This window comes from Peribacillus sp. TE19612 (assembly GCF_056279465.1).
In genome coordinates this window covers 115,343-173,013 of the sequence record NZ_JBWCCL010000009.1, presented here as the reverse complement: position 1 = coordinate 173,013, position 57,671 = coordinate 115,343, and the positions used below count along the sequence as shown (strand labels likewise).

Annotated in this window: 57 protein-coding genes, 2 pseudogenes and 1 riboswitch (2 of these 60 running past the window's edge); of the genes and pseudogenes, 41 read left to right on the top strand and 18 right to left on the bottom strand. The window is 39.6% G+C overall.

The features are described from left to right. The 5 genes from pglX (ACZ9AO_RS17175) to ACZ9AO_RS17155 form a co-directional block, all read left to right on the top strand. Positions 1-477 carry the end of a BREX-1 system adenine-specific DNA-methyltransferase PglX gene (gene pglX, locus ACZ9AO_RS17175; protein WP_476109557.1) on the top strand. Its footprint begins 3,033 nt before the window's first position, so 477 of the gene's 3,510 nt are visible here — the last part of the coding sequence; the start codon falls outside the window, past its left edge; it ends in the stop codon at positions 475-477. A 54-nt stretch (positions 478-531) separates the two neighbouring features. Next, positions 532-4,056: a BREX-1 system adenine-specific DNA-methyltransferase PglX gene (gene pglX, locus ACZ9AO_RS17170; protein WP_476109556.1), complete on the top strand. Its 3,525-nt coding sequence runs from the start codon at positions 532-534 to the stop codon at positions 4,054-4,056. Positions 4,057-4,171: 115 nt separating this feature from the next. Beyond that, entirely contained in the window at positions 4,172-6,718 is a 2,547-nt protein-coding gene (gene pglZ / locus ACZ9AO_RS17165; RefSeq protein WP_476109555.1) for a BREX-1 system phosphatase PglZ type A, read from the top strand. 99 nt (positions 6,719-6,817) lie between these two features. Next, entirely contained in the window at positions 6,818-10,003 is a 3,186-nt protein-coding gene (locus ACZ9AO_RS17160) for a DEAD/DEAH box helicase (RefSeq protein WP_476109554.1), read from the top strand. 49 nt (positions 10,004-10,052) lie between these two features. Next, on the top strand, positions 10,053-10,184 hold the full coding sequence (locus ACZ9AO_RS17155; protein ID WP_476109553.1) for a hypothetical protein: 132 nt from the start codon (positions 10,053-10,055) through the stop codon (positions 10,182-10,184). Positions 10,185-10,379: 195 nt separating this feature from the next. On the opposite strand, the gene mcrC is transcribed toward ACZ9AO_RS17155, so the two are convergent. Both mcrC and ACZ9AO_RS17145 read right to left on the bottom strand, forming a co-directional pair. Beyond that, positions 10,380-11,423 carry a 5-methylcytosine-specific restriction endonuclease system specificity protein McrC gene (mcrC, locus tag ACZ9AO_RS17150; protein WP_476109552.1) on the bottom strand — a complete coding sequence of 348 codons (1,044 nt, stop codon included), beginning with the start codon at positions 11,421-11,423 and terminating at the stop codon, positions 10,380-10,382. Further along, the gene (locus ACZ9AO_RS17145) at positions 11,401-13,854 is read right to left on the bottom strand and encodes an AAA family ATPase (protein WP_476109551.1); all 2,454 of its coding nucleotides are present in this window, start codon (positions 13,852-13,854) and stop codon (positions 11,401-11,403) included. Before ACZ9AO_RS17145 ends, mcrC begins: the two co-directional genes overlap by 23 nt. A gap of 210 nt (positions 13,855-14,064) precedes the next feature. Between ACZ9AO_RS17145 and ACZ9AO_RS17140 the strand changes: the two genes are divergently transcribed. Both ACZ9AO_RS17140 and ACZ9AO_RS17135 read left to right on the top strand, forming a co-directional pair. Further along, positions 14,065-14,808, top strand: a complete 744-nt coding sequence (locus ACZ9AO_RS17140) for a sodium:solute symporter family transporter (RefSeq protein WP_476109550.1) — start codon at positions 14,065-14,067, stop codon at positions 14,806-14,808. 231 nt (positions 14,809-15,039) lie between these two features. Beyond that, entirely contained in the window at positions 15,040-15,243 is a 204-nt protein-coding gene (locus ACZ9AO_RS17135; protein ID WP_476109549.1) for a hypothetical protein, read from the top strand. Between the two features lie 49 nt (positions 15,244-15,292). On the opposite strand, the gene ACZ9AO_RS17130 is transcribed toward ACZ9AO_RS17135, so the two are convergent. The 3 genes from ACZ9AO_RS17130 to ACZ9AO_RS17120 form a co-directional block, all read right to left on the bottom strand. After that, a complete protein-coding gene (locus ACZ9AO_RS17130) occupies positions 15,293-15,841 on the bottom strand; it encodes an SMI1/KNR4 family protein (protein ID WP_476109548.1) in 549 nt (182 codons plus the stop codon). A gap of 186 nt (positions 15,842-16,027) precedes the next feature. Further along, entirely contained in the window at positions 16,028-16,156 is a 129-nt protein-coding gene (locus ACZ9AO_RS17125) for a hypothetical protein (RefSeq protein WP_262870760.1), read from the bottom strand. 226 nt (positions 16,157-16,382) lie between these two features. Continuing rightward, positions 16,383-16,877 (bottom strand): L,D-transpeptidase family protein, encoded by a 495-nt coding sequence (locus ACZ9AO_RS17120; RefSeq protein ID WP_476109617.1) that lies wholly within the window; start codon positions 16,875-16,877, stop codon positions 16,383-16,385. A gap of 197 nt (positions 16,878-17,074) precedes the next feature. Between ACZ9AO_RS17120 and ACZ9AO_RS17115 the strand changes: the two genes are divergently transcribed. The 3 genes from ACZ9AO_RS17115 to ACZ9AO_RS17105 all read left to right on the top strand — a co-directional run bounded on the left by ACZ9AO_RS17115 (position 17,075) and on the right by ACZ9AO_RS17105 (position 18,837). Beyond that, positions 17,075-17,413: a hypothetical protein gene (locus ACZ9AO_RS17115; protein ID WP_057276953.1), complete on the top strand. Its 339-nt coding sequence runs from the start codon at positions 17,075-17,077 to the stop codon at positions 17,411-17,413. A 164-nt stretch (positions 17,414-17,577) separates the two neighbouring features. Further along, entirely contained in the window at positions 17,578-18,303 is a 726-nt protein-coding gene (locus ACZ9AO_RS17110; RefSeq protein ID WP_476109547.1) for a ZIP family metal transporter, read from the top strand. Between the two features lie 162 nt (positions 18,304-18,465). Beyond that, on the top strand, positions 18,466-18,837 hold the full coding sequence (locus ACZ9AO_RS17105) for a hypothetical protein (protein ID WP_476109546.1): 372 nt from the start codon (positions 18,466-18,468) through the stop codon (positions 18,835-18,837). A 106-nt stretch (positions 18,838-18,943) separates the two neighbouring features. Here ACZ9AO_RS17105 and ACZ9AO_RS17100 read toward each other — a convergent pair whose 3' ends face one another. Continuing rightward, on the bottom strand, positions 18,944-19,762 hold the full coding sequence (locus ACZ9AO_RS17100) for a 5'-methylthioadenosine/S-adenosylhomocysteine nucleosidase (protein ID WP_476109545.1): 819 nt from the start codon (positions 19,760-19,762) through the stop codon (positions 18,944-18,946). Here ACZ9AO_RS17100 and ACZ9AO_RS17095 point away from each other — a divergent pair. Beyond that, positions 19,695-19,838, top strand: a complete 144-nt coding sequence (locus ACZ9AO_RS17095; protein ID WP_476109621.1) for a hypothetical protein — start codon at positions 19,695-19,697, stop codon at positions 19,836-19,838. The genes ACZ9AO_RS17100 and ACZ9AO_RS17095 overlap by 68 nt on opposite strands. Beyond that, a riboswitch (purine riboswitch) is annotated at positions 19,824-19,923 on the bottom strand. It overlaps the preceding gene by 15 nt. A gap of 488 nt (positions 19,924-20,411) precedes the next feature. Here the strand turns inward: ACZ9AO_RS17095 and ACZ9AO_RS17090 are convergent. Continuing rightward, positions 20,412-21,337, bottom strand: a pseudogene (locus ACZ9AO_RS17090) (NAD(P)-dependent alcohol dehydrogenase). 208 nt (positions 21,338-21,545) lie between these two features. Here ACZ9AO_RS17090 and ACZ9AO_RS17085 point away from each other — a divergent pair. After that, on the top strand, positions 21,546-22,115 hold the full coding sequence (locus ACZ9AO_RS17085; protein WP_476109544.1) for a dihydrofolate reductase family protein: 570 nt from the start codon (positions 21,546-21,548) through the stop codon (positions 22,113-22,115). A 100-nt stretch (positions 22,116-22,215) separates the two neighbouring features. On the opposite strand, the gene ACZ9AO_RS17080 is transcribed toward ACZ9AO_RS17085, so the two are convergent. Beyond that, on the bottom strand, positions 22,216-23,100 hold the full coding sequence (locus ACZ9AO_RS17080; protein WP_251543182.1) for a LysR family transcriptional regulator: 885 nt from the start codon (positions 23,098-23,100) through the stop codon (positions 22,216-22,218). A gap of 422 nt (positions 23,101-23,522) precedes the next feature. Between ACZ9AO_RS17080 and ACZ9AO_RS17075 the strand changes: the two genes are divergently transcribed. The 6 genes from ACZ9AO_RS17075 to ACZ9AO_RS17050 all read left to right on the top strand — a co-directional run bounded on the left by ACZ9AO_RS17075 (position 23,523) and on the right by ACZ9AO_RS17050 (position 28,947). Then, entirely contained in the window at positions 23,523-24,806 is a 1,284-nt protein-coding gene (locus ACZ9AO_RS17075) for a GntP family permease (RefSeq protein ID WP_476109543.1), read from the top strand. A gap of 45 nt (positions 24,807-24,851) precedes the next feature. After that, positions 24,852-25,628 carry a 3-hydroxybutyrate dehydrogenase gene (locus ACZ9AO_RS17070; protein WP_101223220.1) on the top strand — a complete coding sequence of 259 codons (777 nt, stop codon included), beginning with the start codon at positions 24,852-24,854 and terminating at the stop codon, positions 25,626-25,628. 134 nt (positions 25,629-25,762) lie between these two features. After that, positions 25,763-27,190 carry a GntP family permease gene (locus tag ACZ9AO_RS17065; RefSeq protein ID WP_476109542.1) on the top strand — a complete coding sequence of 476 codons (1,428 nt, stop codon included), beginning with the start codon at positions 25,763-25,765 and terminating at the stop codon, positions 27,188-27,190. Positions 27,191-27,866: 676 nt separating this feature from the next. Continuing rightward, positions 27,867-28,358: a DUF6773 family protein gene (locus ACZ9AO_RS17060; protein ID WP_476109541.1), complete on the top strand. Its 492-nt coding sequence runs from the start codon at positions 27,867-27,869 to the stop codon at positions 28,356-28,358. Positions 28,359-28,386: 28 nt separating this feature from the next. Beyond that, on the top strand, positions 28,387-28,584 hold the full coding sequence (locus ACZ9AO_RS17055; protein WP_476109540.1) for a helix-turn-helix transcriptional regulator: 198 nt from the start codon (positions 28,387-28,389) through the stop codon (positions 28,582-28,584). Positions 28,585-28,692: 108 nt separating this feature from the next. Next, a complete protein-coding gene (locus ACZ9AO_RS17050) occupies positions 28,693-28,947 on the top strand; it encodes a sigma-G-dependent sporulation-specific acid-soluble spore protein CsgA (protein WP_476109539.1) in 255 nt (84 codons plus the stop codon). Between the two features lie 43 nt (positions 28,948-28,990). Here ACZ9AO_RS17050 and ACZ9AO_RS17045 read toward each other — a convergent pair whose 3' ends face one another. Continuing rightward, complete coding sequence (locus ACZ9AO_RS17045) at positions 28,991-29,650, bottom strand: hypothetical protein (protein ID WP_476109538.1); 660 nt, start codon at positions 29,648-29,650, stop codon at positions 28,991-28,993. Between the two features lie 145 nt (positions 29,651-29,795). Beyond that, entirely contained in the window at positions 29,796-30,659 is an 864-nt protein-coding gene (locus tag ACZ9AO_RS17040) for a LysR family transcriptional regulator (RefSeq protein ID WP_251543192.1), read from the bottom strand. Positions 30,660-30,800: 141 nt separating this feature from the next. Here ACZ9AO_RS17040 and ACZ9AO_RS17035 point away from each other — a divergent pair, with 141 nt between their 5' ends. The 7 genes and pseudogenes from ACZ9AO_RS17035 to ACZ9AO_RS17005 all read left to right on the top strand — a co-directional run bounded on the left by ACZ9AO_RS17035 (position 30,801) and on the right by ACZ9AO_RS17005 (position 34,364). Next, positions 30,801-31,079: a DUF2798 domain-containing protein gene (locus tag ACZ9AO_RS17035; protein ID WP_476109537.1), complete on the top strand. Its 279-nt coding sequence runs from the start codon at positions 30,801-30,803 to the stop codon at positions 31,077-31,079. Between the two features lie 148 nt (positions 31,080-31,227). Next, positions 31,228-31,446, top strand: coding sequence for a DUF1659 domain-containing protein (locus ACZ9AO_RS17030; protein WP_063594617.1), 219 nt, complete (start codon positions 31,228-31,230; stop codon positions 31,444-31,446). 42 nt (positions 31,447-31,488) lie between these two features. Beyond that, on the top strand, positions 31,489-31,707 hold the full coding sequence (locus tag ACZ9AO_RS17025; protein ID WP_476109536.1) for a DUF2922 domain-containing protein: 219 nt from the start codon (positions 31,489-31,491) through the stop codon (positions 31,705-31,707). Positions 31,708-31,750: 43 nt separating this feature from the next. Beyond that, positions 31,751-31,906, top strand: coding sequence for a YvrJ family protein (locus tag ACZ9AO_RS17020; RefSeq protein ID WP_034309764.1), 156 nt, complete (start codon positions 31,751-31,753; stop codon positions 31,904-31,906). A 155-nt stretch (positions 31,907-32,061) separates the two neighbouring features. Further along, positions 32,062-32,265: pseudogene (locus tag ACZ9AO_RS17015) on the top strand (KGG domain-containing protein); the annotation flags it as partial. 169 nt (positions 32,266-32,434) lie between these two features. Then, positions 32,435-32,881, top strand: a complete 447-nt coding sequence (gsiB, locus tag ACZ9AO_RS17010; protein ID WP_476109535.1) for a glucose starvation-inducible protein GsiB — start codon at positions 32,435-32,437, stop codon at positions 32,879-32,881. A 136-nt stretch (positions 32,882-33,017) separates the two neighbouring features. After that, positions 33,018-34,364: a DUF3238 domain-containing protein gene (locus tag ACZ9AO_RS17005; RefSeq protein ID WP_476109534.1), complete on the top strand. Its 1,347-nt coding sequence runs from the start codon at positions 33,018-33,020 to the stop codon at positions 34,362-34,364. 76 nt (positions 34,365-34,440) lie between these two features. On the opposite strand, the gene ACZ9AO_RS17000 is transcribed toward ACZ9AO_RS17005, so the two are convergent. Continuing rightward, positions 34,441-34,833 (bottom strand): thiol-disulfide oxidoreductase DCC family protein, encoded by a 393-nt coding sequence (locus tag ACZ9AO_RS17000; protein WP_476109533.1) that lies wholly within the window; start codon positions 34,831-34,833, stop codon positions 34,441-34,443. Positions 34,834-35,208: 375 nt separating this feature from the next. On the opposite strand from ACZ9AO_RS17000, the gene ACZ9AO_RS16995 reads away from it, so the two are divergent. The 3 genes from ACZ9AO_RS16995 (at position 35,209) to ACZ9AO_RS16985 (ending at position 39,262) form a co-directional block, all read left to right on the top strand. Then, on the top strand, positions 35,209-36,180 hold the full coding sequence (locus ACZ9AO_RS16995; protein WP_476109532.1) for an acyltransferase family protein: 972 nt from the start codon (positions 35,209-35,211) through the stop codon (positions 36,178-36,180). A 1,235-nt stretch (positions 36,181-37,415) separates the two neighbouring features. After that, positions 37,416-38,525 (top strand): D-alanyl-D-alanine carboxypeptidase family protein, encoded by a 1,110-nt coding sequence (locus ACZ9AO_RS16990; protein WP_251543204.1) that lies wholly within the window; start codon positions 37,416-37,418, stop codon positions 38,523-38,525. Between the two features lie 224 nt (positions 38,526-38,749). Then, positions 38,750-39,262 carry a DUF3189 family protein gene (locus tag ACZ9AO_RS16985; protein WP_476109531.1) on the top strand — a complete coding sequence of 171 codons (513 nt, stop codon included), beginning with the start codon at positions 38,750-38,752 and terminating at the stop codon, positions 39,260-39,262. 206 nt (positions 39,263-39,468) lie between these two features. Here the strand turns inward: ACZ9AO_RS16985 and ACZ9AO_RS16980 are convergent, their stop codons facing one another. Next, complete coding sequence (locus ACZ9AO_RS16980; protein WP_202312471.1) at positions 39,469-39,648, bottom strand: small acid-soluble spore protein H; 180 nt, start codon at positions 39,646-39,648, stop codon at positions 39,469-39,471. 221 nt (positions 39,649-39,869) lie between these two features. On the opposite strand from ACZ9AO_RS16980, the gene ACZ9AO_RS16975 reads away from it, so the two are divergent. From ACZ9AO_RS16975 to ACZ9AO_RS16960, 4 genes are all read left to right on the top strand, one after another. Beyond that, entirely contained in the window at positions 39,870-40,322 is a 453-nt protein-coding gene (locus tag ACZ9AO_RS16975) for a GNAT family N-acetyltransferase (protein ID WP_251543209.1), read from the top strand. A gap of 103 nt (positions 40,323-40,425) precedes the next feature. Further along, positions 40,426-41,298 (top strand): AraC family transcriptional regulator, encoded by an 873-nt coding sequence (locus ACZ9AO_RS16970; protein ID WP_476109530.1) that lies wholly within the window; start codon positions 40,426-40,428, stop codon positions 41,296-41,298. 154 nt (positions 41,299-41,452) lie between these two features. After that, entirely contained in the window at positions 41,453-41,905 is a 453-nt protein-coding gene (locus tag ACZ9AO_RS16965; protein WP_476109529.1) for an SRPBCC family protein, read from the top strand. Positions 41,906-42,020: 115 nt separating this feature from the next. Then, the gene (locus ACZ9AO_RS16960) at positions 42,021-42,356 is read left to right on the top strand and encodes a ribonuclease E inhibitor RraB (RefSeq protein WP_476109528.1); all 336 of its coding nucleotides are present in this window, start codon (positions 42,021-42,023) and stop codon (positions 42,354-42,356) included. A gap of 409 nt (positions 42,357-42,765) precedes the next feature. On the opposite strand, the gene ACZ9AO_RS16955 is transcribed toward ACZ9AO_RS16960, so the two are convergent. Next, positions 42,766-43,578 carry a hypothetical protein gene (locus ACZ9AO_RS16955; protein WP_476109527.1) on the bottom strand — a complete coding sequence of 271 codons (813 nt, stop codon included), beginning with the start codon at positions 43,576-43,578 and terminating at the stop codon, positions 42,766-42,768. Positions 43,579-43,666: 88 nt separating this feature from the next. Then, on the bottom strand, positions 43,667-44,446 hold the full coding sequence (locus ACZ9AO_RS16950) for a hypothetical protein (RefSeq protein WP_476109526.1): 780 nt from the start codon (positions 44,444-44,446) through the stop codon (positions 43,667-43,669). Between the two features lie 801 nt (positions 44,447-45,247). On the opposite strand from ACZ9AO_RS16950, the gene ACZ9AO_RS16945 reads away from it, so the two are divergent. After that, entirely contained in the window at positions 45,248-45,436 is a 189-nt protein-coding gene (locus tag ACZ9AO_RS16945) for a DUF4083 domain-containing protein (protein WP_476109525.1), read from the top strand. A gap of 15 nt (positions 45,437-45,451) precedes the next feature. On the opposite strand, the gene ACZ9AO_RS16940 is transcribed toward ACZ9AO_RS16945, so the two are convergent. Then, positions 45,452-45,994 (bottom strand): hypothetical protein, encoded by a 543-nt coding sequence (locus ACZ9AO_RS16940; RefSeq protein WP_476109524.1) that lies wholly within the window; start codon positions 45,992-45,994, stop codon positions 45,452-45,454. Between the two features lie 282 nt (positions 45,995-46,276). Here ACZ9AO_RS16940 and ACZ9AO_RS16935 point away from each other — a divergent pair, with 282 nt between their 5' ends. Beyond that, positions 46,277-46,456 carry a YjcZ family sporulation protein gene (locus tag ACZ9AO_RS16935; RefSeq protein ID WP_476109523.1) on the top strand — a complete coding sequence of 60 codons (180 nt, stop codon included), beginning with the start codon at positions 46,277-46,279 and terminating at the stop codon, positions 46,454-46,456. 71 nt (positions 46,457-46,527) lie between these two features. On the opposite strand, the gene mleCBF is transcribed toward ACZ9AO_RS16935, so the two are convergent. Both mleCBF and ACZ9AO_RS16925 read right to left on the bottom strand, forming a co-directional pair. Continuing rightward, on the bottom strand, positions 46,528-47,367 hold the full coding sequence (gene mleCBF, locus ACZ9AO_RS16930; protein WP_476109522.1) for a CBF family alpha/beta fold macrolide esterase: 840 nt from the start codon (positions 47,365-47,367) through the stop codon (positions 46,528-46,530). Positions 47,368-47,659: 292 nt separating this feature from the next. Further along, positions 47,660-48,436, bottom strand: coding sequence for a 3-hydroxybutyrate dehydrogenase (locus ACZ9AO_RS16925; RefSeq protein ID WP_063594600.1), 777 nt, complete (start codon positions 48,434-48,436; stop codon positions 47,660-47,662). Positions 48,437-48,683: 247 nt separating this feature from the next. On the opposite strand from ACZ9AO_RS16925, the gene ACZ9AO_RS16920 reads away from it, so the two are divergent. The 7 genes from ACZ9AO_RS16920 to ACZ9AO_RS16890 all read left to right on the top strand — a co-directional run bounded on the left by ACZ9AO_RS16920 (position 48,684) and on the right by ACZ9AO_RS16890 (position 57,331). Beyond that, positions 48,684-49,631 (top strand): 3-hydroxyacyl-CoA dehydrogenase family protein, encoded by a 948-nt coding sequence (locus tag ACZ9AO_RS16920; RefSeq protein ID WP_476109521.1) that lies wholly within the window; start codon positions 48,684-48,686, stop codon positions 49,629-49,631. Next, a complete protein-coding gene (locus ACZ9AO_RS16915) occupies positions 49,628-50,803 on the top strand; it encodes an acetyl-CoA C-acetyltransferase (RefSeq protein WP_476109520.1) in 1,176 nt (391 codons plus the stop codon). The genes ACZ9AO_RS16920 and ACZ9AO_RS16915 overlap by 4 nt, the downstream gene beginning before the upstream one ends. 64 nt (positions 50,804-50,867) lie before the next feature. Then, positions 50,868-52,538: a sigma-54 interaction domain-containing protein gene (locus ACZ9AO_RS16910; protein ID WP_318290546.1), complete on the top strand. Its 1,671-nt coding sequence runs from the start codon at positions 50,868-50,870 to the stop codon at positions 52,536-52,538. Positions 52,539-53,146: 608 nt separating this feature from the next. Continuing rightward, positions 53,147-54,532 carry a GntP family permease gene (locus ACZ9AO_RS16905; RefSeq protein WP_034309720.1) on the top strand — a complete coding sequence of 462 codons (1,386 nt, stop codon included), beginning with the start codon at positions 53,147-53,149 and terminating at the stop codon, positions 54,530-54,532. 32 nt (positions 54,533-54,564) lie between these two features. Beyond that, positions 54,565-55,260, top strand: a complete 696-nt coding sequence (locus ACZ9AO_RS16900) for a CoA transferase subunit A (protein WP_034309718.1) — start codon at positions 54,565-54,567, stop codon at positions 55,258-55,260. Positions 55,261-55,276: 16 nt separating this feature from the next. Next, complete coding sequence (locus ACZ9AO_RS16895; protein WP_048685380.1) at positions 55,277-55,924, top strand: 3-oxoacid CoA-transferase subunit B; 648 nt, start codon at positions 55,277-55,279, stop codon at positions 55,922-55,924. Between the two features lie 483 nt (positions 55,925-56,407). Further along, positions 56,408-57,331 (top strand): M15 family metallopeptidase, encoded by a 924-nt coding sequence (locus ACZ9AO_RS16890; protein WP_476109519.1) that lies wholly within the window; start codon positions 56,408-56,410, stop codon positions 57,329-57,331. 81 nt (positions 57,332-57,412) lie between these two features. Here ACZ9AO_RS16890 and ACZ9AO_RS16885 read toward each other — a convergent pair whose 3' ends face one another. Then, positions 57,413-57,671, bottom strand: partial view of an HAD-IIB family hydrolase gene (locus tag ACZ9AO_RS16885; protein ID WP_476109518.1) — the end only. 590 nt of this gene lie beyond the right edge of the window; only the last 259 of its 849 coding nucleotides appear in the window; the start codon falls outside the window, past its right edge — the gene reads right to left on this strand; its stop codon occupies positions 57,413-57,415.

The window sequence follows — 57,671 nt, the reverse complement described above, 5'->3', positions numbered from 1 at the left end:
CTTCGTTGGTTAGCGGAATCCCTGACAATGAAAAATAATGAAACACCAACAGAACGGTTGCGCCGTTATTTCTTTGACGAATTTTATGCTGATCATTGCAAGACATACCAAAAACGCCCAATCTATTGGATGGCAGAGTCAGGGAACAAAAAGGGATTCCGTGCATTGTTCTATTTACATCGTTACATACCGGAAACATTGGCGACCATGCGCTTCTCTTATGTGCAAAACTTGCAAGAAAAGTTACGCCAAGAGCAAAAACGTTTGGAGCAAGACCTCGTAAATCCAGACTTAACAGCTGCGATGAAGAAACGTTACGAAAAGCAGCTCAATACAATCAAAGCTCAACAAGACGAACTCATTGACTTCGACAAAAAGCTGGCTGAACTTGCTAATCAACGTATTGCACTAGATTTGGATGATGGTGTTGTTGTAAACTATGAAAAGTTTAAAGGTATTTTAGCTAAGGTTAAGTAATGGCGAGGTCAAGGACATGTGCCTTGGCCTCCTTACATAAGAAAGGGGATTGTAATGAATAAACGTGCACTAAAAGAATTTGCCGTGTATGCGCGAAAAGAACTTCGAAACCAAATTAGTTTAAGAATGCAATCGTTTGGTTTCACTGGTAAGGAGAAACCAAGCATTCAAGCAGGGGGTGATTATGTTGAAGTAAATGGAAGGAAGTTTCCTTTGTCTAATAAGAACAGTCTTCACAAGCTGCTAAAAGAGGTAGAAAGCAAAGGATATGATATGGTAATCGAAGAAGCAGCATACACTTGGTTTAATCGCTTAATCGCCATTCGCTTTATGGAAGTACATAATTATCTTCCTTCGAAAATTCGTGTTCTTTCAAGTGAAACAAAGGGGAAGATTGATCCGGATATTTTAACAGAATATCAGTATGCGGACTTGCCAGTTAGCAAAGAGGAAACATCTTCTCTATTACAGCAAGGGAAACGGGAAGAAGCATATCGTAAACTGTTAATTGCACAGTGTAATGAACTTCATGACATTATGCCATTTTTATTTGAAAAGTTAGCGGACTATACAGAATTGTTATTGCCTGAATCGCTATTGCATGCCGATTCACTTATCAATAAATTAGCAAAAGACCTAGAAGATGAAAACTTTGCACAAGTAGAAATGATAGGATGGTTGTACCAATACTACATTTCAGAGAAAAAAGATGAAGTGTTCGCAGGGCTAAAGAAAAACAAAAAAATTACAAAAGAAAATATTCCGGCAGCAACTCAGTTGTTTACACCGCATTGGATTGTCCGTTATATGGTGGAGAACTCACTTGGGCATATGTGGTTAGAATCACATCCCGAATCTGAATTAAAAGCGGAAATGAAATATTATGTTGAGTCGGCCGAACAAGAAGCTGAAGTACAAGCAAAATTAGAAGAACTGCGTAATCCGAACCTTTCACCAGAAGATATTACAATAATGGACCCCGCCTGTGGTTCTGGTCATATTCTTGTTTATGCGTTTGATTTGCTTTACAAAATATATGAAGAACGTGGATATCCAGTTCGCGAAATTCCAGTCCTTATTTTAGAAAAAAACTTATACGGAATTGATATTGATGATCGTGCAGCACAGTTGGCTTCCTTTGCGTTACTAATGAAAGCACGTGAGAAAACAAAACGTATTTTCCGTCAAGCTCCGAAGTTAAATATTATTTCGATCCAAGAATCTAATGGGATCTTAATTGAACAGGCAGCAGAGCTAATTGGTGAGACTAACAGTAAAAAAGAAGAAGTAAAGGATTTACTGACTACTTTTATTGACGCGAAAAACTTTGGCTCTATTCTTCTACCGGGGAAAGGAGATTTTGATAATTACATTGAAAAAGTAAGAGAGCTAAAGGATACAGGAGAGCGTAATTTAGAGAACTTTGAGGTATATGAGCAACTAGATAAAATTGAAAAAATTATTATACAGGCTAAAATACTCAAGGAACAATATGATATAGCAATCACCAATCCACCTTATATTGGATTTAGAAAGATGAATGCTGATTTGAATAATTATGTAAAGAGATATTTCAAAGAGGCTAAAGCTGATCTTTTTGCAGTGTTTATGGATAGATGCAATATGTTTATAAAAGAAAATGGATATCATGCTGAAATTAATCAGCATTCTTGGATGTTTCTAAGTAGTTTTGAAAAACTTCGGCTAAAAATTCTAAATAATTCTAACATATACTCTCTAGTTCACCTGGGAGCAAGAGCATTTGAAGACATAAATGGTGAAGTAGTTCAAAGTACAAGCTTTATCAGTAGAAAGCATATCCATGCTATTCAAAATTACAGAGGAAAATATTATAGATTGGTTGATTACAATAACAATGTTTTAAAGGAAACTGCATTTTTAAATAGGGATTCAGAATTTATTTCGACTCAAGGAGGATTCTTAGCTATTCCGAGCTGCTCTATGGCTTATTGGACTACGGAGAATTTAAAAAAACTATTTGTAAAAAGCCCAAAATTACAACTTTATGCAGAGCCGCGACAAGGCATGGCAACTGGCGATAATACTAGATTCTTAAGACTTTGGTATGAGGTTCCCTATAATAAAATGGGTTTAGGTTGTAAGAACGCTGTAGATTCAATAGAAAGTGAAAAAAAATGGTTCCCTTACAATAAAGGAGGGACCTATAGAAAATGGTATGGTAACCAAGAATACTTAGTTAATTGGGAACAGAATGGATATGATATAAAAAAGGATAAACAAGAAAAGTTAGAGTTAGGTTTAATTGAGAAAAAAAATAGTCAATGTTGGAATCAAGAATATTATTTTAGAGAAGGCATAACGTGGTCTGATTTAACAACTGGTGGATTTAGTGGTAGATATTCACCTCATGGATTTATTTTTGACACTTCCGGTCCGACCATGTTTTTAAAAAACAGTAGTGATCTTTATTACTTAATTTCTTATGTTAACAGTAAAGTTTTTCAGGCTTTTTTAGATCTAACAATGTCGGGTTTACACTATAATAATGGTATTTTTTCTAGCTTGCCTTGTCTAAGTTCTGAGAATGATGATATACAACGTATTGGAAGACGAAATATTGAAATTAGTAAGGGAGATTGGGATTCATTTGAAACATCTTCGAATTTTACAAAGCACCCGTTTTTAATACAACGTGAACGAGCTAATACATTGGAACAATGCTACACAAACTGGGAGAATTATGCTGAAAATCAATTCCGTCAGCTCCAACAAAAAGAAGAAGAATTGAATAAAATTTTTATTGATTTATATGGCTTACAAGACGAACTAACGCCAGAAGTACCAGATGAAGAGGTAACCGTTCGCCGCGCAGATAGAGTACGGGATGCAAAATCATTCTTATCTTACTGTGTCGGTCTAATGATGGGCCGGTATTCACTAGATGTTAAAGGACTGACATATGCAGGCGGTGATTGGGATGCAAGCAAGTATCAAACATTCCAGCCGGATCAAGATGGTATTTTACCGCTTACAGATACAGCTTACTTTGAAGATGATTTAATGGCTCGTCTGCAAGAGTTATTAATTCTTATATTCAGTGAAGAGCATTTAGCAGTAAACCTTCGCTGGTTAGCGGAATCATTAACAATGAAAAAAAATGAGACACCATCAGAGCGCCTGCGCCGTTATTTCTTCGATGAGTTTTATGCGGATCATTGTAAAATATATCAGAAACGTCCAATTTACTGGATGGCGGAGTCAGGAAACAAAAAAGGCTTCCGTGCATTGTTCTATTTACATCGTTACACACCGGAAACATTGGCGACCATGCGCTTCTCTTATGGGCAAAACCTACAAGAAAAGTTGCGTCAAGAACAAAAACGTTTGGAGCAAGATCTGATCAGTCCTGATTTAACAGTTGCGATGAAAAAACGTTATGAAAAGCAGCTAAATACAATCAAAGCCCAGCAAGACGAGCTGATTGATTTTGACAAAAAATTAGCTGAACTTGCTAATCAACGTATTGTGCTTGATTTGGATGACGGTGTTGTGGTGAACTATGAGAAGTTTAAGTCGATTTTGGCAAAAATAAAGTAATGTATGAAAATGGATAGGGAATGTTACCCTATCCATTTTTCAGTGTTGAAAGGTTTACTTTCCCCTTTATCTTTTTTATTCTATAAGCAGCAAGTATTTTGAGAGTTGGTGCAGGATGAATATTACACAAGAGTTATTACAATTGTTTAAAGAACAGTTGAATGGAAATAAAGGTGCTGATCGAGCGCTTGTGTTTTGGTACGATGCACAAGGTGGAGATCGGGATTTAACAGAAATTGAGCAAGCTTTACATAATGAAGGCATTAATATTTGGACATTAAGTGATCATAATGCTTTCCAAACAAAAGTATTGTTAGAACTAGAAGATACGAGTAATTCCTATTTGGTTTATGCTCCAATTGCTAAACCGAAAGATGCCGAAAATTTCTTGTTGGATGTATTATTGTACAGTGGTAAATATGGAGAGTTCCAAGCGGATGAAATAGCGATCATGATGAAAGAGCTGCGGATTGATCATTTAGCAGTTCGTCCATTCATTGAAAAACACTTGTCCTTTTTTAAGAATAAGCAGCGTGTAGCAAAATTTAAAAAACTTCTTCCAAACAGCCCAAGTGTAGAAAGTGTCAACCAAACGATGCTCGCTGTACTGGCCAATGCGAAGAGTATTCAACCTCAAGAATTATTAAAGAGTGTGGTGGCAAATGGAGGTTTAATGCCAACGAACGAAACATTGCTGCAAATTCAAAAATACATGGATTCTTCTCTTTTTTATGAAATTGTCGAAGATTACTTTGGTATTTCAACAAAAGAGGAGAATCGTTTATCTCATATTATCGAAACGATTGTGTTTCAACATTATGCTGCGAATATCGATGAAAAGCTGTTAACGTTTCGTCATGATTCCACGGTGCCGAATATTTGTAAAGTGTTTATTGAAGATTGGTTGAAATCAGAAGAACGTCAACTACTTGAGTCCATACTAGACGCGCTGGAACGCAAGTGGGGTATTGCTCAGCTGGTAGAGAAGTATACATATCAACCGTTCCTTCGCTGTGAGACGTTTTCTATTATCGAGCGTAAAGTGTTGGATGCATTATATGAGCTGTTGTTAAGCGAAACCATTCTTATTACAGAGTGGAAAAGTATTTTAGCAGAACGAAGCAAGAGCTATTGGTATAAGACACGTTATCATCAAGAATATGACTTATTGGAAAAAACGCTTCGTTTTTATGAGTGGAAAGCTGTGTTTGATCAAGAGGATGAACCAAAGGATGAGCAAGAGTGGTTCTCATTTTATACTGAAAAGTACTATAACATTGACCAGCTTTACCGTCACCTTCATGTAGCATATGCAAACGGAGGGAATCTTGAGCGATATGAAGAACTTATGCAGCGAATTGCGTTTTGGTATGAGAATAAGTATTTAGTTTCTATAGGGCATTACACAGACCGGATGTTGGAGACGACTCTTCTTCAGAAATGGCCAATTAAAGATGCTGCTCAACAGAAGAATTTTTATTCACACTTTATTCGCCCGCTTGTGGAAGCGACAAGAGAACGTATTTTTGTCCTCATATCAGATGCGCTTCGCTTTGAAATTGGTCAAGAGATAGCAGGACATTTCCGTCAACGGTTAAATACGGAAGTGAAGTTGATTCCAATGCAAGCAACATTGCCAAGTTATACGCAGATCGGTATGGCTTCACTCCTTCCAGGTAAGATTACCAATGTGAGGGCGGATGGAACGGTATATGTCAATGATGTGTCTACAAAAGGGCTGCAAAACCGCAATCGAATTTTGCAAATGCACGAATCTGATTCGATTGCATTGAAAATGGAAGAGTTTATTTCATTAAGCAAAGAAGAAGGACATGAATATATCCGTGGAAAACGAGTCGTGTATTTATACCATGACAGTATCGATGCAATCGGTGATTCGAGTAAGACAGAAGGCTATACGTACGAAGCTGTTGAAAGCGCGGTGGAACGTGTGAAGGCTGCGGTACGGAAGTTGACAGGTACGTATGAAGCAGTACGTATTTATATAACAAGTGATCACGGATTTTTATATCAATCATCACATGTTGAGAAGTATCAAAAAGCGGAAAGTATTAAGGGAAATATTTACGATGGAAACCGCCGTTTTACTATTGGGGAACAGTTGACGGTTCCAGAGGGAGCGATAAAAGTTTCCCTTGATTATTTAAATCTTGATTGTGAAGCAGTGATTGCTAAAGGATTAAACCGTTTTACAGCGGGTGGAGGTCAACGTTTTGTCCATGGTGGAGCGATGCCGCAAGAGAGTATTGTACCTTTAATCGAATATCGACAAGTCAAAGGAAAAGCACGCAAGACAGAAGAAGAGCGAGTAAATGTTCGTGTGGCTTCAATTCAAAAAGTGATTACAAGCTACCAATTTATCGTTCCTTTCTTCCAAGAGGAAAAAGTATCAAACGAGTTATATCCAAGAACATTACGTGCGGCTTTTTATCGAAATAACGAGCGTATCTCAAATGAATTAACGATTACGTTTGATTCAAGTGGGGAAGTGTCAGAGCGTCAAAAAGATGTTGTGTTCCATCTACTTGAAGATCGTTATAAAACAGGGGATATATGTGTGTTGCGTTTAGAAGATGTATCAGGTCGCTCGACGGAGTTGTATGCAGAGGAAGAGTTTGAGTTAAAGCTATATAGTATCTAAACAGGATAAAATTGTGAAAAGTCTTTCTGTCAAATAGCAGAAAGGCTTTATTTTTTTGCTATAATAGGTGTAGGAATTGACAGAATTAGGGGGAGCAGTATGTTACAGATAGGGGACATAGTAAGTGGTCCTTTATGGCCAGAGGTAGTTGAAATAAAAAAATGTGAAAGCATTCAAGAAAGTTTTTATCGAGTAGAAGCGTATGGAAAAGATACGAGTAAGTATTATCAAGTGATGATCCTTCCAGACCAATTATCTTCGATTGAGGTGATGAATCAGTCAAACGAGAGTCATCATTTTTCAGCAGAAGAGTTGAGGCAATACCTTTTATATTGGGAGTTTATGATTGACCGAAAGTTTTCTAAATCAAGAGCACTCGGAAATCAAAATGTCATCCCGCTGCCGCATCAAATTGAGGCAGTATATGGAAGAATGCTGCAAGTACCCGTTGTTCGATTTTTACTTGCTGATGATCCTGGTGCAGGTAAAACCATTATGGCAGGGATGCTTATTCGAGAGCTAAAAGCAAGACGAAGTGCAGATCGGATTTTAATTGCCGTACCGCCTCTTGTATTAAGACAGTGGCAGCAAGAATTGCAGGAAAAGTTTGGGGAATCCTTTACGATTATTACACGCTCAACATTAAAAGAGTATAGTGGTAAAAATCCGTTTGTAGAAAATGATTGTATCATTACGTCTCTATATTGGGCTTCTAGAGATGATGTGAAAAGTCTTGTTATGGAAGCAGATTTTGATTTGATTATCGTAGATGAAGCTCATAAAATGGCGGCTTATACAACCGGAGGAAAGCAAAAGAAAACAAAGAGAACTAAAATTTATCAACTAGGTGAATCGATTTTACGTCATAGCGAACATTGTTTATTGCTAACGGCTACTCCTCATAAAGGGGATGTGGAAAATTTTCGCCATTTAATGCGTTTAGTTGATTCAGATATCTTTTCCTCTATTGGAGTGAAAGAGACTTTACGTGACAAATCTAATCCATTTATCATACGTCGTTTAAAAGAAAACTTAAAGCAATTTGATGGTACACCGCTCTTTCCAAAACGAACCACTAAGACGATCAAGTATGATCTTTCAGATAAAGAGTTAGAATTGTACGAAGCGGTGACCCAATATGTAAAAGATCATTTCAATCGTGCCATCAATCGTGGAAATAACAGTACGGCTTTTGCTATGATGCTTCTACAAAGACGTTTAAGTTCTTCCATCGAGGCGATTCATTCATCATTAGAGCGCCGCTGTGATCGTTTAAAAGTTTTGTTGGAAGAGGTACGACAGCAACTGTCTGTTCAAATACATGAACTGTCGATGGAAGATTTTGAAGAAGCAACATTAGAAGAACAAGAAGTACTAGAGTCAGAGAGTGAAGAAATAGTAGATACGATTGATCCGGAAGAGTTGGAACTTGAAATTAAAGAGTTAGAACGATTAATCTCTTATTCCGGTCACATACGTATGAACTATGTTGAACGTAAATATGTAGAGTTAGAAAATACATTGTTCGGAGAAAACGGATTGCTGAAAAATGACGAGAAAATCCTCATTTTTACCGAATCAACTGATACGCTTCACTATTTAGAAAAGAAGCTCCAAGCACATGGATTGGATATTACTAAAATTATTGGGAAATATTCGATGGAAGAGCGCAGAAAACAGGTAGAGAAGTTTAGAAATGAATGTTCCGTTATGCTGGCAACAGATGCTGGTGGAGAGTCCATTAACTTGCAATTTTGTAATCAAATGATTAACTATGATATCCCATGGAATCCCAATAAATTGGAGCAGCGAATGGGACGTATTCATCGCATCGGGCAAAAAAATGAAGTGTTTGTTTTTAACTTGGTAGCAGGCAATACAAGAGAAGGAGACGTTTTAATCACCTTACTTAATAAAATGGACCAGATGAGAAAAGATTTAGGACACGACCTAGTGTACGATTTTATTGGGGATCGCCTAGAAGATAAAATTGCTGATTTACCGACACTTATGCAGCACGCTGTGTTAAATCGGGAACGCTTGGAAGATATTAAACGTGATATTAAAGAGACGTTGTCTAAAGAACACTTGGAGTTAATAAGAATTGCTCAGGAAGAACGCTTGGCCGTTGATGCAATTGATTTACCAGGCATGAAGCGGGAACAATATGATATTGCTATTCAAAAAGTACCAGTTCGTGTTTATGCAGAATTCGCTGCTGAGACACTAAGCAATAAACGAGTAAAAGTCCATTCTTCCCAGCAAAATCATCTCTATCGTATTGATCGTATGCCAAAATCATTAAGAGAATTTGCAAGGAAACATCATATTTCTTTAAAGGGAAAATATGATTCGTATCGTTTTACAAGTCATGAAGGATCTGTGAGTGAAGAAGTCTCATTAATGTTAAACGATCACCCGCTTTTCTCACTAACGATTCAGATGTTAAAGGAAGAAGTAGAAGGCGTTTTGTTGCCTACATTTACTGCAACCCTTCCTATTCCAGAAGAATTAGCAGTAGAAGGATATGAAATTGGACTGACGGACGGGACGGGTCGTGAACTATATCGAGATCTTGTCTATTTTGCCAAACGGAAAAACGGAGAAGTAGTGGAATTAGACTCTTACTGGTTATACAGTCATTCACTAAACGAAGTGGTTGTACATGATCATAAGCAATATGAGTCCCAACTATTTATGCAAGCGATGGGAACGATTTTAACAAAGCGAGAAGAATTTGTGTTATCAAATGAAACACAGCTAAATAAAAAGCTACAATTTCTTCGCCGTGCATTTGATGCACAATACCAGGAAACAACTAAGAGGCTCGATCAATATCGTGATGAGAACATCGAGAATCGAAAATCAGCGTTAATTAATCAAATGAAATCTCAATTGATTGATATTGAGGATCGCCGTAAAGTACGACTAGAAGAAGTAGAACGTGAGCGGAATGTCAATATTATTCCACCAAACCAGCTTGTTCAGTATACATTGTTGCCAGATCAAACGAATAGCTATCGCTTGTTTTCAAACGATTACAAAGAGATCGTAGAAACATATGAGTTAGAAAACGGTCGTAAAAATGTCAGGATGTATTCTGCTCTATCATTAGTGGACTTTATGAGTGAAGATGGGGAAGGAAATCCTAGGTTTATTATTTTGACGGATAAAGAGAGTGTGTCTTTGTCGGAAAATCATATGGGGGATTTGGGTGAATTGAGAGAGCAAACATATTTATACATCGTGCGAGGTTCAATGGTAATAGAGGAAAGAAGAATTTAACGAAATTGCGACGGGTGGAGCTGGAATTATCTTTTAGTGAGGCGATTAAATGAATGATACTTGGTTCAAGCCGATCACTTCTAATTTAACGGCACCGTTCTTTCCTAACTACTTAACTGAAACAGAGTATCGAAAACAAATCTACTTTGCAGACAAATCCTCTAAAAAGCTATGGGAGTAAGATGAAGTAGGAGTTAGTATGTTGATTTCGACTAGTGTTAATTTCTTTTGAATATTACGGATATTTGTATAGATAGGCTGTATTATCACTTTGAGCGGAAGGCTAGATAGTCATTACTATAAGTCCGATTACAAATTTGTAATCGGACTTTGCAGTTATTGGTCTAGAAATATAAATATGGGTGACTTCTTTTTACTACCTTAATACAACTATTTCAAGTAACCTTTCATGGATAGACTCCCAGTTGCTATTTAAATCCACTGTGAAAATTTTCATAGGAAAGCCCTTCACTACATAGGAGAGATTCAGTGCCTTACCGGTTTTTGGATACAGTAGGATGCCTATTGTTTCCTTCCCTATAGCCTTTTTATGATTACTTAAATAAGCAAAAAGCTGATAGAGATTTCCGCTAATTAGTTTTTGAGATCCCCAGTTTTGTATAAGCGAGTTTTGATAGTATTTTGTATCCATGATAATTTTCCACTCAATATTTTCAAGTGATATATCTGTTTGCATCAGGGGGAGATAGGCGGTGTTTTCTCCCTCTGCTTCCCAATAAATGTTTTCTCGGTAAACTTTGAATTCTGGTAATTCTATTTTATAAAAGGAGCGAACGAACTCCTCAAAAAGACGTGCCATCGCTTTTGGTTCTCTTTCAAAATCTGCGAATGTAGTTTCTAGACCTTCCTCATGCATTAACAACGATTCAAATAGAAAACGACAAATATCCAATACAAAACGATAATGTTGGTTACTTCTGTGGAGCTTGATTTTATAAAAAATTTGGGGATCAAGCTTAATAGTACTGATACCTTCAAAATACGTGTATAGTTGACGAACCTCCCCTTTAAGCGTTGGATCTAAGTTTGAACTTTGGATCAATTTAACCAGGGTAGACTTGATAATCTGGTTGTGGAGAATGTCATGGCTCATATCTTCAAATTCACAATGCATTTTTCCTCGTTTAAAGGAAAAAGTATTAATAGATTCCTGAAAATGGATTCTTCCTCTTAAGTTTGATAGTTCCTCTTGATAGCTCTTATATTCTCTATAAAACCCTTTTTTGATTAGGGATCGGAGTTTAACTAGTAGAATCCTTGTCAAAAGGTGCTTCATATCCTTTTCATTTTCACGAGAAATGTTGGCAAAGTCTTTCTCTGCTAAATGTCCCCATGCATAGCAAAGCATATAATAGAGATTTTTAATTGGAATTTTGTTAGAGTCTGGAGAGGAGACCATTTACTTTATCCTCCTGATCAAACCAATACTCTCTAAGCAATGGGGCAATTTCTAAGCGAATAATCCGTTCATACCATTTTTGCTCATCCTCCACCTGCTCGAAGTTAGGGCAGAAATAACTATGTCCAATCTCATATCCTTTGCCCAGGTTGACAGTATCTTTTATGATTTCCTGATTGATTTCACTAATGGTTGTGGTTAATTTATCGATAAATCCTTGACTAATTCCTTTATTGATTAGATATTCTTCAAATTGTTCTGTATGGAAAGCCGGTTCCAAAGTAATAAACGAGAATCTTCTCCGAAGGGCATAATCTACCATGGCTAATGAACGGTCTGCAGTGTTCATTGTTCCAATAAGATATAAGTTTTTAGGAATATAAAAAGTATCCTCACCTTCACTATAAGCAAGCTTTACGGAATATTTCTTTCCTCGTTTATCAGCTTCAATCAGCATCATTAGTTCTCCGAAAATCTTCGAAAGGTTTCCTCGATTAATTTCATCAATAATCATATAATAATTGCTTTCCGGATCATTAATCGCTTTTTTACAGAAGGAGTAAAAAATGCCATCCTTTAAAGAAAAGTGCCCTTGTGCACTCGGTTTATAACCTTTAATAAAGTCTTCATAAGAATAGGATTGATGAAACTGAATCATTTCTATTTTCGTATCATCCCTAGTGCCCAAATGTAGATAGGCAAGTCGCTTAGCAATAAAGGTTTTTCCAACTCCTGGTGGCCCTTGGAGAATGAGATTTTTCTTATAATCAAGAGTTTCAAGGATTTCCTCTATCGTTTCTTCATCCATAAAAACTTCTGTGAGAATTTGCTCACTATTATAGAGAGCAGCTTTTTCAATAACAATAGGCATAGTTGTATCATTTTCTAGATAAACAGACTTTTCTCTTCCGACCATATCTAACAATTCTTTTACAAAATCCTCATAGGGACTGATATCTGTTAGGGTTTTGGTGATCAACTGATTATTTTCAATTTCCCATTCCCCAGTTGCTAGCCATTCTACCTTACGCAATGATTGGTAACGTTCACGTGTTGGATCGTATTTGTAATCCGAAACAATTTTTCCATAAGAAATAATCTGTTTGATTCCTTTTTTGATAAAAACATAATCGCCAATTTTCATTTCATGAGCGAACTGATAGTTGGCAAGTGCATCATTATTAGGATTGTGATCAAGCTGGAATGCTTCTTTTAAAGCTTCTGCTATTTCTCTCTTGCTTTTATATTGTTTAAGGTCACTAATTTCTTCCCAGCCAATTGCTATTAGCTCATTTTGGTGGAAATCCTTCCACATCGAGTTGCCTTCCCCAGCTGCTAATAGCCAAAATTGTGGAAGATCGTCCTCTTCAGTTTGATAGTCTATTTTCCCGTATTTCTCAAATAGAAAACTAAAGAATTGATCAATTTCATAAAAAATGGGCAGGTTAGTTCTCTTTCCGACTATTTCAAGATATGTGTCCACTATTTTATTTTCTTGCATGCAAATCTGGAATTTTAGTAATTTGGTCGCAAAGGAATCTCCGCGTGAATAATTAGGAGTCAGTTCTAGGATATTTTCTGCTGCCACTTTGTCTCTTTGATTGTAAAAACAATATTCTTCTGGAAAAAGATTTCCTATTAATTCACTGATAACACTTGTTCCGAATCCAAAAAGCTTGTATTCCCCATCAGAGAGAAAACGATCAATTCGGTCTTTGATGGAATCATTTCCGTAAATAAGGTATTCAAAGCTTTTTCGGTAATGGTCGATAGGAGCATTCATATTTCCGAGAGCTCGCTTCTTAGCAAGCGGCATTCGAAAAGCATTGATATGATTGCCCAACTCCTGAATGTCTTTCCATTCCATCGCTTGTATGTTTTCCTGTTTTTTAAATTGATTGAAAAATTGATAGCTTTCTTGTAAATACTCAATATTCGTCAAAAACCAGTTTTGTGCTTCGTCCTTAAAAAAATGAAGGAATTTTTCTGTTGTAGAAAGGTTTAGTCTATCTTGGATTTCCGAAGGTGAATTCCATAGGTTTTTGAGACGATTGAATTCGTCATCAGTTAATCGGTAGTTTGTCATTTGACTGATTTTGAATATTTGTAAGTTCATTGTATCTGGGATTTCTTTTAATTCATGACGAAATAGCATTTGTTCTTCTGCTGTTAAACGACATTCGAGTACTTTTAAGTCTACCTTGAAATCCTCCTCATTTTCATAAGGTTCTGACACAATTTCGCATAATGCGATTACACCGCCAGAATTTTTGATTCTGCCATCAGATCTCCAAATAAAGACTTGATCTTTTTGTTGTATCTCATCCAAATACTGCTTTTGTCTGATTGACCAGTTTATGACTTCATTTTCTAAGAAGTATGTATCTAAATCAAAATGTTTTGGGTTTCCTTGAAAAATCCACTTGCCCATTTAAGAATTCCTCCTATTAAATTAATATATTATTTTATCATAAACCATTTTTGTAATTTTTAAATCAATTTAGGTAACTCAATTCACTATATACAGCCTATATAAATTTATTGATACCATCATGCTCCTTTTCCCTAACCTCTGTTTAGCCTAATTATCAACGCCATCCGGGCCGGCGTTTGGGCAACGATATCCATTTTAACCGTCTATTTGTTTCTCCATATCAGCATATCGACAATCACCACCATTAAAGCGGATATCGCCCCGACGGAAAAGGTATTCATTTGGGCAGCGATGAATATTGTCCCGACATGGCTTGGAGTCATCATCGTCAGCGGCATCATGGCTGCGGCCTTATCATCCTGTTCGAGCTTCCTTCAGATTATAGGAAGCAGCATAACACGGGATATCATGGAACAATCACGGAAAAAGGAATACACCGATCATCATCTATTACGGGCCAGCCGCATTTCCATGGTTGTGATCAGTTTGATCATCTTATTGATTGGATTGTTCCAGCCACCTGCCGTCATGTGGATTGGCTACTTTGCGGCTACACTATTTGCGGCATCATGGGGACCGATTGCCATATCAAGCGTATTTTCAAAGAAGGTAACGAAGGAAGGCGCATTTTGGAGCATCGTAATCGGCTTCGTTGGCGTCATTCTCGGAGAGAGTCTCGGCATGTTCGGAATCAGCCTTCCCGTTTACCTTAATCCTGTCATCATTGGTTTAATCTTAAGCATAGGCGCACTTATCATTGGCTCAAAGTATGGAACGATCACCATCGAAGAAAGGGAATTTCATGCAAATATCCTTCAAACCCCGATTGAAATAGACGAGCAAAAAGAAATGAACATCACCCGCAGATACCCAGCTTATTTAATGATCAGCGGCGTCATGATCATCATGGTTACACTGGTGTTTTATTATTGGCCGATTAATATGAATTGAATGAGATGGCAGGGGGAATCCCCTGTCATTTTTTTCTGAAACTATCACTATGACTATTTTCACTCGCCTCATGAGTAAAAACCAAATGATTTGTTTATGTCAGTCTTTCAACTAAATTAATATTGTGTTGAAAGAGTGGATTTCAATATTTATCTCCTTTTTATCAAACGAGACACAAAAGTAATATATTTCCATGTTATACTTTGAGTAAACAAATAAGGAGCTGCATACATGATTAGAATATATGCTTTCATTTTAATTTTACTTGCTGGCTTAATGGTAATTGGTTGTTCTTCTCAATCGAATGTAAAGGCATCTAAAGGAAAGACATCTAAAGAAGAATCTGAACTAAAAGATCCCGCAGACTCTTTTATATACGAAACAAACAAAACTAAACATACACAAACAGTGATACCTGAAATCGAATCGAAATAATATTCAAAAAGAGCGACTGCAGTTAATTAGCAATCGCTCTTTTATTTTTTTACCTAGTTCTATAGTAGTTTTCAGCTGTGTATATAGGCCAGCTCCAAAACACTTCACCTTGTGAAATAATGTAGCGGTCTAAAAAGATTTCAAAATTAAGATTTAGAGATGAAAGTTCTGTGAATTCCATAATACAAAGGTAATTTGGATTCCCACTCTTTAGTTTTTCGGTATCTAGTATTAGATAACAATCATTCAACAGATGTGCAATCGGAATCCCGTGTTCACTTAGATATTCAATCTCTTGATATTCTTTTATTTCGTCTAAACTAAATATCGCAAGACCATCACCTAGTTTATCACCGTCTTCATCGATAGACTCATATATTCTAGCTCCATTATGTAGGGTTAATAATGCCTTGTAGTCTTCAGGAAGCTTGATATCGTGTTCACTTTCAAACATTTCAACTTCAGTTATCTTTATTGGAGCGTTAAAAGAACATGAAACGGTATAGACTTCCCCTTCCTCTGATATTGTCTTCATTTGTTCGTTGTTATCCAACAATTTTTTAAGTCCAGATAGGGTGTTATGTACAAAATGACTCAATTCACTAATCCCCTCCATTATTAATTAATATGAAGCCCGCCAGAGTTACTGTTTGTTGATGGAGTCATCTTGGCAATGGAAATAAATTAGACATCGAATTTGTTCCGCCACAGTTTAATGGCGATTCATGATGTATATCATTTCGATGTGGAACATTCTTTATTGAAACAGAAATCAAAAGTAAAATCATTCAATGGTTTCAGTAGTTGTTTTTCCTTCAGTTGGAGCGTATTTATAGAATGTCATTCCCGCTGACCCAAGAAGAATGGTGGCTACTAGAACACCAGTAACCCACATGATGATTTTCTTTTTCATATTTTTCACTCCGTAGATGTATCTTTTCTTGCTCTTACCTACTTAATTATTAATAATATCATGCAAAATTTAATTGTAAAATAATTACTTTTTAGGGAGCGGTTTTTTAAAATCAAAACCAAAAAGAACAGCCGACGTCAGGCTGCCCTCTTCAGTCTCCACATTATCTTCATGATACGTACCTACCAACCTCTGATAAAAAACCTCCAGAGTTATTAATCATCCATTAAGGATGAATCGTAACCGGTGTCCCGATTGGAACAATTCTTGATAATTCCTCCACATCCCGATTATGCATGCGAATACAGCCTTTTGAGACGGCTTTACCAATTGAGCTGGGATCGTTCGTTCCATGAATGCCGTAGTGCTCCTTTGATAGACTCATCCACATTGTCCCGAATGGGCCTCCGGGGTTGGGGGCTTTATTAATGATGATGAATTTTCCTACCGGTGTACCGAACAGCATTCTTCCAACGGCGATCGGGTATTGCTTTTGCAATACTCCATTTTTTAGCAGCCTTAGCTTACGATTGTTAACGGACACATCGATCTGAAATGGAATGGTATCAGCAGGAGGAAAACCAGGGATCATAATGGGTTGGCCAGGATAAATGACATTAGGGTTTATGGTCGGGTTAGCAGCGATGATTTCAGATAGTGGTGTACGATAGTCCCTGGATATCTGTGTCAGTGTTTCACCTGGTTTAACTGTATGAATCAGTCTGAACACCTCCATAGGTTATAGTGGTCATGTTCCATTCTATGTGAATTTTTAAAAGTGTTTCGTAACTCGCTGTTATCTGTTTTTAATAAAACTTATATGTTAAGTAACTAAGCCGAAAAGAAAACGAAATGTTCTTTTGATAAAATAAGTTTTTAGCGAGATGGATTTTTTGTTAGTTAAGAGGGGGAATAAGGGTGGAGGAACATGTGAAAAAGGCTTTAGTAGAATGGAATGAAGAAATCAGTGATGTATTAAATGGGATAGAAAAAGAGTATGAAGAAGTTAAGCGTGACCTTCAGGTTTATTCCTATAAATTCAATATTACTAAACAAGTTGTGCAATCCACTATAAATGATGAAATTATTCGAAACATCCGCGAGCTCTATCATAAACCTTTTGAACAAAAATTGAACGAATTGAAAGAATCGATAAAAGAGCTGGAAGAAAAGAGAAAAGTTTTTCAAATGTTTGTCGATAAAATCGAAAAGGTTAGTGAAAGAGAAGAAGGAAAACCGCAAATATCAGTCATATAAGGCAGCGAAGAGCAGTACTCAAAACAACTCTACTATTCTATACAAAAAAACCATGGCAGCGAATATACCTGCTTTTTTTTGCTGGAATAGCCAAAAGCGGCCCCTTGTTTACCCCAACATCAACCCGGGTACACTATCCTATAAAAAGGAAATGGGGGAATTCTATGTGGAATGCGGTCTTTTGGGGAGGGGTTTCGGGTTCTGCCGTCCTGCTTGGCGCACTTGCCGCCATCCTCATTCCGATCAAGAAAAACATCATTGGCTATATCATGGCTTTTGGTACGGGTGTATTGATTGGCGCCGCGGCATATGAGCTGCTTGCTGATTCGGTGAGTGATGGTGGAATCTGGGCGACGGGGATCGGATTCATAGCAGGGGCCGGCGTGTTTACTGCCTTGGATTTTCTTATTTCCAAAAAAGGTGCAGATAAAAGGAAACGGTCCAATAATAACCCTTCGAAGGAAGCGGGCCTAGCCATTTTCATCGGAACCGTGATGGATGCCATACCGGAGTCGATCATGATCGGCGCAAGCTTAATAAGCGGCGGCTCGGTAAGCTGGCTATTGGTCATTGCCATCTTCATCAGTAATATTCCGGAGGGGCTCTCAAGTACGACGGGACTGCTCAAAAGTGACTATTCCAAGAAGAAAATCATGCTGCTGTGGTTTTCCGTCCTGATCATTTCGGCACTCTCCTCCATGTCGGGCTATCTATTCCTCGATCATGCCCCGGACTATGTCCTGGCAGCGATGGCAGCCTTTGCAGGCGGTGGGATCATTGCCATGATCGCCTCAACGATGATGCCTGAAGCATATGAAGACGGAGGGCCGATCACGGGCATATTCACCGCTGCGGGCCTGCTTATCTCTTTAGTTCTGGATTCGATGTGAGATTGTCCCCTTGGAAGGAAGGGGGCAATTTTTTTTTGTGTAAATTCTATCATAGGAAATGCACAATGAATCTATCTCAAAAAAAGAATTGTTGGTGTTAAAATATCATTTCAAATCATACACTCTTCATATAGATTTTTAGACATTGAGGAGCTGTTGGAAATGAACTTCGAGATGCAAATAGCAAATATGTTAGCTGATAATTTAAAAGGTTTCATAACATTCGTCCGGGAAAATCATGAAAATGAAAACAACTGCTTTTGTTTAAATAAAGATAAATTGTATCAATTGAAGCTTCTTGTTGAGGAGTTTAAGTTTCAAGTATTGGCCGATGAACTTAAACGGATCAACCGGTTTACCTGGGATGAAAACTATACGTACTTATTAGTTGATAGATTCAGAAAAGGGATGGCAATCATTGAAGAGTACGTTGAAAATAACTACAGCGATTTATTCATTTTCACCGCTAGACTTTACACGTTGAATAGCCTCAGCTTAACCTTTTGCAAGGAGGAAGAATCAATAGTCAGCTAATTAGGGACCCGCGAAAAAGAAGAGCACATATTATGTGCTCTTCTTTTTTTCATTATAGGGATAGTTGACCAAAAAGATTCTAATTCTATATGTTCCGAGCCCGATCTTATTTGCTTGGCATCGAAGAGATATATTTTTTGACCACTTCATACACATATTCTTGATTGGCTGCTGCTGTATTTGGGTTATATTTACCGCCATTCACTTTATTATTGGATAGCACCCGTATACCTAGGAAAGGCACATCGTAAGCTTTGGCGATTTGTGCTGCCGAAGCTCCTTCCATTTCTTCAACAGATGTACCATATTTCGTATGGAACCATTTAATCCGATCCACTTCATTATTCCAAACGTCTGCAGAACCGATAGTACCATCGACAACCTTACCTTTTGTGTAGGTATCCTTAACTGCATGAGCAGCTGCAAGTAAATCCTTATCTCCTTCGTAGAAGCGTGGTTTTTCAGCGTTAGGATCTTCTCCTGCACTTCCTTCAGAAGCCATTAGGTCCATTGGTTTCCATATCGTTGGATCGATTCCTTCGTTTTCAGCTTTATCGGCCGTTTTTAATGAACCTAGGTTTACCGTTCTTTCTCCTAAAACAATATCAAAAACGTTTAAGCTTGGATCATGTCCGCCTGATGTCCCTTGATTGATGATGGCAATAGGGTTATATCTTTCCATTGCCACTGCTGTAACGGCAGCCGTATTTTCCATCCCTTTACCTGTTTTTGCAACGATTACAGGATAAGTGTCTAAAGTTCCTATGTAAAATACAAAATCCCCTGATTTTTCTTCTTTAACATTTTTTAACCTTTTAGCGAAATTTTCAGCTTCGATTGGCATTGGACCTTGAATCATGATAGGCCTTTGTGTCTTTTTCTCGACCGTTTCATTTTTGGAAGCAGAACTGCAAGCTGCAATCACCGATACGAAAAGTAAAGTAATGATTCCTAATAGAGTGAAAAAGGTCCAGAATGGCAGAATGAATGCTGCCTTCTAGACCGTCTAGTTCTTTAACTGGGAACCAGGTAGAAACGCTCAGACCATATTTCCGAGCATATACGAGTAATTACGATTATTACTTTGCTAATATAACAAACAAATGCGTGATAATCAATAAAAAGGTGAACATTAAAATAAAAATATAATATAATGTTCGTGTTTTGATGGGGAGTGGAAACGTTGATTTCCACTCCAGGCACTCGCTTTCCGCGGGCGGTCGTGGAGCCTCCTCGGCTTGCGCCTGCGGGGTCTCCCCTAGACGCGCTTTTCCCGCAGGAGTCTCGTACCTTCCGTTCCAATCAACTGGACGTATTTTAAATGAAAAAACTATGGGCAAACTACTTTTCTTCTAATTTGGCTATAGTCTGGAGGGGGCGGAATGGCTTTTTAATAGTTTTTTTATGGCTTCCTCAATGGATGGTAGAAATTTGCGACACTCCTGCCGAATAACTGGCTGGCCGAGACCCCACAGACGCTTGCGTCGAGGAGGCTTGGCAGACAGTCGGCGGAAAGGGAGCGGATTTCTGAAATCAACTGGAACGTTTTTCAAATAAAAACACTATGGGTTTTGTCAGGGTCGATCATCATCAACCAAAGTTATCACGACATTTCCTTTTTTATGTCCTAGCTCTACGTATCGATGAGCTTCGGGAATCTGTTCCAGCGCGTAGCGTTTATCAATGACCGATTTTAATTTTCCAGTTTCGATGAGCTCTTTGAGAAATAGTAAATCTTCCGTACGTTCCTTTGCTATGCCCTGTCCTTCAACTGAGACATATCGCCCGTTCAGGGTCAGTGCTTTTTTGCATGTGGCTTTCGAACTTTTCCCGACTGCATCAAAGATGATATCATATCGCTCTTGTCTTTCCGTAAAATCCTCTTCCGTATAATCAATTACTTTATCGGCTCCCAATGATTTCACCAATTCAAAATTAGCGGCACTGCATACTCCGGTAACTTCTGTTCCAAAGTATTTGGCCAGCTGTACCGCGGAAGTGCCCACCGAACCGGATGCGCCATAGATGAGGACTTTTTGTCCGTCCTGGATATTGGCTTTTCTGAAAAAATGCAGAGCTGTCGTTCCGCCAAAAGAAACGGAGGCAGCTTCTTCATAGGTCATATTGGCAGGCTTCATTGCGATTGGGCCGTCTTCAGGTAAGCATGTGTATTCGGCATGGGCCCCGAAATTCATTCCAGTCATGGCAAAAATCTGGTCGCCTTTTTTGAATTTTGTCACATTTCTCCCCGTGCCTTCTATCTCCCCGGACAACTCCACTCCGAGTATCGGTTTTCGCGGTTTTCTAAGGCCCAGGAAGATTCGCATCGGCAGCCATAATAAGAAAGGGCTATTGAAACTCCTGACTCTTACGTCCCCAGAAGCCACTGTTGCCGCGTGAACCTTTACCAGTATTTCGTTTTCCTTTGGGGTTGGCTTTACTACCTCTTTGAGTTCCAGTACATCGGGTGAACCGTATTCGTGCATACCATTGCTTTCATCGCAAGTCTCCTTAGTTTTTGATACAATCTTTTAATACTATGATAGAAGCTGTAAGATAAAACTAACGTAACTGAAGTAACTTCTGATGAAATGTTGAAAAGCAGTAAGCTTCATGGGGGATTCTCTGAGGCAATCAAGAGTACGTTCATTCGGATAATGCCGCGAAGCCTTTGGCTTTGCTGATACACGGCAAAAGGAGATTAAAGAATGACCATTAACGAAAGACCAAGAAGAATAATTTTAGATTTAGCAGTTACATTAGATGGATTTATTGAAGGGCCGAAAGGAGAAATCGACTGGTGCATTATGGACTCTGAAATGGGGTTCATTGATTTCTTGAATCAAATTGATACTATTTTTTATGGAAGAAAAAGCTATGATTTATGGGGGCAATATACGCCAGAAAATGAGGTATCCGATACTGAAAAAGAAATGTGGAATATTGTTCATGGCAAAGAAAAATTCATGTTTTCTAAAATGAAAAAAAGCACTGATAATAACGTAACGATCATAAATGATGATATTGTTGAAGAAGTAAATAAAATAAAGAATACGCCTGGTAAAGACATCTGGCTTTATGGAGGGTCAAGTCTTATTACATCTTTTATAAGATTGGGGCTGGTTGATGAATTCAGGTTATCTGTTCACCCGGTTATTTTAGGGGAAGGAAAACCTTTGTTTATAGACATAAAGGAAAGATTGAACCTAACACTGGTTAATACAAAAAGCTTTTCCTCTGGAGTTGTCCAACTTTGCTATCATCTTAATGAAGAGTAATGGTTAAGCAACCTCCAGTGATTTATTTAACCATAAACAAAAAAACGCTGTTCTTCCTTTTGGAAGTAGCAGCGTTTTTTTTGTTGCTTTAATGTCCAATTTACAAGCTGACTCCCTCATTCAGCATCTTCAATAATTCTTTTAAGGCGAAGGAATGGTAGGCATCTTTTTTGGTGATGACTCCGAGCTTCCAGTGGAGGTTGGAGTTTTTTAACGGGATGATTTTAACATTTTCGTTGGTTTGCTTTTGATAAATCGATCTGGGCAGGAGTGTGATGCCCAGTTTGGATGAAACGAGTTCGATGATCAAGTCCCATTGTGAGCTTTGGTATGAGATGTCAGGGGTGAATCCGTCTTTTTCACATGCCTGGATAATGTAATCATGTAAAGTGAAGTCTTCCGAAAAAAGGATGAATTTCTCGTCTTTCAATTCAGTTAAGGTGACGGCTGAATGGCGGGCAAGTCTGTGCTCTTCATGAAGAAATAAAACGAATTCGTCCTCGATGAAACTGTAAATATTGAAATTAGCTTCACTGGCAGGCAATACGACGATCCCGAGGTCGATTTCGCCTTCTTCGACAAGCTTGCCGATCAGCTTTGCGCCAAGCTCGACCAGCTCGAGGGAAACCTTCGGATAACGTTCTTGAAAGCTGCGGGCAATTTCTGGGAAAAACAGAGTGCCGATCAGCGGTGGGATGCCGATTTTCACAACGCCTGTTGTAACGTCCCTGAGGTCATCCAGGAGTACGTTCAATTCGGATAATGCCGCAAAGGCTTTTTGGCCTTGCTGATACACGATTTGTCCGGCATCGGTCAGGCGCAGGTGTCTCGTCGAGCGGTCGAAGAGTTCCACATTCAGCTCTTCTTCGAGTTTTTTGACGGCTTTACTTAAGGAAGGCTGTGTTAAATAAGAATTCGCGGCGGCATTCGTAAAGCTTTTATGGAGGGCCACTTCCATGAATGATTTTAAATCTCGTAATTCCATATCTGTCTCCTGTTTATTCGCGGTTTGAATAGAATGTATTCTTTTTATTCATTTTACTTATAAATAAAGTGGATGTAAACTATATGAGGATAAAAAATCAAGTATATATCACCCTATTTTTTTAAAATATTCTTTACTGCAGAAGTATAAGGAGAAAGGGCTTTAGTATGAGCTGTATTTATGATGTTTTATGTTAATGAATATATTTCCATCCTATCAATCAGCTTATTCACCCTTCTCGGAAATGCGGACAAGGTAGGTTTATGAAGTTATTTTAAGATAACAAAAAAGAGGGTATCTTTTAGGGTTGAAGCTGTAAGGCAAGGATTTTGGAGTCTGCAGCATAAGGGATTTACACATCAAGGGGGAAGCATGATGGAAAGCAAAACGATTTACATCACCTTGGAAAGAGGTGATTTCGAGTGTTAAGTATAATTGTAGGCTTAGTATTGCTGATGGCTTTAGCCTATTTGGGATGGTCCATCATTTGGGTGGCCCCGCTGGTGGCTGGAGTCGTAGCATTGATGAGCGGCTTGGATGTATTTGATACGTATACCGGAACGTATATGACCGGATTGGTCGGATTCGTTCAGAAGTGGTTCCCAATCTTCCTGCTGGGAGCGATTTTCGGAAAGCTGATGGAAGAAACGGGTGCAGCGAAATCCGTTGCCAAGAAAGTAACGCAAATCATTGGTAAAAAGAGGGCGATTCTTGGGGTACTGATCGCTTCCGCTTTATTGACATATGGCGGAGTCAGTTTATTTGTGGTCGTGTTTGCCGTTTATCCGATCGCGCTTGCGTTGTTTAAAGAAGCAAACGTAACGAGAAGGCTGCTTGTTCCGACTTTTGCACTTGGGGCATTCACCTTCACGATGACGGCCATACCGGGTACACCGCAAATCCAAAACCTGATACCGATGGAGTATTTCCATACAACGCCTACTTCAGGCATGATCATCGGAATCGTCACTTCATTGATAATGGCAGTTGGCGGGTATTTCTGGTTATCCTACAGAGAAAGATCTCTTTCTGCTAAAGGAGAAGGATTCATCGAGGCGGATGATTCAGTTACCGGTTCTGAGCAAGATGAAAAAGTACCGAATTGGTTATTGTCTTTAGTTCCGCTTCTTATTGTTGTGCTATTGCTTAACGTTGTGAAATTGGAACCCATTTATGCTTTATTATTAGGGGTTCTGAGCATTATGTTCATCAATATCAAGGATTACAAAAAGTTCATTTTCTCTGTTAATGAGGGAGCGAAAGGGTCAGTGATGGCCATCCTGAATACTAGTGCCGCTGTTGGATTCGGGGCTGTCATTGCGGTTATACCTGCATTCGATAACATCACTTCTTGGCTGCTTAATATTTCGAGCAATCCGCTCGTTGCTGAATCTCTTGCCGTACAAATCATGGCCATCATCACGGGTTCCGCTTCAGGCGGTATGGGTATTGCACTAAATGCACTTGGCGATACTTTTTACAGCTTGTCACAATCGACGGGAATCAGCCCGGATGTATTCCACAGAATGGCGGCAGTCGCTTCAGGTGCATCGATTTTCCCTAATAATGGTGCTCTATTGACCCTATTGGCGGTTACAGGATTGACTCATAAAGAAACATATAAAGATGTATTCGTGGTTGCGTTCATCATCCCGACCATTGCCATGATCGTCGGCATCATAATGGGTGCCATCGGTATCGTTTAATAAATATCGATACAATAATTAGTCTAACTCTAGGAGGAATTCATAATGGTTGAAAATAAAGTCGTTATTATTACAGGTTCTGCTCGCGGGATTGGATTTGAAATTGGTAAGCATTTCGCTGAAAGTGGAGCTAAAGTGGTTCTTTCCGACATTAATGAAGAATCGGTGAAAGATGCTGCGGAATCATTGAAAAAACTTGGTTTCGATTCAATTGGAATCAAAGCAGATGTTACAAAAGAAGAAGATATCGTAAATATGGTGAAGGAAGCTAAAGAAACATACGGTTCGGTTGACATCGTGATTAACAATGCCGGGCTGCAGCATGTATCGCCAATCGAAGATTTCCCGACAGCTAAATACGAATTGATGATAAAAATCATGCTGACAGCGCCGTTCATTCTAACGAAAGCCGTATTCCCGATCATGAAAGAACAAGGTTTCGGCCGCATCATTAACGTTTCTTCCATTAACGGTGTTATCGGATTCGCTGGTAAAGCGGCTTACAACAGTGCAAAACACGGAGTGATCGGTTTAACGAAAGTTGCTGCATTAGAAGGTGCAGAGCACGGCATTACGGTTAATGCTTTATGCCCTGGATATGTCGATACTCCGCTTGTTCGCGGACAAATGGCAGATCTGGCGAAAACACGTAATGTTCCGATTGAAGATGTATTGGCAGAAGTCCTTCTTCCATTAGTGCCTCAAAAACGTTTATTGGATGTTAGTGAAATCGCTGATTATGCATTGTTCCTGGCAAGCGATAAAGCGAAAAGTGTAACAGGTCAAGCTGTTGTCATTGACGGCGGCTATACAGCTCAATAATACCTATTTATAAGAAAAATAAAGGTGAACCTATCTGACAATTTTAATCTGGCAGAGAGGTTCACTTTTGGCGTATTTTTGACCGGTTTGGGGAAATTATTCAAACTTGGAATAAATGTTTAGGGGGGATCTTCATGGACTTAATGATAATATTGCTGGCGCTGGGGCTATTGATGTTTGCAGCCTACCGCGGTTATTCTGTCATTTTATTTGCACCTATCTTTGCACTTTTACCGGTTTTCTTCATTGACCCGGGTAATGTTTTGCCGTTCTATTCCGGCGTATTCATGGAAAAGATGGTCATTTTCATCAAAAACTATTTTCCCGTCTTTTTATTAGGGGCCATTTTCGGAAAAATCATTGAAATGTCGGGAATCGCCGAATCGATTGCCAAAACGATCGTCCGCTTGATCGGTGCCAAACAGGCGATGCTGACGATCGTCCTTTTGGGTGCGATATTAACCTATAGCGGCGTAAGTTTATTTGTTGCGGTTTTCGCCATTTATCCTTTTGCCGTTCAATTGTTCAAGCAAGCCGACATACCTAAAAGGCTTATGCCGGCCACCATCGCACTTGGGGCATTCACGTTCACGATGGATGCATTGCCGGGAACTCCGCAAATTCAAAATGTTATTCCAACGTCCTTCTTTGGTACAAATATTTATGCAGCTCCGATCCTTGGAATCATAGGGGCCATTTTTGTCTTATCGGTCGGATTGGCGTACTTGGAAAGCAGAAAGAGACGAGCCAAAAAAGCGGGAGAAGGATATTATGGGTTTGCAGAGGAAAATGCCGCTGGTCCTGAACAGGAAAAAGGGGAGCACGTCCCTGATTTACATTCAAACCAATCTGGATTACGGCAGATTTTAGCATTCGTTCCGCTTGGGTTGGTTGCCATCATGAATAATTATCTGTCTAAAGCCATACCGAAATGGTATCCGGATGGATTTGATTTTTCCGCAATGGGATTAGAAGATTATTCTGTTGATGTAGCGGCCAATGCGGCAATCTGGTCGGTGGAGATTGCACTGATCGTCGGGATCATCACAGCCCTTGCCTATGATTGGAAACGAGTGACGAAAAACATGAAAGAAGGACTGAACAACAGCATTGGCGGCTCACTGCTTGCTGTCATGAACACTGGTTCGGAATATGGATTCGGCGGAGTCATCGCAGCCCTTCCAGGTTTTGCGAAAATCAGTGATGGAATATCCGGTGTGTTCTCGAATCCGCTTGTAAACGGTGCTGTCACCACTAGTGCACTTGCAGGCATAACAGGGTCGGCCTCCGGGGGAATGGGAATTGCATTAAGCGCAATGGCTGATAAATACAATCAAGCAATCGCCGCGGCCAATATCTCACCTGAAGTGATGCACCGTGTAGTCGCGATGGCATCAGGCGGCATGGATACACTTCCGCATAACGGAGCTGTCATCACCCTGCTTGCCGTCACAGGGTTAACGCATAGGCAATCATATGGCAGCATATTCATGATCACCATCATAAAATCATTGGCTGTATTTGTCATCATTGCCCTCTATACCTGGTTTGGCATTATATAAAATGGTGAATTTACGATATCGACGAAAACAACAGGTTTAGCTCTGAAATGGAGATATACGACGAAAACTACAGATTTATCTAAGAAAATGGAGAAATATCGACGAAAACAACAGGTTTAGCTCTGAAATGGAGATATACGACGAAAACTACAGCTTTATCTAAGAAAATGGAGAAATATCGACGAAAACTACAGGTTTATCTCCGAAAATGGAGAAATATCGACGTTACTTGCAAGATTATCTCCGAATAAAGAGATATATCAACGAAATCTGCAGGTTTATCTCCGAATAAAGAGATATATCTCCGAAAATTGCAGGTTTATCTCCGAAAATGGAGAAATATCGACGTTACTTGCAAGATTATCTCCGAATAAAGAGATATATCAACGAAAACTGCAGGTTTATCTCCGAAAATGGAGAGATATCGACGTTACTTGCAAGATTATCTCCGAATAAAGAGATATATCAACGAAAACTGCCGATATATCTCCGAAAATGGAGATATACGAGTAAAACCCTAAATAAGGCTAGCGAGGTATCCCGACTCGATGTGTGGGTACCTTTTTTTATACATATTGCAATTTATAAATTATAAAATGTAATATATATGTTGCAAAAAGTAAAATGAATCATATAATAAGGGTAAGCGATGGAATTAAATGGAGGTCGATTAAAGATGAATCTATTTAAACGAACGAAAAAGATCACGGATGAGCGGATTGAGAATGTAAGAAATAAAATTTATAAAGAAATGTATTATGTCATCTTGGTCATTTGCCTGGCGAGTGCACTTTTCAAACTATATAAATATGGTGCAGGCAGCGGGGAGTTATATCTGGAGTTCGCGATCCTTGTTGGTGGGGGGCTGTATTACTTAGCTCGTTCCATTTTCTTAGGTGTATTCTGGGATGAGGTGGAGATGCATGACCGCAACAGCAAAACAACAATGAGCAAGAAGACGATTCTTGGGACGGTTGCTTTAGCACTTATCATCGCTATATTCATGGGCGTGAATAGTGCTGTATCCTATGCCGATAGCAGTTCCCAGGGCGTATGGTATTTTGTATTGGTATCGTTTGTATCCGTCATGATCTATTTGCCGATTTTACTTCTGTTTTTTGGCGGTATATACTTGCTGGCGAAGAAAATCGGAATGAAAAATAGCTAAGATAATAAGAAATAGTAGGTGCTGTCCCTTGAAGAATATAAAACTGAAGCTTGCGAGAGTAGAAAAGGACTTGTCACAAGAAGAACTGGCCAAGATTGTCGGCGTTTCCAGGCAAACGATAGGATTGATTGAATCCGGAAAGTATAATCCCTCATTAAGTTTATGTGTCGGGATTTGTAAAGCATTATCCCGTACATTGGATGATTTGTTTTGGGATGAAGACTAATTGGGTATCCATTGACTTGGATATCTTTTTTTTTAGGAATTTATCATCAAAAAATGGGGGAAGGTATAGCATGTAAGCAAAAATCTAACATTCGAGAGGGATGGTTTGATGGATCGTACGATTGGTTACTTACGTGAGATATTGTCTAACTATACGGACCAATATCCTGAAGCGCAGGAAATATATAATAAAATCAAAAGCGGACACTTTCATTCGGAAAAAGAACTCGTCAATAAGCTATCCGGTAAAGAGGCCAGTCTCCTTAACCATATTCTTCCTCAGGAAATCAAGCATGCAAAGGAAGCGAGTGATTCGGAACGGGTCACGCAATTATCAGAGGTATATGAACTGATTATTATATGATGAAACCTTGTCCATGATGATCATGGACAAGGTTTTGTTGGTTTTATTCCATTTCACTAAGTGAATCCATATGACTGGCTATCATGGCGATGATCGTGCTTGCTTCTTCCTTGCTGAAAATGAAATTCGTTTCATCTTTTATCAGGTCATCATCCGCTGTCCGAATCCGATTGATCCGTTTCAGCACACCATCACCCGTCTCCTGAACGATACCGAACTGATAGGTGACCTCCACTTCATTATCCTGGATATAGGCAGTCACTTCAGGCGTTTCCCAATCTACATCGATTTCGTATATATCGGAATTTTCTCCGTCAGGATCATACAAATCATCATTTTCATCATCCATATCCATTTCATATGCATAATCGTAATCATCATCATCCTCATCTTCTTCTAAATATTTATGGAAGCTCTCATGGACAGCATCGATGATATCTTCAATATCCGAAAGGATGACCTTGCTGATCTGCCCTAAATCCGGATCGAACGATTCCATATAAAATTCTTCATTATACGGATCAAAAAACAGCGAGGAAAAATAATCCCGCTCATCGTCTTCCAGCTCTGTATAAAACTCGATGCGTGGATGCTTAGACCCGCGCTCCACGATCATACTGCCATTGCGATCGTATTTCTCACAAATTGATTTAAGATGATCCTGCAATTCCCCGCTTACTCTGTCAAACCATTCTAATGACATCAACATCCACTTCCTTTCGAGATTATTATTTCCCAGAAAGGCCGAACATGACATGCCATTTAAAGGCAACTGCAATTTAACTTCGCAACAGGAATGTCCGTTATAAAAAAAGAATGTAAAGGGAAAATAAGATAAAGCAATAACGTTAGATTTCCCTATACCTTTCAATGATAAAGTCAATAAAATACCTGCTGGCTATTGGCAATACCCTTTTATCCTTATATGCCAAAGTAATGGTTCGGATAATTGAAGGAGAGATGCTTTTCGTTACAATATTATAGGGACATTTATGTAAGAGCAGTTTCGGTAAAATCGAAATGCCAAGCCCTTGTTCAATCATGGACATAATCGCATAAGGATCATATACCCGGAATTGTGTATCAGGTTCAAAATTGTATTGTTTAAAAATGATTAATGGTTCATGTATCACTCCCTCATCCAACAGAATATAAGGATCTTTTAGCAATTCCTTCAAGGAGACTACTGTGGATGATGCTAAAGGGTGATTTACTGGCATTACAGCCACCATTTCATCTTTTTGCAAGGGAATCGTAGTTAAATCCGAAACATTTGAATTCACAAAGCCAAAGTCTACGCTGCCTTCTTTAATCCAGTTTGAGATTTCCGTATAATTTCCTTGATGTAATTCGAAATGAACCGTTGGGTAAAGTTCCTTAAAATCCTTGATCAATCCCGGTAGCCAATGACATGTAACACTGGAAAAGGTGCCAATTCGAATAAGGCCGCTTTGCAGTCCCTCCATCTCTTTATGCTTTTCAGTCAGTTCCCTATGTGAATTGCAAATCTTCCTGATATATGGCAAAAATTCCTCGCCATCTGGTGTCAGTGTAATACCCTTTCGAGAACGTAATATAAGAGTGGTGGAAAGCTCTTCCTCTAATGAATGCACCATTTGGCTAATGGCGGACTGCGTATAGCCAAGTTCTTCTGCCGCTTTTGTAAAACTGCCTGTTTCTATGGTTTTGATAAAAGCATAATACGAATTCAACCGCACTAACCCCTTTGCATTAGTGATTCTAATAGATCTATTATAAAAATTGGTTTTACTAATGTAAATGGAAGAAATAAAATATAGTTAGGAAATATCAAGGAATCTAAAATTAATTCATGGAGTTGAAGCAGAAAAATAATGAAGATTAACGTAAAATACAGAAATATTATTTATGCATGTTTAATGGCTTTTTGTATGTCCTTTTTTATTTCATTCATATTAGTCTCAATAAATAGGGGGTATGATCATCTATTCTTATCTGCATGGTTAAAAACTTGGTCACAGGCTTTTATTTGTGCTTTCTTTGGAGCTTACTTTTTTCCGAGAGTCATACAACAAATAATGAGAAGAATTAATTTTGTAGAAAAACCGCTCATGATTGAGAAGGATTTATTAGTGAGAGAAGAAGACAAATGATGATGACAGTAGATAATTAAAAGGATCTCCTGATTTTAGAGCTGCCCAAATGATGGGGAGCTTTTTTGCTATTTCCCTGCAAAATTTCAAGATCATGCTACTTTCATCCTGTAAAAGTTTATATAGAGTGTGAAAGGGGGTGAGTGGCATGGCAAACCAGATTCCAGTTTCAAGTACGTTGCGGATCGATTTTGAGACGGGGTTAAATGAAAAAGGGGCTCTCGTTTTCAAGCGGAGGACCTTTTCGAACATCAAGGTCGAGGCGACGGCGGATCAGTTGTTTTCGACGGCTGTTGCAATCACAAGTGTGCAGAATTATCCAATGGGTGAAGTGACCCGGGTGGATATGTATTCATTGATTGGCTAAACGGTATTGGAAAGAGGCCGGAAGCGGGGGAGGTGATTTGAAATGGCTAAAGTACTGGAATTGATTTTCGTTACGGAGGAAGGAAAGTCATCGACGATTTCCGTTGATAATCCGAAGGAGCCGGTCGAAGTGAATACGGTTAAACTGGCAATGGAAAAAATCATTGCGGGGAACGTGTTCGTTACATCTTCAGGAGATTTCGTCGATTTGAAAGCGGCACGCCTTGTCGAGCGGAATGTCGAGGAAGTGGAACTCATCTAACGAACGGGTCTTGTTGGTCACCCTGAAAGAGAGGTGAAAAAAAGTGGATCAAATCCTGCCGTTTGTCAGTGATATTGGGTTCCCGATCATTGTTACCCTTTATTTGCTTCATAGGATTGAAACGAAATTGGATACTTTGAATGAAACCCTTGTGGAGTTGCCAGAACGCCTGCGAGAAGGGATTCCGAAGTCAGGTTAAGGATAAGCGGGGAGCCTCATGGGTGATAGCATCCATGAGGTTTTTCCTTTTAAATGGAAAAGTTTTAATAGATTCTAGTTTTATATCAAAACTATCGGGTATACATAAAACTGTAGCTAGTTCATCAAAAATCCAAATAATAAGGAGGAGTTTTAATGACTAACAACAATGAAAAAATGAGCAGGGAAGAAGCTGGCCGCAAAGGCGGGGAAGCTACAGCAAAAAATCATGATAAGGAATTTTTCCAAGAGATTGGTCAAAAAGGCGGAGAGGCCACTTCCGAAAATCATGATAAGGAATTCTATCAGGAAATCGGCAAAAAAGGCGGAGAGGCTAGAGCCGATCAACGTGATTCCGATGATTGAAAAATGAGCAGGAAAAAGCAGGACTTAATGGCGGGGAAAAAAGCCGCCGCTAAAAAAAACGATCTGAAGTTTTTAGCTGAATCTAGTTTTATGGCTGTTCAAGCGCGTACATGACATATGTAGCTAGTACATGGAAAATCCAAATAATAAGGAGGAATTTTTAATGGCTAACAACAATGAGAAAATGAGTCGCGAAGAAGCAGGACGTAAAGGTGGAGAAACAACAGCGAAAAATCATGATAAGGAATTCTATCAAGAGATTGGCCAAAAAGGCGGAGAGGCCACTTCCGAAAATCATGATAAGGAATTCTATCAAGAGATTGGCCAAAAAGGCGGAGAAGTGACATCTGAAAATCATGATAAGGAATTCTATCAAGAGATTGGCCAAAAAGGCGGAGAAGCGACATCCGAAAATCATGATAAGAAATTCTATCAAGAGATTGGTAAAAAAGGCGGAGAAGCGACATCCGACAGCCATGGCAAGGAATTCTATCAGGAAATCGGCGAAAAGGGCGGAGAGGCACGGGCCAATCAACGTGATGACTCCGATGATGGAAAAATGAGCCGTGAAGAAGCAGGACGCAAAGGCGGGGAAAAAAGCCGCCGTTAAAATATAAACCCAGTGAAACTTATACATGACCGAGGGAGTAAACATTCCCTCGGTTTTTTTATGCCAGCACAGCACATCGCAAAGTGTGCTCAGGGATTAAAGTGGGTAAAGAATAACACCTATAAAAGAAGAGGTGATGAAGAAGTTGATTGCCCATTATTCATTTCCCCGTTTAAAAGTAGGCGGAGTTACATTCACTGCACGGCATTCATTGCTTGCTCTTGGTCTTGCGGGAATCGCTTATCTGGTTTCCAATAAGAGGAAGCATCAAGCGGTATTCAAAACGGCTTCATTGATGTGCAAGATCGAACGGAAAGAAGATTCGATAAAGCTTATTTGGCCTGATGAAGGTGGTTACTATCGGGTATTCAGGGGGCGAGAGCTGATTTACAGCGGCTCGGAGCCAAAGATGGAGGATCGGGGCCTGGCTCCAGGAACCATTTATACGTACACGATAGATAGCTTGAATGAAAAAGAACAGGCAGTGAACAGGATGAAAATACAGACATCAACGACCGCCGAAAATAAAAAAGAGGATAATATCCTTTTGGATTTGGTATTCACCACAATTGTCGCAAAAGGCCAAGCCAGCCTGGAATGGGAGCCCATCAAGGGAATAAAAGAATATACGATTTATCGAAACGGCGTGGATATTGGGAAAGTGAGTGGATGTTCCTTCAATGATCGGAGTATTAGTGAAGATCAGGAATACACATATACCATTAAAGCGAAGCGGCCCCTACCGCGTTCAGAGCAGGAATCCTATGCCGTGAAATCCCTTGTAGCAAGTATTGTCGGAGCCGTAAAAAAAGGTTCATCCCAAGCAAAGGCGGCGATCGAGGAAATAACGAATACCAAAAAGATAGGACCTGTAAAACAGCTTTTGCAGTCAGTTGAAAACGATGTGGAAGGTAAAAGGAAAAGAAATTGGCAGCTGCGCTATTCCACTTTTTTACCGGAAGAGTGGCTGAAAAACCCCAATCTGGCCTCAAAGGTTCCCTATTTTAAAGGAGACAACCGCGGGTTTGATCCTGAATCATCCCGTTTCCGGACCAGGGTCGATGTGTACATTCACGAAAAGGAAAGGGAAGCCGAAATTGAATTTTCCAAAGCGGTCGGGAAAAGTGAGGCCTACAACCATGATGGGGATTTCCTTGAGGAGGGAGTGGCCTCGGATGAAGGTGTTATAGTGAAGCGCGTATTATCCAATCATGAGAAAACGACAATCCAGCTGACACACTCTGTAGGCAACCCAATCATCATTTCACCTGCCGTGGATTATAAAGTGATCGGGACCTTTTACCGAAATGGCGAAATCAATATCGCCGGCTATCATGATCAGGCCCCGCATCACGAAGTCTACCTAAAGGAGGCAGATGACCAAAACTGGAAACCACTGCACCTAGCGGAAAACAAAGGGCTCGAAATGATGGCGCACCCTACGGCCAATCATCTATGGAGATACTCCACATTCACGCAATGAAAAGGACGAAAAGCCAAAATCGCTGTTCGTCCTCTTTTTTGTTGAGGTCCAATTCCAATCCAACCACTACATTTTCTTATAAAAACCGCTTTCGAACACTTGGCGACGGCAGCATACAGCTTTCTTCTTTCTTTCCGAACCATTTGTAACGGTTCCTGGCAATGAAATCATAAACGAAGTTCCGGATGAAGCTTGGGACGATGATGAAACCGTAAAGCAATTTCCATGCCCCTTGTAAGCGGCGGCAAATCCTCAAGGCTGCAGACGATTTATAGTAGGCCTTATCCTTTTCGATCAGCACCATACTATCTATATCTGCAGGAACATCATACTTCTTCAGCATTTCTTGTCCTGCCTCACTTTGAAGCGAAGCGTAATGAAAAAGCCCCTGCGGATCCCGCTTGATAATGAACTGGACACTCGAATCGCAAAAGTTGCATTCACCATCAAACAAAATGACCGGATTCATGAACATTCCTCCTATAGAGAGACGTTATCATACTCGTGCTTATATAATACACTACCCGTTTTGAAAAGGCGAAAACGTCTGGAACTGCCTGGAGTTTTGATGATGGAAGGGATTGTCGTTCCGGCAAGTCACTAACAGGTACGTAAGCGCCGTAAGCCAATTGGCGGGTGGACCCATGATATAGGCAGTTTTTTGACTGTTATCAAACTGTTATTTTCCATTAACTAAACTGTAAACAAGCTGTGATATGGTAGATACTCCAATGAAGTTCCAAGCCGGCAATCCTATAGTAGAGGAACGCCGGCTTTTTCATTCAAACCATAAATGAGGATTAGAAAATATAATTGGCAGTTTCTTTATAGGGGGTAAGATTTCATGAAACGTGATCCATATTTTGATAATGCGAAAGCTGTCTTAATCGTACTAGTTGTTTTGGGGCACACATTAGCTAGAATGGTGGAAGAAAACCAATGGATTTTAACTATTTATCTGTTCATTTTTTCATTCCATATGCCAGCTTTTATTTTAGTATCCGGTTATTTTTCCAGAAAGATAAAAAGTAAAAAGGACTTCTGGGGGCTCATTAAGAAAATATTAATTCCCTATGTAATATTCCAGGTGATATATACCTTCTATTATCAGAAGGTATTTGATGAACCAATAGACTTCACAATATTGACTCCAAGATGGGCTTTATGGTTCTTAATAAGCTTATTCTGCTGGAATATATTATTGTTTATATTTTCCTCCAGGAAATATGGAATCGCCCTTTCAATCATTGTCTCTCTAATTATCGGTTACTTTGGTGAAGTGAATGAATGGTTAAGCTTGTCGAGAACCTTCTTTTTCTTTCCTTTCTTTTTAATTGGACATTTTTTAGAAAAAAACCATTTTGAATGGGTTAAAAAGAAAAGTAATGCCCTTATCGGCTGGGCTGTACTAGGGTTAATCTTTATCGGTATTTATTTCTATGGGGAAATGACTTGGAGGGAATGGTTTTATGGCCGCTTAGGTTATCAGGAATTAATGGAAGGCTCCGTTGCCCTCGGCTTTATATATAAGTTACTCGTATATTTAATTATGGGAGCAGCAACTTACTGTTTTTTATGTATAGTTCCTAAAAAACAAACGTTTTTTACTGAAATAGGATCCATTACATTAGGTATTTATCTTTTTCATATGTTTTTCCTGGAATATGTTTACAACTCATTTATTTATGATTGGATCAAAGAAAGTGGCCAATACTATGTTTTATTAGTCATACCTGTAACCATAATATTTATATTATCAAGAAAACCGATAGTAAAAGTGGAATGTGCGTTAATAGGAATGAAAATGAAAACATAACAGAATTTTAACACCTTTAAAGTAACTAGCCCATTTGTTTGAAGGGCTCAGGCTGTAGACAAACTCGATGAAGAACAAGTTAGTCTCAATTTTCATTTAGGTTTATTAAACATGGAACGTCGATTGGAACGTAGGGTACTCGCTTTCCGCGGGCGGTCCGGGAGCCTCCTCGGCGCTTTTGCGCCTGCGGGGTCTCCTCTCGACGCGCTTTTCCCGCAGGAGTCTCGCACCTTCCGTTCCAATCAACTTTGTTTTATTTAGATAGAACCCTATTGTCTACAAACTAGATAATATTTGTTTGCCAACATTTTTTTGTGGGTTTGTAAAATGGGAACGTTGATTTCCACTCCAGGCACTCGCTTTCCGCGGGCGGGCGGGAGCCTCCTCGGCGCGCCTGCGGGGTCTCCCATGCCACGCTTTTCCCGCAGGAGTCTCGTACCTTACGTTCCAATCAACATTGTTTTTAAAAGAAAAAACTGCAGGCCGGTCTCATCTCGAACCATGTTTAAGACTAGTTTATCCTTCATGTTTTTTCCTGTACTCCTTAAATGGATGGAAGAAATTTGCGACACTCCTGCCGAATAACTGGCTAGCCGAGACCCCACAGACGCTTGCGTCGAGGAGGCTTGGCAGACAGTCGGCGGAAAGGGAGCGGATTTCTGAAATCAACTGGAATTTTTAAAAGAAAAAACTGCAGGCCGGTCTCATCTCGAACCATGTTTAAGACTAGTTTATCCTTCATGTTTTTTTCCTGTACTCCTTAATGGATGGAAGAAATTTGCGAGACTCCTGCCGAATTATTGGCTAGCCGAGACACCGCAGCCGCTTGCTTTGATGCGGCTTGGCAGACAGTCGACGGAAAGGGAGCGGATTTCTGAAATCATCTGGAACGTTTTTTAAAAGAAAAAACTGCAGTCAAACTCGCTTTTCTTAGAGTTTATCTACAGCCAGATCCCTTCCGTTTGAAGGGTTTTTTTCTTGAAATTTAATTGCCAGATATTTAGTGAGCTACAAAAAAATCTATTTAATGGAGATTAAATGGAGGCTCCACTAAAAGGGTTACAAGCCTTTTAAAGTTATTTCAGGAAAGAAAATGAAGGTGATTACCCGAAATGTTTCCAAAATTATTAAGGGGTAATTACTTTTGTATTTCACTTTCAATAAAACAACTTTAAACATTCAGATTTATTTTATTATGACTATATAAGATTTAACTATCATCAAAGGAGCGGCATATGAAAAAGTTTTTCATCATCTTCATTTTAGCTTTAATCCCTTTCGCCTCTACGAAGGTAAGTGCAGAATCTGACTTACCTCTCAATAGTGAAGCCGGGATCATTATTGACGCGAAAAGTGGAAAAGTATTATACGGAAAAAACATGGATAAACGTATGTATCCAGCCAGTCTAACGAAAGTTGCCACGGCGATATATGCTATAGAACACGGGGATAAGAACGAACTAGTGACTGTTAGCAAGAAAGCAGCGAAAGCAGACGGGTCTTCGGTATTTATTGAACCTGGTGAGGAAATAGAGCTTTCCGAATTAATTGCAGGCATGCTGATCAACTCCGGAAATGATGCAGCCATCGCAATTGCCGAGCATATGTCCGGCAGTGAAGAATTGTTCATGGAAGATTTGAATGAGTTTTTAAGAAAAGAAGTAAACATCACCGATACTCATTTTACGAACCCCCATGGATTGTTTGACAAAGACCATGTAACTACAGCCAGTGACCTTGCGAAAATTACCCAATATGCAATGAAAAATGAAACGTTCCGTGAGTATTTTGGGAAGAAGGAGTTACCATGGGAAGTGGAAACCTGGGACACAACTCTGATTACCCATCATAAAATGTTAAAAGGCGAACTGCCCTATAAGGGAATAACCGGCGGGAAAACCGGTTTCGTCAGTCAATCCGGCTACACCCTGATTTCTACTGCCACTAGAGGAGAACAGGACTTGATTGCTGTCACTCTAAAAGCTCCTTCAGACAAAGTTGCCTACTCTGATACCAAGCTTTTATTCAACTATGGCTTTGAAAACTTTAAATCAGGCAAAATTGATAAAAAAAGCAAACTTTATTCAGCGGACTATTCTAATTCCTACACGCTGAACGAAGACTTATACTATACTCATTTAATCAGTGATCAACCTAATCTTAAAACGAGTAATGATGGAATTCTCTCAATCATGAACCAAGAAGGGGAAGCAATAAAATCCTTTGACCTTAACACGGTCGCCGATGTTAGGAATACAGTATTGCCTGCCCCGATTAAACAAGAAACAATCAATGATAACCTAATAAAATTTTCTGTCCCATCTCTAGGATTGGGAGGCTTTTAGAACCTATTACTATACATATCCAGCTTAAAAATAATAAAAACAATAAAAGAGTTCCCTTATCATCCAGGACTGATAGGGGTATTCTTTTATTATTAGGTCTTGATCATCCAGGACAGGAAACAAGATCATGAATTCGGTATAATTCCCTGCCTACAATAGCCAACTGAATTGGAAATGGAGTATATGACCATAATAGTTTTAAAAAAACTATTAGGGATGATTTCATGATTTATATCTATAATGATTATGGGGGTACACATACCACGTCTTTGGCTGCCGCCTATCATTTAAAACAATTACCTCAATCGGAAGGAAAACTAACTTCGGAAGAAATATTAAATGTAAAATATTTTAATAAATTAACGAAAAAGGAATTTGGAAAGCTGATTTTTCGCGGGGTCGATGAAGATGGCAATTCCGTTTATACAATGGGACATAAAAGAGAGAAACTTGTTGTTCCGGCATTAAAAGAATTGACTTTACTACTGGAAGAGAAATTTCACTTTAACGAAAAAATAGTATTCTCCAATACATCCCCTACTGTCCCTATTGCCATGTCTATAGGGGGATATTTATCAAGAGCATTAAAAATTGATTTCATAGGTGTGCCATTATTAATTATAGGCACCAAACAATGCTGCGATAATATTTTTCGCTTGGTTGAAAACACGAAACAAATAGGAAAAGCAGCGAATGGGGAAAAAGTGATTATAATAGAAAATGAAATATATAAGTAATATTATAAAAACTTACTTAGCCCATCAAAATTCGTTTTTGAAAGTGCAGGCTGACAACTGTATTAGGGATTCAAGTCAACAATTGATGTTGGCTTTTTTTTGTTACGCTTCTGGATGGATACATGTTATACAAGAGCTGGTGCTTGCACTTAATCGAACAATAAACCACCACCCGGAAGTGGAGGTTTATTAATGAATCGAGGAAATTACTGTTCTTGCAGGCTGGTTACAGAAACACTTTGTTTTTTATTTGGATCATCAAGGGGATGGATTGTAGCTGTTCCATTTTGTTCATCCACGTGCTCAATGTAGATACTTTCCTCATTATAGGTTACAGTAACCATATTTGGTGAAGAAGCAATTTCTTCTGCTCGTTTTGCGTTCATTTTAGCCACCTCCTTTGAATTTGCAACATGTTTAATATTTGTTCCGAATTACTTAGATATACTAGTTGTAATTAAAATTCTTCCAAGAATCCCTTACTTAACGAACTGGTGGGTGAGTTATTTGTATGGCAGTTTTTAAATATTTCAATAACGCAGGATAGTTCAAGATAAAATCAGTTGATATAATTACAGAAAATTAAGAAAGTATAGGGGGGTGTAAAATGAATAGGAAAGGATTTTCGATTTCTGCAAATAAAAAGTATTTAGATGTAGATGTAATACATGATTTTTTGAATCAAGAAGCTTACTGGTCAAAGGGGATACCAAAGGAAACAGTAATAAAGTCAATTGAAAATACGACCTTATGTTTTGGGGTTTATAAGGGTGAAATAGGAAATGAAGGTTGTGATCAAGTTGGGTTTGCAAGGGTAATAACCGATTTAGCAACCCATGCGTATCTTTGCGATGTGTTTATATTACCTGACTATCGTAAATTAGGATTATCAAAATGGTTAATGGATGTTATCACCGACCATTCCGAACTAAAAAAGGTTCGCAGGTTTATGTTAGCAACGAATGATGCACATTCATTATATGAAAAATTTGGTTTTAATCCGATTGATAAACCAGAGCTATTTATGCAAAAAGTCGGTAAAACCCCATTTCAACAATAAGTACTTTTAACACAAAGGGATTAGACCCTGCATAATCGTGCACAGAATGTCGGATGTTTCATTTCAACTCCTGCTATTCTGTTGATATAAGGGAGGTCATTGAATGGATTCGCTCAAAAATATGAATGGTGCCATTAAATTCATTGAAGAAAATCTTACGAACGAAATTGACTTTAAAGAAGTTGCAAGGCTCGCTTATTGCTCGGAATATCATTTTAAAAGGATGTTTTCCTTCCTTGCCGGTATTTCACTATCCGAGTATATCCGCCGAAGACGACTTACACTTGCAGCGTTTGAGCTTAAAAATAGCAACATAAAGGTCATTGATATTGCGATAAAGTACGGGTACAGTTCACCAGACTCGTTTGCAAGGGCGTTTCAGCATTTGCATGGCATCACGCCATCAGAAGCGAGAAGTAATGGCCATTCACTTAAAGCCTATCCACCGATGTCCTTCCAATTATCCATTAAAGGAGGCAGTGAAATGAACTATCGAATTGAAGAAAAAGAGGCATTTCACATAATTGGAATTAAAAAAAGGGTTCCAATCATTTTTAACGGGGTCAATCCAGAGATTGCATCTATGTGGAAAAGTTTAGACGAGAAAACGATAAATGAACTTAAAAACCTATCGAATGTCGAGCCATTAGGGCTGCTTAGTGCATCCGCGAACTTTTCCGAAGGCCGGTTGGAGGAAAAAGGGGAGCTTGATCATTATATCGGCGCAGCTACAACGAGGGAATGTCCAGATAACTTAAAACAGCTGAATGTTGATGCGTCTACATGGGCGGTATTTGAAGCAGTCGGCCCCTTTCCTGAAACACTGCAAAATGTTTGGGGACGCATTTATTCCGAATGGTTTCCATCCTCTAACTATGAACAAAGAGAAGGGCCGGAAATCCTTTGGAACGAAAATAAAGACATAACCTCACCAACATTTAGAAGTGAAATATGGATTCCCGTTATGAAAAAGTAAGTTTACCAGGCGAAGAATTTATCGGAAGAGCTGTCTTATGGCAGCTTTTTCTTATGGAGCAAACAGGAAAGGATAAGGGAATGAGAGCTAGGTATAATTTGCTTTAACGAGCTATAATGGTGGATAGAAAGTGCTTATATAAGGAGATTGAAAAATGCCTGTTATAGAGTATCAACAATTTATTAAAGCCCCAGTTGAATTATGTTTTAACCTAGCGAGGAGTGTGGATATCCATACGAAAACGACAGCGAACACAAAGGAGATGGCTGTTGATGGTGTGACAGAAGGGCTATTAGAGGAGGGAGATACTGTTACTTGGGAAGCCATTCACTTTGGTATTAAACAAAGGCTGAAAGCCAAAGTGACACTAATGGAAAAACCAAATAAGTTTGTAGATATTATGGTGAAGGGTGCTTTCCATTCCTTCGTACACACACATCAGTTTATAGAAGAATCAGGCGGAACTATAATGATGGATACATTTCAATATAAGTCACCGTTCGGTCCAATTGGAGTATTAGCTGATAAGTTGTTCTTAGAGAAATATATGAGAGCATTTATCGTTTCTCGTGCAAAGGCACTGAAAAAGATTGCCGAGAATAGGTAATAACCTTGTTTAAGACTATACTCTGCTATCATGGGTTGCTGCGGCAGCCTTTTTATGTTCCCCTAGTACTAGGAGGAACTAATTCACTGATTAAGAAGGAAGGAGATGATGGATAATGAAATTAATCCCTAAAAAGTTCCCTAACGATGAAGATGGGCAAGTATTAAAAATGCTATATAAACAAGGTGTTGATTTTAATGAGCCACAAGATGTAGAATTTTTTATTGCGGTTCCAGACAAACAGAGTGGTGAAGCTGTATTAAAATCATTCAAAGATGACGGGCTTATTTGTGAATTAGAACAAGATGATGAAACAGAAGAGTGGACTTGTTATTGTTTAATGAAAATGCTTTTAAATTACGAAGAAATTATTGATATACAAAAACGACTTGATGGACTAAGTATACCTTATGGTGGGCAAACAGATGGATGGGGAGTAATGATTGATTAATAGCTGTACTTGTTAAAAAACTATCAGTTCATATAGAACTAATGGGTGCTTAGCTGAAGTTCGGAGCTGTCTTTATAACAGGCACCCTAAAGATTAGCAAATGGCTCGGCTCAGCGGTACAACCGTGTTAGGCCCGCGGATACAACCGACCTTTAATTATGATTACGGATCAAATCGTTTGCAGCGATTAGATCTTTTCTTTTGTTTTTATAAGAATAACACAAGTAGAACAAATGTTCCAGTGTAAATGTGTAAAATTATTACTTTTTTTCAAAAACTATTCTTGTAAAGGGTATAGTTGAAGAAGCAGGTAGAGCGGAATTAGACTGACGATGGGTATGTATTTTCAGAAAATGTGATAAAAGAAGAGAACAGAATGAGTACGCGATACATGTAAGGTTGACATGACTCATCTTGTTGGAACTAAAAAAAGTACTTTGATAATTACAGTATCAAAGTACTTTCCATTTAACAAACTACCAATTCCATGACAAATTACAGCCAAAGTCAACATGTTTATTCTTACAACAATCATGATGTTCATTATCGCAGCGTTTTTTCTTCTTACAACAATCGTGATGTTCATTATCGCAGCGTTTTTTCTTCTTGCAACAATCATGATGTTCATTATCGCAGTGTTTTTTCTTCTTGCAACAATCATGATGTTCATTATCGCAGCGTTTTTTCTTCTTGCAACAATCATGATGTTCATTATCGCAGTGTTTTTTCTTCTTGCAACAATCATGATGTTCATTATCACAGTGTTTTTTCTTCTTGCAACAATCATGATGTTCATTATCGCAGCGTTTTTTCTTCTTACAGCAATCGTGATGTTCATTATCGCAGCGTTTTTTCTTCTTACAGCAATCGTGATGTTCATTATCGCAGCGTTTTTTCTTCTTACAATCGCAATGCTCATTATCGCAGCGTTTTTTCTTCTTACAATCGCAATGCTCATTATCGCAGCGTTTTTTCTTTTTACAACAATCGTGATGTTCATTATCGCAGCTTTTCTTCTTGCAACAATCGTGGTGATGGTCCTCATCGCAGCTTTTCTTCTTCCAGCAATCGTGGTGATGGTCCTCATCACAGCATTTTTTCTTCCAGCAATCGTGGTGATGGTCCTCATCACAGCAATCATTCTTCCACCAATCGTGGTGATGTTCATTATCGCAGTGATTTTTCTTACAACAATCCTCGTGATAAGACATAGAAATGTCACTCCTTTCTATCCTATAAATAAAGGCAAAGCCTTCTCGATTTAGAGAGGGCTTTGCTAGTCAAGATTAAAAACTACTCAACACCGTCATTTACGGAGCAGGAAGAGTATTAGTTGTTGGAGTAGTTGTAGTTTCACAACGACGTTCATTTACGTCGCAAATACCACCGTGTTTATCTACAATAACTGGTCGAACAACTGTAATTGTAGTACGTAGTACAATCTTGACTAAAATGGCATTGGTAGTAACAAGTCCCGTTGTGCCGATGACTGGAACGCCTGGTTGAGCAAAGATCCCTTCTAATACTAATGGGGGTTCTATTACTGTATCCTCAGGGCAAGCACCTGGAAAATCTGTGTGCTCCTGGAATGGTAAACTCGTTGTAAGTGTGGCTGTTGCAGGAGTTGTTGATCCTGGTGCCAAAAATGTTACCGTAATCGTTACAGGAATAAGCCCGATGTTAACGACTTTGTCCCTTATGATTGTCGTGTTACGTGTAACACCAGCTAGATTCGGTACTACAGATACCGAAACAATAGTGGAACCAGCTGGAATTGCTGGAGTAAACGCGGTAAAAGGAAATGTTGCTTCTGCAACCTTTTGTACCGCTTTTGAGCCAACAACGGAATTGACTAGGACACAGTCGCTGTTTAATGGTGCAGCGAGTTGGCGAGCCGGAGCTTTAAAATTGCAATCGCAAACTGAATCGTCGTGAGACTTACAAACCTTACATGGTTTTTTAAATTTTGAATGACGATCAAATCTAGAATCATCACCGAATCTTGAATCACTCCCAAAACCCCAGTCGCTGTCGGAACATGCAGAACCCCAGTTGCTGTGCATTGGATTATTTTTACCGAAATTTCCCATGAAATCTCAATCCTTTCTTGTAACTATTTTTTTTCGAAAATGAAATGGAGTGCAGTATCGAACCGTACTAACCACTGCCAAAGTTATTTTCGAGTAGTTACAAAATATAGTATTAATAAAATAAGCTAATTGCTTGGACAGGTTACTTATTTTTCCGGACAAACTGTAAATATTTATAGGTTTATAATTTAGCATTAGCGGATGTATGGAACGCGGTAAAGAAATGGATGAATCCAAAAGGGAGGCAAAAAGTTAAACATTGAAAAGCAGTGCCTGAGAAAATACTGATAAACCCAAAAAGGGCTTCTATGCTCGGTTTTTACAAAAAGTGAACAAAGAAGTCCTAGGCTCTTTTTAAGGCATCCCAACGAAGTTTCGTTTCCATTACCGAAGTTTAGATCTATGAGGTTTATAGAGGGAAATTCAACTGTTAACTCTTTAATAATGTTCTGACGTGTTTTTATCGTTTTTCTAATTTGACTGGGGTTGGTAAAGGGGGTATGCAGGTTAGCAGACAAGTAAGAGATTTATGCTATTATTATCCAATAAAGGAGCAATCTTATGACGGCGTTAATTTATCAATATATATAACTATTACACTTGTATCACTCTTTATTTTCGCTGGACCTTATTCTCCATTAGTGGGACTTGCAGTCGGTATCCCTATACATATCCTAATAGTACTTACACAAATATATAAAGAAATAAAAGTGATATCTAAAAAACTATAATAATAGTTTTTGTCGACTCTATGTCCTGACCAGTAGATATAAGTTATAGTTAATCCGAAAAAGGAAAGGAGTGGGTTCTTTGGATTTCAATATCGGTGATTTAGTATATCAACTTATTATGTTTATTTTGTTGCTTGGTATGATCTTTGCGGTTTACTTTTTTGTACGTTCTCTTCTTGCAAGGTCAAACAAATCTAATAGAATGGAACAAAAACTTGATAGAGTAATTGAGCTGCTTGAAAAGGATAAAAGAGAGTAATTTCTTTTATCCTTTTCATTTTTTTGTTTCCTGGTTAGGTCCATAAGAAGTCGAATATAACTTAGTGATTTCATCTAGTGCAAAAAAGATTATGGAGCATATAACCGCTAAGATAAAGAAACCTCCCGGGTCAATAAAGTATGTAGCCAATCCGAAACCAATATGTATGAATCCAGATAACCAGAAACGTATATTGGAAAACTTCATTGAGATGAATTCAGAAATTAGTGATACTGGTAAACCATAAAAGAAATTTCCAATCAAACTATAAAAAAGCACAACCATAATGATCAGGAAATCTCCATCCAATTTAAAGGATGGTTCTTCAAAAAACGAGACTAGAAATAAACCAATTGTAAAGGTCACTGATGAGTAGAAGGCCACTTTAATTTTTCTGAATTTGTCTTTAAACAGAAATTTCCTAATGACAGGAAATACGAACGCAATCGTTATAAAAGCGAGTAACGTTTTAATTATTATTGGAGTAGTTGAAACAAGTATGATTGTAAACAGAACAGCCATGGAAAAAACAAGAATATAAGAATTTCCTTTTATCATAAATACCTCGGACCTTTTTACCTTCATTGTACAATAAGCTTGAATTAGTGGGAATTGGATGTCGCAAACAATCATTAATTTCAATAAGTAAATAAGGTGTCAGGCGGAGCTGTATGAAATCTCCAAACAGTAAAAATAGGCGCTGATAAACTGTTAATTTTAGGTCGTGCGGGTGGTTGAAAAAAGTTTTTGGTGATTTTTGTGTCATTATCCTATTTAGAACATAAGTTGAATTAACCCATTTAATTTTTTCCTCCTAAAACAAATAAGGAGATGTTTCTATTGTCAAATTGTGGTCATGATTCAAATTGCGGTTGCGGTAACGATGTTGGTGGATTTGGTGGCGGTTTCGCTTTTATAGTCGTATTGTTTATCCTCTTAATCATCGTTGGAGCTGCTTGTTTCGGCGATAGAGGTAACGATTGCTGTTATCCCGTTCAAGGATATGGCGGTTTCTGCTAACAAATGAATAAAGAAAAGCCGACCTTTATTGGTCGGCTTCCTTTATGCTGATTTATTGGCTTATTACTTTATTATGAAGTAAGCTTTATGACTGAACCGATAATATTATCCCAGTCTTCACTATGAATTTCATGCCCTGATCCATCAAGTGTCACTAATTCAGCTTGAGGGATGGCTTTCGCAAGAGCAAGTCCGTGCTCGTATGGCAAGGCTGGATCTTCTGTGCCGTGAATGATGAGGACAGGTACGGAAATCTCACCCATTCGATCGAAATATTCGTCTCCTCCAGCAAGCATGGCATGATTGAATCTGCTCGGTATCTGCTTGGCACGGTCTGCCTCTCTTTTTGCCAGTTTATACATTCTTTCCTGCTCATAAGGTTTGGTACCGGCTAAAGTTTTCCATCCATCCGCAAGATAAGCGATGACCGTCTCCCGATTTGACCAATCAATGGAAGCACTTTTTGCATGATGATCCAATATGCTCTGATCCATTGGAGGCAGTTTTTCCATTACAGTCCCGAACACGCTTGATGCAATTAGCGTAAGCGTATTTACGCGTTCCGGATATCTTAAAGCAAGAATCTGTCCGATCATACCGCCTAGGGACATCCCAACGATAGAAGCACGTTCTATGGAATAAGCGTCCAGGACACCCGCGGCATCGTCAGCCAAATCCGTTATTGTATAGTTGGAGGTACCGGGTTCATAAACGGTAGACCGTCCCAGATCCCGATGGTCGTAGCGAATCACAAATCTCCCCGAATCGGCAAGGCGGAGACAGAAATCATCATCCCACCAATCTAATGAAGACATCGCTCCCATGATCAAAAGCACGGCAGGGTCCTCAGGGTTCCCAAAACTTTCAGTACATATATCGACTTTATTAATTTTCAGTATCTGTTCACTCATGTTTTTTACCTCCGTATTAAATATTATCCAATAGCCGTTACCATGGCGCAGATCAATATATACTTTCCGGAGCATGATGATTGGCCTGCGCTTTTCATTATCGCAGTCTAACCCACTTAATAATCATGACGCGGCCTCCTTTTAATAGTTGTGAAATGGGAGGTTTCCCTCTATTACTTTAACATGGGGGATATCTTTACGCCACCAAATTTTCCCATATTCCCCATGCAGAAAACCCCGAATACAGAGCACCTTTTTTGGTGCCATTTATTCGGGGTTTTTAACATGCATTTTATTGAGCAGTATATCCGCCATCTAATACAACTGCCTGGCCTGTGATGCCCCGTGCTTTGTCGCTTGCGAGGAAAATGGCGTAGTCGGCAATTTCACTTACATCGAGTAAGCGGTTTTGTGGGACAAGTGGATAGATGACCTCTTCCAAAACGCTTTCTAACGGTACTTGTCTTGTTTTTGCCAGGTCCTCCAATTGACCGCGGACGAGAGGCGTGTCTACGTATCCTGGGCAAAGGGCATTGACGGTTATGCCAAAAGAGGCGCTTTCCAGGGCGGCGACTTTCGTCAAGCCGATTACACCGTGTTTGGCACTATTGTATGCTGCTTTGTTGGCGAATCCAATCAGGCCGTTAATGGAAGAGATGTTGATGATTCTGCCGAAGCCTTGTTCTTTCATGATTGGCAAAACGTTCTTAATTGAAATGAATGGCGCGGTCAGCATGATTTTGATCATCAGTTCGAATTTTTCAGTTGGAAACTCTTCAATTGGTGCAACATGCTGAAGGCCGGCGTTATTGATGAAAATATCGATTCGTCCATATTTGTCTTTAGCTTGTTTGATTAGTTGGATAATATCCTCTTCACTTGTTACGTCAGCTTTTAAGCCGATAACCTCCAAGCCGTTGTTCCTTAGGTCTAGAGCAGCTTTTTCAACCGTGTCTTGATCAAGGTCGGACAAAACGACCTTTGCTCCATTTTCAGCAAATATCTTTCCGATCTCAAAGCCGATTCCTCTAGCAGATCCGGTAATTATCGCCACTTTATCTTTAACCATATTACATTCCTCCAATAAAAAATGTAATGGTCCAAGTCTGTCATTTTATGTCGTGAACAGGGAAGTATTCCGTAGAGTAAATATAAAAAGGGAAGGTTATAAAAATATGGTTTAGGTTAATGAGTAAGAGTCTATCATGATTTTCAAGATAAAAAAAGAATTTTATTTCCCCTTATCGTTGGCATGGATATTGCATATATAAAAAGGTGAGTAAATAAAGGTAATTGAAACGGAAAGGGGAAGCTGGATGATTAAAAAAATAGCCATTATCGGTTCAGGTGTAATGGGTAGTGGGATCGCTCAGTCTTTTGCAGTTAGCGGGTATTTCGTCACCATTAACGATATAAAGGAAGAGCTGCTATACCATGCCCAAAATCGAATTTCTGAGAATCTATCACTGCTAATGGAAGAAGGGGCTTTGACTGATCGGGAAAAGCAAGGTGCATTAGCGAATATTACATACAGCGTGGACTTGAAAGGGGCAGTAAGGGATGCTGATTTTATCATTGAGGCGATTCCGGAAGTCATCGAGCTGAAATTAAATCTATATCAGCAACTGGAGGAAATAATCAAACCGGATGCAATTATTGCTTCAAATACATCGACCTTTCCGATTTCCCAATTGATGGAGAAGGCTTCGTTTGCGGAGCGAATGGTCATCACGCATTTCTTTAATCCTGGCCATTTGGTTCCATTGGTTGAAATTGTTCAGCATGACGAAACGAAGCCGGAAATCGTCAAGACAACCATGGATTTAATGCGTAAAATCGGCAAGTCTCCGATTCTCTTGAAAAAAGAAATAGCAGGGTTCATTGCCAATCGTCTCCAGACTGCCTTGATGCGTGAAGCCTTTTATCTATTAAAAGAGGGCGTTGCCGATGCCGAGGATATCGATACGGCGATAACGGCTGGACCAGGTTTTCGCTGGGCATTTACCGGGCCGATCGAGATTGCCGATTTTGGCGGACTTGATACATGGCAGCGTGTTTTCGATAATGTTTCACCGGTATTGGACCAGAGTAAGGAAGCGCCTGATTTGATTCGTGATTTGGTGGCTGAGGGAAAGCTTGGGACGAAGTCGGGAGAGGGCATTTTTACGTATGAAGAATCTACCGTTTCTCAAAAAATCAATGAGAGGGACCGTAATTTTATTAAACTGGGAAAATTAAAAATGGAGAAGGAGGAAGTATTATGAGAGAAGTAGTGATTGTAGGGGCAGCAAGAACACCGGTTGGTGCGTTTGGAGGCAGTCTTGCCAATGTTTCGGCGGTTGACTTGGGAGTTGTGGCAGCTAAGGAAGCGATTAAGCGGGCAAATATTTCGGCTGACATGATTGATGAGGTATTGGTTGGGAATATTCTATCTGCTGGATTAGGGCAAAATGTGGCACGTCAGGTTGCGATTCATGCAGGGATTCCGGAAACAACGCCGGCCATGGCCATTAATAAACTTTGCGGATCTGGCCTCCGTACGGTCATAATGGGAGCGCAATTCATTGCCCTCGGTGATGCTGATGTGATTCTTGCCGGGGGTATCGAAAGCATGAGCAATGCTCCGTATTTACTTCCAAATTATCGTTTTGGGCAGAAAATGGGTAATGCCGAAGCGGTCGATTCAATGACTTATGACGCCTTAACGGATGTATTTAATCAATATCATATGGGCGTGACTGCAGAGAATATTGCCGAGCAGTGGGAAATCAGCCGTGAAAAGCAGGATGAATTTGCTTTAGATAGTCAAATGAAGGCTGAAAAGGCGCAGCTTGAAGGACGATTTGCAGAGGAAATCGCACCTGTTGAATATAAACGCAGAGGAAAGACGATCTGGGTGGACCAAGATGAACACCCGCGTCATGGGCTGACGATAGACCAGCTAACGAAGCTGCGTCCTGCATTTAAGGAAAATGGAACGGTTACGGCAGGTAATGCCTCCGGAATCAATGATGGGGGTGCGATGTTAGTCCTGATGTCTAAAGAAAAAGCGGACGAGCTGGGCCTGGAAGCATTAGCGACAATCAAGTCATATGCAAACGCCGCGCTTGATCCGAAAATCATGGGATACGGTCCAGTTCCTGCGACAAGGAAAGCTTTGGCAAAAGCGGGATTGACAATAGATGATATTGAATTGATGGAAGTGAATGAAGCCTTTGCGGCACAGTCACTCGCCGTGCTTAAGGATCTTGAGTTGAAGCCGGAGAAAGTGAATGTGAATGGCGGGGCGATTGCCCTGGGTCATCCGGTAGGCGCTTCCGGTGCCCGCATCTTAGTGACGTTATTGTATGAAATGAAGCGCCGGGATGCAAAAACCGGCCTTGCCACCTTATGTATCGGCGGCGGACAGGGAACTGCGCTGATTGTGGAACGGTAATGACTTGGCCTCATTTTCCTATGATATAATGGAGGAAACTTCAGACGGGTTAAGGAGAAGAGGAATGGCCAGCGATAATGAAACTATTCAATTGGAATTAGTGAAAGCGATATTGGAAGAATTGCCTTTTGGTGTTTTGGTAACGAAAAACGAAAAAGAAATCGTTCTATGCAATCGCGTATTATCCGAGGCTTTTGCTGAGAATCAATTTGATCAGCAAATACATTTGATTTTAGAAAAAAACCTTGTACCAGCTGTAAATACTCCGATCCGTTTGAATGAGAATAATGGGATTGTCAGAAAAGCCATCATTCAAATGGGTGAAGAGGAGTATCAGATTTACCTCCTATTATTTACAAATAATAAAAGTGATTTTCTTAATATCGATAATCATGAAGAACTTCTGTTTAAGGATATTATCGAGTTTGCCTATGACGGCTTGGTGATGGTCGATACTGAAGGGTATGTCCAAATGCTGAGCCATGCTTATGCGGATTTTCTTGGGGTCGATCAGGAAAGCTCCATAGGGAAACATGTAACGGAGGTCATTGAAAACACCCGTATGCATGTGGTCGCCAAAACTGGCAAGCAAGAGGTCGCTGAATTACAAAAAATTAAAGATAATTATATAATTGCGACCCGTTCCCCGATAAGGAAACAAGGCAAGTTAATAGGTGCGGTCGGGAAGATTCTTTTTAAGAATGTCGGGCAATTCACCGCTCTTTCCAAGCGGATAAATTCACTTGAAGTAGAGCTGAAAAAGTACAAAGGCGATTTTCGCGAGAGAAATAAGGCCTCATATACGTTTGATCATTTGATGGGAAGAAGTCCCGCTTTCATGGAAGTGAAAGGTCAGGCCAAAATTGCCGCTAAAAGCGACTCGAATGTTTTGATTTTGGGTGAAAGCGGAACAGGTAAGGAGCTGTTTGCCCATTCCATTCATAATGACAGCAGACGGGCCATGGGTGTGTTTGTCAAAGTGAACTGTGCAGCCATCCCGGCGGAGCTGCTGGAGTCAGAGCTATTTGGCTATGAAGAGGGATCCTTCACTGGTGCAAAAAAAGGCGGAAAAGCAGGTAAGTTCGAAGCGGCTGAAGGCGGTACGATTTTTCTGGATGAAATCGGTGAGCTGCCACTGCATATGCAGGTGAAGCTGCTCCGTGTTTTACAAGAGAAAGAGATTGAGAGGGTCGGTTCGACGGGAAGTATTCCGATTGATGTACGGGTAATCGCTGCAACGAACCGTAATCTGGAGGAAATGGTCTCGAAAGGGGAGTTCCGGCTTGATATGTATTACCGATTGAAGGTCCTGCAAATCCATGTTCCTTCCTTAAGGGAGCGACCGGAGGACATTGAAATACTGGTAAATCATCTTGTTGAAAAGTACCAGAATCTCATGAAGAAACGCGTAAAAGGGATGAGCGATCAAGCATTGCGTCTGCTTCGTCTTTATAAATGGCCGGGGAATATTCGTGAGTTGGAGAATATCATTGAACGCGCAATGAATATAGTTGAAGAAGGGGAAATGATACGTTCCAAGCATCTCCCTAAAGAAATAACGGGTCATAAAGAAGCCGTCTCGATCCGCACCTTGGCTGAAGTAATGGATGAAACCGAACGGGCTGCGATCGTTTCCTGTTTGGAAATGACTTCAGGCAATAAATCAGAAACGGCAAAGAGACTCGGAGTGAGCCGAACAACACTGTATGAAAAAATGAATAAATATGGTTTATGATTGAAGAAATGACCCTTTTGCCAAAGGGTTCAGACTGCAGGCAAATTCGAAGAAAATCGAGTTTTCCTGCAGTTTTTTCATTTTAAAAACGTGCAAGGTGCTTTCAGAATTCCGCTCCCTTTCCGCCGAATGTAAGCGAATGCCTGAATCCCCCTCTCCATGCTTTTACTAGCAAATATTCGAGTGTGTTAGGAAATCCGTACATAAAACGAGAGCGAATGTAAATGTTGTAAGAAAAGGCTTACACTTTTTTGGGGTTTATCCTTGTGTGTACAGAAACCTTGACAGTTTTAAGGGATTTTAGGGAAGGAAATGTTTGAAAAAGCTTTAAAAGATGAGATTTTTCCTTGTATTTAAGTTGGCACAATAATTGCATAATTACTTTAGTGAATGGCCCATCTGTCATTTTATATTGGGTTTCCACGTAAAATGAAAAGGGATTATTGAAAGCGTTCTCAATATTTAGGGGAATCATTCAGCTTGACTTGGGGAAGGCAGGCTTGGATGGTAAAAGCGCAAAAATTAAAAATATGGAATTTAGGAGATTACTAGTTCTATTTAACGGCTTCCGAATTATTTTGGGGCAAGGGAGAAAAGGGGGAAATGAATTGGTGATTCAAATTTTAGCCATTGTGGTGGCGCTGGGACTTTTAATCTTTTTAGCCTACCGGGGCTATCCGGTCATTATCATAGCGCCGATTGTTACTTTATTGGCGGTGATTTTATCCGGCGGACATTTGCTGCCAAGTTATACAGAGACATATATGACGTTTGCGGCTAACTATATAAAAGCGTTTTTTCCGATATTTTTATTAGGGGCCGTATTCGGAAAGGTCATGGAGATGAGCGGTGCAGCTGCCTCCATTGCCAAGACCATCGTAAAATCACTAGGCTCGAAGCAGGCTATTCTTGCTGTAGTGCTTGCGTGCTCGGCGCTGACATATGGCGGAGTTTCATTGTTTGTTGTGGCATTCGCCGTTTATCCATTTGCAGCGGCAATTTTTAAAGAAGCAGACATTCCAAAAAGACTATTGCCGGGAACGATAGCATTGGGCGCCTTCACATATACGATGGATGCCCTTCCTGGAACACCTCAGATTCAAAATATCATTCCAACGAATTATTTCGGAACAGATACTTATGCAGCTCCAATCATGGGGATTATTGGCGCAATCATGGTATTCACTGGAGGAATGATCTGGTTAGAGCGTCGCCGTAAACAAGCGGTGGCAAATGGTGAAGGCTACGGGGAAGGACATATCAATGAACCAGAAAGTGCAGAACAGCAAAACCTGCCTAACTTTTGGCTGTCCATCGTACCGCTCATCCTTGTCGTAGCGTTTAATTTTGCTTTCAGCCGCAGTGCCATTTCGGTTAAGCACTGGTATGATGCTTCGATGCTGAAGGAAACTTTCAACATTGCCGATGTAAGCACAGTCACTTCATCCTGGTCTTTGATTGTTGCATTGGCCATCGGTATTATTGCAGCGATGCTTCTGAATGTTGGACGCATCAAGGTCAAATTGGCAAGTGGATTAACAGCTGCGGCAATGGGATCATTGCTTGCCATATTCAATACTGCATCTGAAGTTGGTTTTGGGAATGTGGTGAAAACACTTCCTGGATTCTCGGTCATTCAAAACTGGGTGTTCAATGCAAGCGGAAATCCGCTCGTATCCGAAGCTATTGCCGTCAATGTGCTGGCAGGGATTACCGGATCCGCATCAGGTGGACTTTCGATTGCATTAGAAGTGATGGGAAGTCACTATTTGCAGGTGGCCCAAAGTGTCGGAATCACCCCGGAAATGCTTCATCGAATAGCATCCATGGCATCTGGCGGAATGGATACGCTGCCGCATAATGGTGCCGTCATTACCTTGCTTGCCATTACTGGACTGACACATCGCCAATCTTACAAGGATATTTTTGCGATTACGATTTTGAAAACAGTGACCGTGTTCATCATAGCTTTTGCAACATCACTGTTTATTTAATAGAATAGTATTAAGAATGGAGATGATGGAAAATGAGTAAATTATTAACATCTTTTGATAGCGCTATTCAACAAATCGAGGATGGAGCAACCATTATCGTAGGCGGGTTCGGATTAAGCGGAATACCAGAAAAACTAATCATTGCTTTGCGTAACAAAGGTGTAAAGGATTTGACGATTGTCAGCAACAATTGCGGTGTCGATGACTGGGGTCTCGGTCTATTGCTGGAAAATAAACAAATCAAAAAAATGATCGCTTCTTATGTTGGGGAAAATAAGTTATTTGAACAGCAATTTTTAAGTGGCGAGCTGGAGGTCGAACTAGTTCCCCAAGGAACGCTGGCCGAGCGTTTAAGAGCGGGCGGAGCGGGAATTCCTGCCTTTTATACAGCTACAGGAGTAGGGACGGAAGTCGCAAAAGGTAAAGAACATAAAGAGTTTGATGGCCGCACATACATTATGGAAAAAGGAATAGTCGGAGATTTTGCCTTTGTAAAAGCCTGGAAAGCAGATCATTTCGGTAATCTTGTATATCGGAAAACGGCAAGGAATTTTAACCCTGTCGTTGCCACCGCAGGGAAAGTCACGCTTGTCGAAGTGGAGGAGCTTGTGGGCACAGGGGAGCTCGATCCAGATGAAATTCATACTTCAGGGGTTTATGTACAAAAAGTGCTTGTAGGAAATGACTATGAAAAACGAATTGAAAGACTTACAACTGCTAACGCATAAAAAGGAGGAGTATCGAATGACTAGACAACTAATTTTAGAACGGGCCGTTAAAGAAATCAAAGATGGGATGTGTGTGAATTTAGGGATTGGAATGCCGACCTTGATTGCCAACATGATTCCAAATGACTTTAATGTCATGCTTCAATCGGAAAATGGCTTACTCGGAATCGGGCCTTATCCCCAAAAGGATCAAGTTGATCCGGATTTGATCAATGCAGGAAAAGAAACGGTAACGGCAAAAGCGGGGGCATCATTTTTTGATAGCGCTGAATCATTCGCAATGATTCGCGGCGGCCACATCGATCTAGCCATTTTAGGCGGGATGGAAGTTTCCGAGAATGGTGACTTGGCAAACTGGATGATTCCAGGGAAGATGGTAAAAGGGATGGGAGGAGCGATGGACCTCGTCCAAGGTGCAAAACGAATTGTTGTCATCATGGACCATGTGAACAAGCACGGGGAATCCAAAGTGAAAAAAAGCTGTACATTGCCATTGACGGGAGAAAAAGTCGTCCATTGCCTGATTACCGAACTGGCCGTTTTTCAATTTACAGACGCTGGCATGGAATTGATTGAATTGCAAAATGGCGTAACACTTGATGAAGTGAAAAGTAAAACAGAGGCTGACTTTACAATAAGCCCCTCTATTGAAATCAAAGCGTAAGGTTAAGAGATTAATAAAATAATACATGATTAGACGGCTTTCATTCGCAAACGGGCGAACGGAAGCCGTCTAATTTTTTTGGGGAAATTCCATTTCTATTAATGAAGGAACGACAGGCCTTTTCACCTCAGTTATCAATACTTGGCAGGCAGTCGGCGGAAAGGGAGCGGATTTCTGAAATCAGCAGGAACGTTTATTAAGAAAAAACTGTAGGCTACTCTGAACTGCCCCGTAAATGTTAGACACCAAACTAACATTTACGGGGTTTTTTTATGGCTAATTTTTCTGCCGAAAAACTGGCTAGCCGAGACCCTACAGACGCTTGCATCGAGGAGGCTTGGCAGACAGTCGGCGGAAAAAGGAGCGGATAAATAACATATCACTTCTATTCTCTAATAAATGAGAACGAACAAACTTTTCCAATTCTGCTACTTTTCCGTTAAAAAGTCTTATATAAACTTTGATGGGAACTTAAAAGGAGGGATGACAGTGAAAGTAGCATTACGGACATTATTGGAGCGATCAGTGAAAAAGATGGGCAAAGGGATGAATCCTGTTGTGAAGGCAGCAGCATTGGAAATGGTGGAACGTGCTTATAATGAAGGAATCACTGTACAGATAAGTGCAGGTTACCGCTCTTTGGAAGAACAAGCCAACCTTTTTGGTCAAGGACGAGTTTACAGCTACAAAGGAAAAAACTATAGTAATCTAGCTAAACCGATTGTGACGAACGCTAAGCCAGGGCAATCCTATCATAATTATGGACTGGCTATTGACTTCTTCATTGTGAGTGATGATGGCAGGAGAGCGATATGGACAGTTAATTCAAAATGGCAGCGAGTGGCTGCCATAGGTAAGGGTTTAGGATTTAAATGGGGCGGGGATTGGAGTTCATTCAAGGATTACCCCCACTTGGAGATGACAGGCGGGTTATCTCATACACAGTTACAAGCAGGAAAAGAACCCCGCCTTACCTTCAAATTAGAAAAAAGGGAAATGCAGAAAACGGGCAAAGGAGATAATCATATCATTTCGATTCAAAAAACGTTAAATGGCCGATATGAAGCGAATATTGAGTGTGATGGGTTTTATGGTCCCAAAACTCGAACGGCCCTTATAATAGGTTTACAAACGGAATTGAATAAGCAATTCAATAAAAAGCTTGTTGTCGATGGAAAATGGGGGCCTAAAACGAAGAATGCCACCGTCACAATAAAAAAAGGAGCTAGCTGCAATATCACATGGATCCTACAAGCAGCGTTATATATGGAAGGTTTTAACCCCGGTACTCTTGACGGAGAATTCGGGGGAAAAACCGAGGCGGCATTATTCAAATACCAGAAAGCAAGTAAGATTTCCGCTGATAAGCTTGCAGGCAAAGTAACATGGAATGAATTGTTTGCTTGATGGAAAATCCATACCGTTAGCAGAAAGTAAAGCTGTGCAGGAGCGCATCAACTACCTTTTCCTCATTACTTATACTTCCACTCAAATAGTAATGATGGATTGCAAAGTTCTTAATATTCCTTTGGAGTACGTACCTGTCGCTATTTTAGTATGAGCTTCCTTTGCTTCTTGGGTTGCATTCCCTACAAGGTAACCATGTTTAACACTTTTTAACATGAGCAGATCATTGCCGCTATCCCCGAAAGCAAAGGCATGCTCCCGATTCAGCCCGAATTTGTCTAGCATAAAACGGACAATCTCATTTTTTCCAGTGCCTAATGGAATGAAGTCTATATCATAA

What these genes read in the sequence shown, in the direction of transcription:
- pglX (WP_476109556.1), top strand. Translation starts at nt 532, where the DNA reads ATGAATAAACGTGCACTAAAAGAATTTGCCGTGTATGCGCGAAAAGAA.
- pglZ (WP_476109555.1), top strand. Translation starts at nt 4,172, where the DNA reads ATGAATATTACACAAGAGTTATTACAATTGTTTAAAGAACAGTTGAAT.
- ACZ9AO_RS17160 (WP_476109554.1), top strand. Translation starts at nt 6,818, where the DNA reads ATGTTACAGATAGGGGACATAGTAAGTGGTCCTTTATGGCCAGAGGTA.
- ACZ9AO_RS17155 (WP_476109553.1), top strand. Translation starts at nt 10,053, where the DNA reads ATGAATGATACTTGGTTCAAGCCGATCACTTCTAATTTAACGGCACCG.
- mcrC (WP_476109552.1), bottom strand. Translation starts at nt 11,423, where the DNA reads ATGGTCTCCTCTCCAGACTCTAACAAAATTCCAATTAAAAATCTCTAT.
- ACZ9AO_RS17145 (WP_476109551.1), bottom strand. Translation starts at nt 13,854, where the DNA reads ATGGGCAAGTGGATTTTTCAAGGAAACCCAAAACATTTTGATTTAGAT.
- ACZ9AO_RS17135 (WP_476109549.1), top strand. Translation starts at nt 15,040, where the DNA reads ATGATTAGAATATATGCTTTCATTTTAATTTTACTTGCTGGCTTAATG.
- ACZ9AO_RS17125 (WP_262870760.1), bottom strand. Translation starts at nt 16,156, where the DNA reads ATGAAAAAGAAAATCATCATGTGGGTTACTGGTGTTCTAGTAGCCACC.
- ACZ9AO_RS17110 (WP_476109547.1), top strand. Translation starts at nt 17,578, where the DNA reads ATGTGGAATGCGGTCTTTTGGGGAGGGGTTTCGGGTTCTGCCGTCCTG.
- ACZ9AO_RS17105 (WP_476109546.1), top strand. Translation starts at nt 18,466, where the DNA reads ATGAACTTCGAGATGCAAATAGCAAATATGTTAGCTGATAATTTAAAA.
- ACZ9AO_RS17095 (WP_476109621.1), top strand. Translation starts at nt 19,695, where the DNA reads ATGATAGGCCTTTGTGTCTTTTTCTCGACCGTTTCATTTTTGGAAGCA.
- ACZ9AO_RS17085 (WP_476109544.1), top strand. Translation starts at nt 21,546, where the DNA reads ATGACCATTAACGAAAGACCAAGAAGAATAATTTTAGATTTAGCAGTT.
- ACZ9AO_RS17080 (WP_251543182.1), bottom strand. Translation starts at nt 23,100, where the DNA reads ATGGAATTACGAGATTTAAAATCATTCATGGAAGTGGCCCTCCATAAA.
- ACZ9AO_RS17070 (WP_101223220.1), top strand. Translation starts at nt 24,852, where the DNA reads ATGGTTGAAAATAAAGTCGTTATTATTACAGGTTCTGCTCGCGGGATT.
- ACZ9AO_RS17065 (WP_476109542.1), top strand. Translation starts at nt 25,763, where the DNA reads ATGGACTTAATGATAATATTGCTGGCGCTGGGGCTATTGATGTTTGCA.
- ACZ9AO_RS17060 (WP_476109541.1), top strand. Translation starts at nt 27,867, where the DNA reads ATGAATCTATTTAAACGAACGAAAAAGATCACGGATGAGCGGATTGAG.
- ACZ9AO_RS17050 (WP_476109539.1), top strand. Translation starts at nt 28,693, where the DNA reads ATGGATCGTACGATTGGTTACTTACGTGAGATATTGTCTAACTATACG.
- ACZ9AO_RS17045 (WP_476109538.1), bottom strand. Translation starts at nt 29,650, where the DNA reads ATGTCATTAGAATGGTTTGACAGAGTAAGCGGGGAATTGCAGGATCAT.
- ACZ9AO_RS17035 (WP_476109537.1), top strand. Translation starts at nt 30,801, where the DNA reads ATGAAGATTAACGTAAAATACAGAAATATTATTTATGCATGTTTAATG.
- ACZ9AO_RS17030 (WP_063594617.1), top strand. Translation starts at nt 31,228, where the DNA reads ATGGCAAACCAGATTCCAGTTTCAAGTACGTTGCGGATCGATTTTGAG.
- ACZ9AO_RS17025 (WP_476109536.1), top strand. Translation starts at nt 31,489, where the DNA reads ATGGCTAAAGTACTGGAATTGATTTTCGTTACGGAGGAAGGAAAGTCA.
- gsiB (WP_476109535.1), top strand. Translation starts at nt 32,435, where the DNA reads ATGGCTAACAACAATGAGAAAATGAGTCGCGAAGAAGCAGGACGTAAA.
- ACZ9AO_RS17005 (WP_476109534.1), top strand. Translation starts at nt 33,018, where the DNA reads ATGAAGAAGTTGATTGCCCATTATTCATTTCCCCGTTTAAAAGTAGGC.
- ACZ9AO_RS17000 (WP_476109533.1), bottom strand. Translation starts at nt 34,833, where the DNA reads ATGAATCCGGTCATTTTGTTTGATGGTGAATGCAACTTTTGCGATTCG.
- ACZ9AO_RS16995 (WP_476109532.1), top strand. Translation starts at nt 35,209, where the DNA reads ATGAAACGTGATCCATATTTTGATAATGCGAAAGCTGTCTTAATCGTA.
- ACZ9AO_RS16990 (WP_251543204.1), top strand. Translation starts at nt 37,416, where the DNA reads ATGAAAAAGTTTTTCATCATCTTCATTTTAGCTTTAATCCCTTTCGCC.
- ACZ9AO_RS16985 (WP_476109531.1), top strand. Translation starts at nt 38,750, where the DNA reads ATGATTTATATCTATAATGATTATGGGGGTACACATACCACGTCTTTG.
- ACZ9AO_RS16980 (WP_202312471.1), bottom strand. Translation starts at nt 39,648, where the DNA reads ATGAACGCAAAACGAGCAGAAGAAATTGCTTCTTCACCAAATATGGTT.
- ACZ9AO_RS16975 (WP_251543209.1), top strand. Translation starts at nt 39,870, where the DNA reads ATGAATAGGAAAGGATTTTCGATTTCTGCAAATAAAAAGTATTTAGAT.
- ACZ9AO_RS16970 (WP_476109530.1), top strand. Translation starts at nt 40,426, where the DNA reads ATGGATTCGCTCAAAAATATGAATGGTGCCATTAAATTCATTGAAGAA.
- ACZ9AO_RS16965 (WP_476109529.1), top strand. Translation starts at nt 41,453, where the DNA reads ATGCCTGTTATAGAGTATCAACAATTTATTAAAGCCCCAGTTGAATTA.
- ACZ9AO_RS16960 (WP_476109528.1), top strand. Translation starts at nt 42,021, where the DNA reads ATGAAATTAATCCCTAAAAAGTTCCCTAACGATGAAGATGGGCAAGTA.
- ACZ9AO_RS16950 (WP_476109526.1), bottom strand. Translation starts at nt 44,446, where the DNA reads ATGGGAAATTTCGGTAAAAATAATCCAATGCACAGCAACTGGGGTTCT.
- ACZ9AO_RS16940 (WP_476109524.1), bottom strand. Translation starts at nt 45,994, where the DNA reads ATGATAAAAGGAAATTCTTATATTCTTGTTTTTTCCATGGCTGTTCTG.
- mleCBF (WP_476109522.1), bottom strand. Translation starts at nt 47,367, where the DNA reads ATGAGTGAACAGATACTGAAAATTAATAAAGTCGATATATGTACTGAA.
- ACZ9AO_RS16925 (WP_063594600.1), bottom strand. Translation starts at nt 48,436, where the DNA reads ATGGTTAAAGATAAAGTGGCGATAATTACCGGATCTGCTAGAGGAATC.
- ACZ9AO_RS16920 (WP_476109521.1), top strand. Translation starts at nt 48,684, where the DNA reads ATGATTAAAAAAATAGCCATTATCGGTTCAGGTGTAATGGGTAGTGGG.
- ACZ9AO_RS16915 (WP_476109520.1), top strand. Translation starts at nt 49,628, where the DNA reads ATGAGAGAAGTAGTGATTGTAGGGGCAGCAAGAACACCGGTTGGTGCG.
- ACZ9AO_RS16910 (WP_318290546.1), top strand. Translation starts at nt 50,868, where the DNA reads ATGGCCAGCGATAATGAAACTATTCAATTGGAATTAGTGAAAGCGATA.
- ACZ9AO_RS16900 (WP_034309718.1), top strand. Translation starts at nt 54,565, where the DNA reads ATGAGTAAATTATTAACATCTTTTGATAGCGCTATTCAACAAATCGAG.
- ACZ9AO_RS16895 (WP_048685380.1), top strand. Translation starts at nt 55,277, where the DNA reads ATGACTAGACAACTAATTTTAGAACGGGCCGTTAAAGAAATCAAAGAT.
- ACZ9AO_RS16890 (WP_476109519.1), top strand. Translation starts at nt 56,408, where the DNA reads ATGACAGTGAAAGTAGCATTACGGACATTATTGGAGCGATCAGTGAAA.